The 56501-nt window shown below is 69.9% G+C and carries 48 protein-coding genes and 2 pseudogenes (1 of these 50 cut by a window edge); 25 read left to right on the top strand and 25 right to left on the bottom strand.

The genetic code is table 11. The annotated features are described in order from the left end of the window. Window positions 1–151 precede the first annotated feature (151 nt). Together hmgA and fahA are read left to right on the top strand one after the other, a co-directional pair. The gene (hmgA, locus tag CBM2586_RS25020) at window positions 152–1471 is read left to right on the top strand and encodes a homogentisate 1,2-dioxygenase (RefSeq protein WP_115690472.1); all 1320 of its coding nucleotides are present in this window, start codon (window positions 152–154) and stop codon (window positions 1469–1471) included. Window positions 1472–1604: 133 nt separating this feature from the next. Next, on the top strand, window positions 1605–2867 hold the full coding sequence (fahA, locus tag CBM2586_RS25015; RefSeq protein WP_115690470.1) for a fumarylacetoacetase: 1263 nt from the start codon (window positions 1605–1607) through the stop codon (window positions 2865–2867). A 24-nt stretch (window positions 2868–2891) separates the two neighbouring features. Here the strand turns inward: fahA and CBM2586_RS25010 are convergent, their stop codons facing one another. The 9 genes and pseudogenes from CBM2586_RS25010 to CBM2586_RS24970 all read right to left on the bottom strand — a co-directional run bounded on the left by CBM2586_RS25010 (window position 2892) and on the right by CBM2586_RS24970 (window position 12821). Further along, the gene (locus CBM2586_RS25010) at window positions 2892–3371 is read right to left on the bottom strand and encodes a hydroxymyristoyl-ACP dehydratase (RefSeq protein WP_115690468.1); all 480 of its coding nucleotides are present in this window, start codon (window positions 3369–3371) and stop codon (window positions 2892–2894) included. Further along, entirely contained in the window at window positions 3364–4176 is an 813-nt protein-coding gene (locus CBM2586_RS25005) for a beta-ketoacyl synthase chain length factor (protein WP_115690466.1), read from the bottom strand. The genes CBM2586_RS25010 and CBM2586_RS25005 overlap by 8 nt, the downstream gene beginning before the upstream one ends. A 9-nt stretch (window positions 4177–4185) precedes the next feature. Continuing rightward, window positions 4186–5388 (bottom strand): beta-ketoacyl-[acyl-carrier-protein] synthase family protein, encoded by a 1203-nt coding sequence (locus CBM2586_RS25000; RefSeq protein WP_115664069.1) that lies wholly within the window; start codon window positions 5386–5388, stop codon window positions 4186–4188. A 65-nt stretch (window positions 5389–5453) separates the two neighbouring features. Then, complete coding sequence (locus tag CBM2586_RS24995; RefSeq protein WP_115690464.1) at window positions 5454–6302, bottom strand: polysaccharide deacetylase family protein; 849 nt, start codon at window positions 6300–6302, stop codon at window positions 5454–5456. Beyond that, the gene (locus CBM2586_RS24990) at window positions 6299–8713 is read right to left on the bottom strand and encodes an MMPL family transporter (protein ID WP_115690462.1); all 2415 of its coding nucleotides are present in this window, start codon (window positions 8711–8713) and stop codon (window positions 6299–6301) included. The genes CBM2586_RS24995 and CBM2586_RS24990 overlap by 4 nt, the downstream gene beginning before the upstream one ends. After that, entirely contained in the window at window positions 8710–9336 is a 627-nt protein-coding gene (locus CBM2586_RS24985) for a LolA-related protein (protein WP_115690460.1), read from the bottom strand. Before CBM2586_RS24985 ends, CBM2586_RS24990 begins: the two co-directional genes overlap by 4 nt. A 17-nt stretch (window positions 9337–9353) precedes the next feature. Further along, a complete protein-coding gene (locus tag CBM2586_RS24980; RefSeq protein ID WP_115664073.1) occupies window positions 9354–10328 on the bottom strand; it encodes an acyl-CoA synthetase in 975 nt (324 codons plus the stop codon). Further along, window positions 10322–12045: pseudogene (locus CBM2586_RS24975) on the bottom strand (AMP-binding protein). The gene CBM2586_RS24980 and the pseudogene CBM2586_RS24975 overlap by 7 nt, the downstream one beginning before the upstream one ends. A gap of 44 nt (window positions 12046–12089) precedes the next feature. Further along, window positions 12090–12821: an acyl carrier protein gene (locus CBM2586_RS24970; protein WP_240988023.1), complete on the bottom strand. Its 732-nt coding sequence runs from the start codon at window positions 12819–12821 to the stop codon at window positions 12090–12092. Between the two features lie 264 nt (window positions 12822–13085). Between CBM2586_RS24970 and CBM2586_RS24965 the strand changes: the two genes are divergently transcribed. Further along, window positions 13086–13346: a phosphopantetheine-binding protein gene (locus tag CBM2586_RS24965; RefSeq protein WP_115690458.1), complete on the top strand. Its 261-nt coding sequence runs from the start codon at window positions 13086–13088 to the stop codon at window positions 13344–13346. A gap of 39 nt (window positions 13347–13385) precedes the next feature. Beyond that, window positions 13386–14204: a glycosyltransferase family 2 protein gene (locus CBM2586_RS24960; protein ID WP_115690456.1), complete on the top strand. Its 819-nt coding sequence runs from the start codon at window positions 13386–13388 to the stop codon at window positions 14202–14204. 44 nt (window positions 14205–14248) lie between these two features. Here the strand turns inward: CBM2586_RS24960 and CBM2586_RS24955 are convergent, their stop codons facing one another. The 4 genes from CBM2586_RS24955 to CBM2586_RS24940 all read right to left on the bottom strand — a co-directional run bounded on the left by CBM2586_RS24955 (window position 14249) and on the right by CBM2586_RS24940 (window position 18991). Further along, window positions 14249–14428, bottom strand: coding sequence for a glycine zipper 2TM domain-containing protein (locus tag CBM2586_RS24955; RefSeq protein ID WP_115691469.1), 180 nt, complete (start codon window positions 14426–14428; stop codon window positions 14249–14251). A gap of 166 nt (window positions 14429–14594) precedes the next feature. Then, window positions 14595–15473, bottom strand: coding sequence for an NAD(P)-dependent oxidoreductase (locus CBM2586_RS24950; RefSeq protein WP_115690454.1), 879 nt, complete (start codon window positions 15471–15473; stop codon window positions 14595–14597). A 273-nt stretch (window positions 15474–15746) separates the two neighbouring features. Next, window positions 15747–18059 carry a cation:proton antiporter gene (locus tag CBM2586_RS24945; protein ID WP_115690452.1) on the bottom strand — a complete coding sequence of 771 codons (2313 nt, stop codon included), beginning with the start codon at window positions 18057–18059 and terminating at the stop codon, window positions 15747–15749. Beyond that, entirely contained in the window at window positions 18056–18991 is a 936-nt protein-coding gene (locus CBM2586_RS24940) for a LysR family transcriptional regulator (RefSeq protein ID WP_115690450.1), read from the bottom strand. The genes CBM2586_RS24945 and CBM2586_RS24940 overlap by 4 nt, the downstream gene beginning before the upstream one ends. 134 nt (window positions 18992–19125) lie before the next feature. Between CBM2586_RS24940 and CBM2586_RS24935 the strand changes: the two genes are divergently transcribed. Both CBM2586_RS24935 and CBM2586_RS24930 read left to right on the top strand, forming a co-directional pair. Then, a complete protein-coding gene (locus CBM2586_RS24935) occupies window positions 19126–20103 on the top strand; it encodes a 3-hydroxyacyl-CoA dehydrogenase family protein (protein ID WP_115690448.1) in 978 nt (325 codons plus the stop codon). After that, entirely contained in the window at window positions 20100–20987 is an 888-nt protein-coding gene (locus tag CBM2586_RS24930; RefSeq protein ID WP_172587121.1) for a 3-keto-5-aminohexanoate cleavage protein, read from the top strand. The genes CBM2586_RS24935 and CBM2586_RS24930 overlap by 4 nt, the downstream gene beginning before the upstream one ends. Before the next feature lie 44 nt (window positions 20988–21031). On the opposite strand, the gene CBM2586_RS24925 is transcribed toward CBM2586_RS24930, so the two are convergent. After that, the gene (locus CBM2586_RS24925) at window positions 21032–21307 is read right to left on the bottom strand and encodes a hydroxyquinol 1,2-dioxygenase (protein WP_115690446.1); all 276 of its coding nucleotides are present in this window, start codon (window positions 21305–21307) and stop codon (window positions 21032–21034) included. A gap of 305 nt (window positions 21308–21612) precedes the next feature. On the opposite strand from CBM2586_RS24925, the gene CBM2586_RS24920 reads away from it, so the two are divergent. Further along, window positions 21613–21864, top strand: a complete 252-nt coding sequence (locus CBM2586_RS24920) for an H-NS family nucleoid-associated regulatory protein (protein WP_373424270.1) — start codon at window positions 21613–21615, stop codon at window positions 21862–21864. Between the two features lie 61 nt (window positions 21865–21925). On the opposite strand, the gene CBM2586_RS24915 is transcribed toward CBM2586_RS24920, so the two are convergent. Then, complete coding sequence (locus CBM2586_RS24915; RefSeq protein WP_172587120.1) at window positions 21926–22366, bottom strand: hypothetical protein; 441 nt, start codon at window positions 22364–22366, stop codon at window positions 21926–21928. A gap of 209 nt (window positions 22367–22575) precedes the next feature. Between CBM2586_RS24915 and CBM2586_RS24910 the strand changes: the two genes are divergently transcribed. The 4 genes from CBM2586_RS24910 to CBM2586_RS24895 all read left to right on the top strand — a co-directional run bounded on the left by CBM2586_RS24910 (window position 22576) and on the right by CBM2586_RS24895 (window position 27720). Continuing rightward, on the top strand, window positions 22576–23265 hold the full coding sequence (locus tag CBM2586_RS24910; RefSeq protein ID WP_012356271.1) for a heavy metal response regulator transcription factor: 690 nt from the start codon (window positions 22576–22578) through the stop codon (window positions 23263–23265). Continuing rightward, a complete protein-coding gene (locus CBM2586_RS24905) occupies window positions 23262–24731 on the top strand; it encodes a heavy metal sensor histidine kinase (protein ID WP_115690442.1) in 1470 nt (489 codons plus the stop codon). Before CBM2586_RS24910 ends, CBM2586_RS24905 begins: the two co-directional genes overlap by 4 nt. 114 nt (window positions 24732–24845) lie before the next feature. Beyond that, entirely contained in the window at window positions 24846–25256 is a 411-nt protein-coding gene (locus tag CBM2586_RS24900; RefSeq protein WP_115691465.1) for a VOC family protein, read from the top strand. Window positions 25257–25608: 352 nt separating this feature from the next. Then, window positions 25609–27720, top strand: a complete 2112-nt coding sequence (locus CBM2586_RS24895) for a heavy metal translocating P-type ATPase (RefSeq protein ID WP_373424269.1) — start codon at window positions 25609–25611, stop codon at window positions 27718–27720. A 64-nt stretch (window positions 27721–27784) separates the two neighbouring features. On the opposite strand, the gene CBM2586_RS24890 is transcribed toward CBM2586_RS24895, so the two are convergent. Genes CBM2586_RS24890 through CBM2586_RS24860 form a run of 7 tightly spaced genes read right to left on the bottom strand, consistent with a single transcriptional unit; the run spans window position 27785 to window position 35018 of the window. After that, window positions 27785–28684: a polysaccharide deacetylase family protein gene (locus CBM2586_RS24890; RefSeq protein WP_115664087.1), complete on the bottom strand. Its 900-nt coding sequence runs from the start codon at window positions 28682–28684 to the stop codon at window positions 27785–27787. Window positions 28685–28696: 12 nt separating this feature from the next. Next, window positions 28697–29749 (bottom strand): bifunctional UDP-4-keto-pentose/UDP-xylose synthase, encoded by a 1053-nt coding sequence (locus CBM2586_RS24885; protein ID WP_115690438.1) that lies wholly within the window; start codon window positions 29747–29749, stop codon window positions 28697–28699. Beyond that, window positions 29746–30699 (bottom strand): formyltransferase, encoded by a 954-nt coding sequence (locus tag CBM2586_RS24880; RefSeq protein WP_115690436.1) that lies wholly within the window; start codon window positions 30697–30699, stop codon window positions 29746–29748. The genes CBM2586_RS24885 and CBM2586_RS24880 overlap by 4 nt, the downstream gene beginning before the upstream one ends. Then, on the bottom strand, window positions 30699–31673 hold the full coding sequence (locus CBM2586_RS24875) for a glycosyltransferase (RefSeq protein ID WP_373426692.1): 975 nt from the start codon (window positions 31671–31673) through the stop codon (window positions 30699–30701). Before CBM2586_RS24875 ends, CBM2586_RS24880 begins: the two co-directional genes overlap by 1 nt. Next, window positions 31670–32842, bottom strand: coding sequence for a DegT/DnrJ/EryC1/StrS family aminotransferase (locus CBM2586_RS24870; RefSeq protein ID WP_115690434.1), 1173 nt, complete (start codon window positions 32840–32842; stop codon window positions 31670–31672). The genes CBM2586_RS24875 and CBM2586_RS24870 overlap by 4 nt, the downstream gene beginning before the upstream one ends. Before the next feature lie 52 nt (window positions 32843–32894). Continuing rightward, on the bottom strand, window positions 32895–33266 hold the full coding sequence (locus CBM2586_RS24865) for an EamA family transporter (protein WP_012356262.1): 372 nt from the start codon (window positions 33264–33266) through the stop codon (window positions 32895–32897). 18 nt (window positions 33267–33284) lie between these two features. After that, window positions 33285–35018 carry a glycosyltransferase family 39 protein gene (locus tag CBM2586_RS24860; RefSeq protein WP_115690432.1) on the bottom strand — a complete coding sequence of 578 codons (1734 nt, stop codon included), beginning with the start codon at window positions 35016–35018 and terminating at the stop codon, window positions 33285–33287. 454 nt (window positions 35019–35472) lie between these two features. Here CBM2586_RS24860 and CBM2586_RS24855 point away from each other — a divergent pair, with 454 nt between their 5' ends. After that, window positions 35473–36384, top strand: coding sequence for a hypothetical protein (locus tag CBM2586_RS24855; protein WP_115664092.1), 912 nt, complete (start codon window positions 35473–35475; stop codon window positions 36382–36384). 81 nt (window positions 36385–36465) lie between these two features. Here CBM2586_RS24855 and CBM2586_RS24850 read toward each other — a convergent pair whose 3' ends face one another. Next, window positions 36466–36789, bottom strand: coding sequence for an amino acid ABC transporter permease (locus CBM2586_RS24850; RefSeq protein WP_115664093.1), 324 nt, complete (start codon window positions 36787–36789; stop codon window positions 36466–36468). A 185-nt stretch (window positions 36790–36974) separates the two neighbouring features. Continuing rightward, entirely contained in the window at window positions 36975–37916 is a 942-nt protein-coding gene (locus CBM2586_RS24845) for an amino acid ABC transporter substrate-binding protein (protein WP_115690430.1), read from the bottom strand. A 374-nt stretch (window positions 37917–38290) separates the two neighbouring features. On the opposite strand from CBM2586_RS24845, the gene CBM2586_RS24840 reads away from it, so the two are divergent. The 5 genes from CBM2586_RS24840 to CBM2586_RS24820 all read left to right on the top strand — a co-directional run bounded on the left by CBM2586_RS24840 (window position 38291) and on the right by CBM2586_RS24820 (window position 47789). Further along, the gene (locus tag CBM2586_RS24840; protein ID WP_115690428.1) at window positions 38291–40504 is read left to right on the top strand and encodes a type I secretion system permease/ATPase; all 2214 of its coding nucleotides are present in this window, start codon (window positions 38291–38293) and stop codon (window positions 40502–40504) included. Further along, window positions 40488–41870 (top strand): HlyD family type I secretion periplasmic adaptor subunit, encoded by a 1383-nt coding sequence (locus CBM2586_RS24835; RefSeq protein ID WP_115690426.1) that lies wholly within the window; start codon window positions 40488–40490, stop codon window positions 41868–41870. The genes CBM2586_RS24840 and CBM2586_RS24835 overlap by 17 nt, the downstream gene beginning before the upstream one ends. 89 nt (window positions 41871–41959) lie before the next feature. Continuing rightward, window positions 41960–45880, top strand: coding sequence for a beta strand repeat-containing protein (locus CBM2586_RS24830; RefSeq protein ID WP_115690424.1), 3921 nt, complete (start codon window positions 41960–41962; stop codon window positions 45878–45880). A gap of 182 nt (window positions 45881–46062) precedes the next feature. Continuing rightward, the gene (locus tag CBM2586_RS24825) at window positions 46063–47403 is read left to right on the top strand and encodes a TolC family outer membrane protein (protein WP_115690422.1); all 1341 of its coding nucleotides are present in this window, start codon (window positions 46063–46065) and stop codon (window positions 47401–47403) included. Between the two features lie 98 nt (window positions 47404–47501). Beyond that, a complete protein-coding gene (locus CBM2586_RS24820) occupies window positions 47502–47789 on the top strand; it encodes a DUF2917 domain-containing protein (RefSeq protein WP_115664099.1) in 288 nt (95 codons plus the stop codon). On the opposite strand, the pseudogene CBM2586_RS24815 reads toward CBM2586_RS24820, so the two are convergent. Beyond that, a pseudogene (locus CBM2586_RS24815) lies at window positions 47758–48689 on the bottom strand (LysR substrate-binding domain-containing protein). The gene CBM2586_RS24820 and the pseudogene CBM2586_RS24815 overlap by 32 nt on opposite strands. Before the next feature lie 170 nt (window positions 48690–48859). On the opposite strand from CBM2586_RS24815, the gene CBM2586_RS24810 reads away from it, so the two are divergent. From CBM2586_RS24810 to CBM2586_RS24775, 8 genes are all read left to right on the top strand, one after another. After that, a complete protein-coding gene (locus tag CBM2586_RS24810; RefSeq protein ID WP_115690420.1) occupies window positions 48860–50158 on the top strand; it encodes an MFS transporter in 1299 nt (432 codons plus the stop codon). Continuing rightward, complete coding sequence (locus CBM2586_RS24805) at window positions 50155–50295, top strand: hypothetical protein (protein WP_172587119.1); 141 nt, start codon at window positions 50155–50157, stop codon at window positions 50293–50295. The genes CBM2586_RS24810 and CBM2586_RS24805 overlap by 4 nt, the downstream gene beginning before the upstream one ends. Before the next feature lie 157 nt (window positions 50296–50452). Continuing rightward, window positions 50453–51577: an acyltransferase family protein gene (locus CBM2586_RS24800; RefSeq protein WP_115690418.1), complete on the top strand. Its 1125-nt coding sequence runs from the start codon at window positions 50453–50455 to the stop codon at window positions 51575–51577. A 273-nt stretch (window positions 51578–51850) separates the two neighbouring features. Then, window positions 51851–53089 (top strand): GTP cyclohydrolase II, encoded by a 1239-nt coding sequence (locus tag CBM2586_RS24795; protein ID WP_115664103.1) that lies wholly within the window; start codon window positions 51851–51853, stop codon window positions 53087–53089. Continuing rightward, the gene (locus tag CBM2586_RS24790) at window positions 53086–54381 is read left to right on the top strand and encodes a URC4/urg3 family protein (RefSeq protein WP_115664104.1); all 1296 of its coding nucleotides are present in this window, start codon (window positions 53086–53088) and stop codon (window positions 54379–54381) included. The genes CBM2586_RS24795 and CBM2586_RS24790 overlap by 4 nt, the downstream gene beginning before the upstream one ends. Window positions 54382–54452: 71 nt before the next feature. Then, on the top strand, window positions 54453–55148 hold the full coding sequence (upp, locus tag CBM2586_RS24785; RefSeq protein ID WP_115664105.1) for a uracil phosphoribosyltransferase: 696 nt from the start codon (window positions 54453–54455) through the stop codon (window positions 55146–55148). After that, window positions 55148–55828 carry a TetR/AcrR family transcriptional regulator gene (locus CBM2586_RS24780; RefSeq protein ID WP_115690416.1) on the top strand — a complete coding sequence of 227 codons (681 nt, stop codon included), beginning with the start codon at window positions 55148–55150 and terminating at the stop codon, window positions 55826–55828. Before upp ends, CBM2586_RS24780 begins: the two co-directional genes overlap by 1 nt. Window positions 55829–55858: 30 nt before the next feature. Then, on the top strand, window positions 55859–56501 hold the 5' portion of the coding sequence (locus CBM2586_RS24775) for an amidohydrolase family protein (RefSeq protein ID WP_115690414.1). 644 nt of this gene lie beyond the right edge of the window; only the first 643 of its 1287 coding nucleotides appear in the window; its start codon is at window positions 55859–55861; the stop codon falls past the right edge of the window.

Here is a 56501-nt window from a genome sequence, read left to right as displayed (position 1 = left end):
CTAGAGCGCCGCGTGCTGCCCGCGCGCATCTGCGGTTTGACACGTCCGGTTGCGATGATTACGATATGGTAAATTCATTGCACAATACGTAATTCACGCGCCGTGCGCCCGCGCTGCGCTGATGCCCTACCCCGGAGACGCAGACAACACCATGGACCTCACGCATACCCAGCTTGCCGAGCACGGCTATATGTCCGGCTTCGCCAACGAATTCGCCACCGAGGCGCTGCCGGGCGCGCTGCCGGTGGGCCGGAACTCGCCTCAGCGCGCGCCCTATGGCCTGTATGCCGAGCAGTTGTCGGGCACGGCGTTCACGGCGCCGCGCGCGCACAACCGCCGCGCCTGGCTGTACCGGATCCGCCCGGCGGCGATGCACCAGCCGTTCACCCTGATCGAACAGTCGCGTTTCCTGAGCCGCTTCGACCAGGTGCCGCCGTCGCCTAACCAGATGCGCTGGAGTCCCCCGGCGATGCCGTCCGTGCCGACCGACTTTGTCGACGGCATCGTCACCATGGCCGGCAATGGCGGCCCGGACGCGATGACCGGCTGCGGCATCCACCTGTACCTGGCGAACCGCTCGATGCAGGACCGCTTCTTCTACAACGCCGACGGCGAGATGCTGATCGTGCCGCAGCAGGGCAGGCTGATGATGGTGACCGAACTCGGCCGCCTTGATGTCGAGCCGCACGAGATCGTGGTGATCCCGCGCGGCGTGCGCTTCCGCGTGGAACTGCCCGACGGCGAGGCACGCGGCTATATCTGCGAGAACTACGGCGCGCTGTTCAGGCTGCCTGACCTGGGCGTGATCGGCTCGAACGGGCTGGCCAACCCGCGCGACTTCCTCTCGCCGGTGGCCAGCTATGAAGACCGCGAGGGCAGCTTCGAGTTGGTGGCCAAGTTCCAGGGCAACCTGTGGCGCGCCGACATCGGCCACTCGCCGCTCGACGTGGTGGCCTGGCACGGCAACTATGCGCCGTACAAGTACGACCTGCGCCGCTTCAATACCATCGGCTCGATCAGCTACGACCATCCGGATCCGTCGATCTTCCTGGTGCTGCAGTCGCCGTCGGACACCCCGGGCGTCGACACCATCGACTTCGTCATCTTCGGGCCGCGCTGGCTGGCCATGCAGGATTCGTTCCGCCCGCCCTGGTTCCACCGCAATATCGCCAGCGAGTTCATGGGCCTGATCTCCGGCGTTTACGACGCCAAGGCCGAAGGCTTCGCCCCCGGCGGTGCCAGCCTGCACAACTGCATGAGCGGCCACGGCCCGGATGCGGAGACGTTCGAGAAGGCCAGCGTCGCCGACACCTCGACGCCGCACCACATCGAAAACACCATGGCGTTCATGTTCGAAACGCCGGGCGTGATCCGCCCGACGCCGTACGCCGCGCAGTCGGCGTCGCTGCAGCAGGAGTACTACAGCTGCTGGCAGGGCCTGAAGAAGCATTTCAACCCGAACGTCCGCTGAATCGCCGGCGTCTGCCATCCCGCCGCTTTTTCCTGCGCTTGCTTGCAGGAGAGGGCGGGGAAGGCAGGCGCACACCACGCCAGACTACCGCAGGCACGCCAGCCGTGCCCGCCAGAAATTTTCGGAGCACCCGATGACCGCCCCCCAAACCAGCTGGATCGACAGCGCCAACGACGGCAACACCCATTTTTCGCTGCAAAACCTGCCCTACGGCGTGTTTTCCACCCAAGGCCAGGCACCTCGTGTCGGCACTGCCATCGGCGACCAGATCCTGGACCTCGCCGCACTCGACCAGGCAGGCCTGCTGCCTGAAGCGGCCCGGGGCACCTTTGCCGCGGCCAGCCTGAACCGCTTTATCGCGCTGGGCCAGCCGGTCTGGAGCGAAACGCGCCGGCGCCTGACCGCGCTGCTGTCTGGCGCGGACGCCGCGCTGCGCGATAACGCGGCCTTGCGCGACCAGGCGCTGGTGCCGATGTCGGGCGCGACCCTGCACCTGCCGGTGGAGATTCCGGGCTACACGGATTTCTATTCGTCGAAGGAGCACGCCACCAACGTCGGCCGCATGTTCCGCGATCCGGACAATGCGCTGCTGCCGAACTGGCTGGAAATCCCGATCGGCTACAACGGCCGCGCCAGCTCGGTGGTGGTGAGCGGCACGCCGCTGCACCGACCCAACGGCCAGATCAAGCTGCCGAACGAGGCACGCCCCGTCTTCAGCGCCTGCCGCAAGCTGGATTTCGAGCTGGAGATGGGCTTTATCGTCGGCAAGCCCTCGGCCCTGGGCGAGCCCGTCAGCACCGCCGATGCGCCCGCGCATATGTTCGGCATGGTGCTGCTCAACGACTGGAGCGCGCGCGATATCCAGCAATGGGAATACGTGCCGCTGGGGCCGTTCAACAGCAAGGGCTTCGGGACCTCGATCTCGCCGTGGGTGGTCACCATGGAAGCGCTCGAGCCGTTCCGCCGCGACAATCCCGCGCAATCGCCCGAGCCGCTGCCCTACCTGCAGCAGCAGGGCAAGAACGCCTACGACATCGCGCTGGAAGTCGCGCTGCAGCCCGCCGGCGCGGCGGCCCCCAGCACCCTCTGCCGCACCAACTTCAAGGCGATGTACTGGACCATGGCGCAGCAGCTGGCCCACCACACCGTGTCGGGCTGCAATGTGCGCGTGGGCGACCTGATGGGCTCGGGCACGATCAGCGGCACCACGCCGGACTCTTACGGCAGCCTGCTCGAGCTGACCCGCAACGGCGCCGAGCCGCTGACCCTGGCCGATGGCAGCCAGCGCAGCTTCCTGCAGGACGGCGACGACGTGATCATGACCGGCTACTGCCAGGGCGACGGCTATCGCGTCGGCTTCGGCTCGGTGTCGGGCAAGGTCCTGCCGGCGCGTTGAAGCGGGGGCGCTGGCCGGCAGGCTTCAGCCGGCGTCAGCGCCTGGCGCGGCGGCATCCAGGATGACCGCCGCGCGGCCCGACAGCAGCGTATGTCCCGCGGCACTGACGACAAAGGCGTAGAGCACGCTGGCGCCTTCGCCGCTGATGCGCTCCGCCGTGACCTCCAGCGGCGCCGGGATGTCGTCGAGCCGCTCCACTTGCAGCACCAGCTTGCGCACGCTGGCAAGATAGCCCGTGCGCGGGCGCTGCCGCGCGCCGCCGCCCGGTTCGGCCTCGGCCAGCAGCGCGCCATGCACCGCCATGGCCTGCGCGGCATATTCGATCCCGCACAGCGCCGCCAGCCGGCCCTGCGCGCGCAGTGGATTGTCCGCAAGCGTATGGCTGGTTGCCGTGCAGCGGACCGATGCCGGGTCCCACGCCACCACGCCGTCGAGCAGGCACATGCTGCCCTGGTGCGGAATGCGCGCCGCGATCCAGGCGCGGTCCCTGATCCCCTCAGGCATGGGCCTGGCTGACCGGGCTGGTGACTTCGGCTTCGATCCGCAGCGGGTCCAGATAATCCAGTACCAACGTGCCGGTCTCGCCGCGAGCGATGGCGGCCAGCAGCGGCAGCACGCGTGCGGCGGGGGCCGAGTTGCGCAGCGCTTCGAGCGCCGTGTCCGGCATCACGGTGGCCGGCGCCTGCGTCAGCGCCACCGCGATGCGCGCCAGCGAACGCGCGCTCGGTTGCGGCGTGAGCAGCAGGGCCACGCCGAACGGGTCGGGAATCGGCCGGCAGCTGTGCAGCGGCTCCGGATAGCCGGTGTCATAGGCGATCAGCAGGCACGGCTCCGCCTCGGCGCTTGCCTGCAGCACGCCTTCCAGCAGCCCCGCGCCAAAGCTGCCGTCCATCGCGCACAGCACGTTGGAGGCGCGCATCGCGCCGGCGGCGATGGACCAGTAGCCGGCGGTCGCGTTGTGCACGGAGTTATGGAAGCGCGTCGGCGACATCAGCGGCTCAGGCTGCGCCAGCGCCTCGCAAATGGCATGGAAGTTGTGGCCGTCGCTGCTGGACGAGGTGAAGATCGTCGGCAGTTGCGCGGCATCGCAGCCGCTGGCCGCCACCGCCTGCTGGCCCACGCCCAGTGCCAGCCGCACGGTGGGCCCGGTGCGGCGGCGCTCGGCCGGCGGCAGCCCGGCGGGAAGCGGCAGTTCGGTGGCCGCGTGCGCGTAGGGCGTGCGCCCGGAGAGCACGGCACTGGCCTGCTGCCAGCCGCTCAGGCCGGGGCCGAGCAGGCCGATGCTTTCGATATAGACGGGCTGCGGCATGGCGCTGGCTCAGTGGGAAACCGCGTCCGCACGGGCGAACAGCAGGCTGCAGTTGGATCCGCCGAAACCGAACGCATTGCTCATGGCGTAGCGCAGATCGGCGTCCTGATTGGCGAGCTGGTAGTTCACGTCGAGCGCGGGGTCTACCTGCGTGGTGTTGAGGCCTGCCGGCACCAGCCCGTGGCGCAGCGCCAGCGCGCAGATCACCGCCTCGAGCGCGCCGGCCGCGCCGAGCGCATGGCCGGTGGCGCCCTTGGTCGAGCTGCACGGCGTGCCGGGCAGCACCGCGGCCATGGCCAGCGCTTCGGCGGCGTCGTTGCTGCGCGTGGCGGTGCCGTGCAGGTTGACGTAGCCGACCTGCTCCGGCGCGATGCCCGCGCCGGCGAGCGCCTGTGCCATCGCCATGCGCGCGCCGAGTCCCTGCGGGTGTGGTGTCGACATATGGTGGGCGTCGCTCGATTCGCCGATGCCTGCCAGCAGGATGGCATCGTCAGCCAGCATGCCGGTCACGCGCTCAAGCAGGCCGAACACCGCGCCTTCGCCGATCGAGATGCCGTTGCGGGCCACGTCGTATGGCCGGCACGGCTGGCGCGACAGCAATTCCAGCGCATTGAAGCCGTACAGCGTGGTGTGGCACAGCGAGTCGACGCCGCCCACTACCGCCGCATCGATCAGCCCGGCCTCCAGCATGCGCCGCGCCGAGCTGAACACCTTGGCCCCGGACGAGCACGCCGACGACACTGCCGCCGCCGGCCCTGACAGGCCCAGCTGCTGCCGCAGGAACGCCGGCAGCGAGTAGGGGTTATGCGTGCCGCCGTAGTGGAAGTCCTGCGGCAGCGCGCCGCTGGCCGGATCGCGCCGGCGGTAGCCCAGTTCCGTCTGCAGCACGCCCGCGGTGCTGGTGCCGAGAAAGACACCGATGCGGTGGGCGCCGTAGCGCGCCGAGGCCGCGCGCACCCGTGCGGCAAAGCCATCCTGCTCCAGGGCCATCTGCGCCAGCCGGTGGTTGCGGCAGTCGAACTCGGCCAGCGCTTCTGGCAGCGTGACGGCGTCGAGGCCTTTCACTTCGCCGACGTAGGTATCAAGGGCGACGTCGCTGAAACGGCAGGGCGCCAGGCCGCCGCGCTGCGCGCGCAGGGCCGCCAGGGTGGCGTCGAGGCCGGTGCCGAGGCAGCTGGTGGCCGTGAAATGCGAGAACAGGAGCGGGGACACAGCTTCGGTGAGGCGAATGGAAGGATTCTCTGAAGGCAGCGCCAATTGTAACAAGCCGCGGCGGCTCAGCCCGGCGGCACCACGGCGCGCAGGCTCACGCAGCGCAGTCCGGCCCGCTCGATCGCGGCCAGCAGGCCCGGCAGCACGGTGGTGCAGTGGGGACGGCCGGCAGGGTCCAGGCCGGGGTTGCCGTCGTGCAGCAGCAGGATGTCGCGCCCGGCCAGCCCGCCGGCCAGGCGCCGCGCCACGTGCGCGGCGTTGTTGCCGCTGAGGGTATCGAAGCCGCGCCGGGTCCAGGCCGCCAGTTGCAGCCCGAGCCGGCACAGCACCGGCTCCAGGAAGGGATTGCGCAGCCCCGCCGGGGCGCGGAAGAAGCGCGGCGCCTGGCCGGTGAGTTGCGTCAGCACCTGCTGCGCGGCAGCGATGTCGCGCTGGATGCGCGCCGGCCCGAACATCGAAAAGTGCAGCCGGTGGTACATGCTGTGGTTCTCCACGGCATGGCCGCGACGCACGATCTCGCGCACCAGTCCGGGATGCGCCGCGGCGCGCTCGCCGATGCAGAAAAACGTCGCGCAGGCGCCGTGCTGGTCGAGCAGGTCGAGCACCTGCGGCGTCAGGTCCGGGTTGGGGCCGTCGTCAAAGGTCAGCGCCACGCAGCCCTCGGCCGATGGCGGCAGGCGCAGCAGGTTGGGGCCGAGCCAGGTGCTGCGCGGCCACAGGCCGGCCGCGCACATCGCCGCATGGGTCGCGCCGATGCCGGCCACGGCCCAGCCCAGGCCCTGCGGGTAAGCGAGCAGAGCACCGATGGCGCCCACGTGCACGGCGGCGGCGCCATAAAGCAGCGGGGTGGGCCGCCACGGGCGGCTGGGGGAACCCTCGGGCAAGGCGGCGCCCGGTGCGGATAGCGGCTTCATGTTGCACTCCCGGCCTTGCCCGTCGCCGCGGACGGGGCCGCGGGCGCGAGCATGGCCGAAAACCACAGCGCCAGCACGGCGCCGGGGCCCACCGTCAGGCCGAATGCCTGCAGCAGCGGCAGGCTCGACAGCGACAGCAGGCCGAACGCGGCGACCGTGGTCAGGTTGGCCAGCAGCAGCGACACCAGCGTGTGCGGGGAAGCGACAGCCGCCTGGCCGTCTGCCGCCGGGCCATTAAAGAATAGCGCGTAGTTGGAGCCGACCGCGGCCAGCAGCAGCAGGCCGACCAGGTGCAGCAGCGTCAGCGGCTGGCCCAGCGCCGCCAGTCCGCCCAGCACCACCAACGCGGCGGCGGCCAGCGGCAGTACCGTGGCCAGCACCCGCCGCGGCGAGCGCAGCGCCAGCGCCAGCAGCGCGATGATCGCCAGCAGTCCGGCCAGCGACAGCAGCAGGGCCTCGCGCAGGTAGCTGGCATAGAGCCGGTCCGATTCGCCCTTCAGATCGACGAACAGGGTATCGGGCACCCCCGCCCGCTGGATCGCGGCACGCACCGCGGCGCTGTCGACGCCGTCGGCCGCGCTGGCATGGTTGGGCGCATGCACCGGCGCGCGCAGCGGCAGCGTGGCGCTCCAGCGGCCTTCGCGCTGCACCAGCAAGGCGTCGACCGCCAGTGCCATCGAGGTGCCGCGCAGGCTCTCGCGCTGTAGCAGGGGCCCGGTGCGGGCCGCTTCGGCCTGCGCCAGGAAGGGGGCGAACACCGCTGCGCGCACCGGCTGGCCGGCGATGGCAGCATCCAGCCGCTGCGCCAGCACCTCGGGGGGCGGCAGGCTGGCCTGGCGCTGGCGCTGGGTGGCGGCGCTCGGCAGGTAGCGCGCCGGGCTCTCGTAGCCGCCGATGAAGTTCTGCGCCACCAGCGGCTCCAGCTCGTGCGCGACGCGCTCCGCGCCCTGCAGCACGGATTCCTGGTCCGGCCCCGACACCACCACGAGATAGCGCACGTCCGGTGCGCCCAGGTTCTCGCGCAGCGAGCTGTCGAGCGCCTGGTCGCTGGCCGATACCGGGCTCAGCGCCTGCAGTTCCCGGCCCCACAGCGTGCCGCGATGCTGGACCAGCACCACGCAGGCGCCCGCGACCAGAAGCAGCACCAGCCAGCGCAGCCGGGGCGCGCGCTGCGCCAGCCATTGCAGCTTGCGGCCGAGCGGGGCGACGTCGCGCAGCTGCAGCGTGGCCGGCACCAGCTGCGGCAGCACGAAGCGCGTGACCAGCGCGGCGGTGGCGAGCCCCGCGATCGAATACAGGCCCAGCTGCGCCAGCCCCGGGAAGCCCGACAGCAGCAGCGAGGCAAAGCCGCACACCGAAGTCAGCACGCCCAGGCGCACCGTCGGCCAGAAGCCCCCCAGCCAGGCGCGCTGGTCGCGCTGGCCATTGCGCGTGTACTGCGCGGACTGCACGAACAGGTAGATGGAATAGTCGACCGCCTCGCCGATCAGCGTGGTGCCAAAGCCCAGCGTCAGGCCATGCACGGCACCGCCGAAGCCCAGGCTGACCGCGGCGATGCCCGCCAGCGCGCCGCTGAGCACGGGCACCAGCCCAAGCACCAGCAGCGGCACCGAGCGGTACACCGCCAGCAGCAGCGTGACGATGATGGCCAGCCCGATGGCCGAGAGCCGCTCGACGTCGTGCCGGATGGTGTCGCGCGCCTTGACCGAGAACACGCCTGGTCCCGTCATCACCAGCTGGTAGGGGCCGACCGCGGCGGCGCTGGCAAAGGCTTGCTGCACGGCAGCCATCGCCTCTGCCTGCGCATCGGTATCCGAGCCCGCGCCGGCGGTCTGCGCCAGCAGCAGCGCGCGCTTGCCGTCGCGCGAGGCCCACGCGCCCGCATGCATCGGCACGCGCTGGCCGGCATCGAGTTGCGCCAGCATCGCCGCGACCTCGCCGGTGGGATCGCGCGGCAGCAATGACTTGGTGAAGAGCCCGGCGGAAGAAGCCAGCAGCGCGAGCGAATCATGCACCGCCTGGGCCAGCCCGTGCTCGCTGAAGCGCTCCGGCGACACCTCGGGGCTGAGCAGGTAGCGGTGCGCGAAGACGTATTCGCGGTCCGCCGCCTGGTTGACCGGCTCGCCGTTCTGCACCGAGGCGAAGCGCCGGTCGCTGCGCAGTTGCGCCGCCATCGCGCGCGAGACTCTGGCGCGGCCATCGGCATCGCCGCCCTCGATGCCGACCAGGATCAGCCGCGATACCAGCCCGTCGCGCAGCTGGTTCACCAGCAACTGCTGCTCGGCGCTGGGCAGCCGCGGCAGGAAGGCCGACAGGTCGGCGGTGAAGCTGGTGCGGCTGACGACCGCGGCGCAGGCCAGCAATGCCAGCACCCACAACGCCAGCGCCAGGCGGCGCGGTGCCGCGCTCATCGGCCCGCGGCCGGCCGGATCTTCATCACCGAGCGGTCACCGTCGGCCTGCCGGATCTCGATCTGCTCCAGCGCATCCTGCCTGCCGTCGATGCGCACCTGGCTGACGGCCGCGGCCATGCGCGAGTCCGCCGGCGTCAGCGTCAGCGTCCAGCGGCTGGCGCGGCCCTCCACGCCCAATTTGTAGTAGCGCTCCAGCGCATCGCGGTTGCCGGCCAGCGTGGCGCGGATGCTCTCGATAAAGGCGGCGATCTCGGGGTAGTTCTGCAGCGGCATGGTGTAGCGCTTGCCGTCGCGCTCGATCGTCAGCATGTCGCCGTCGAGCACCAGGTTTTCCGCCTTGGGCGTGTGCGTGCGCTTTTCCAGGTGGTCGGGCGCGGTGAAGCGCAGTTCGCCCGAGGACTGCACCGGCTTGTCGAGCAGGGCCAGGTGCTTGGTCTCGGTAAACAGCACGCGCCCGGACTTGCGCTGCGCCAGCGTCGACATCAGCTGGTCGACGCCGAACGCGGCGTTGGCGGCCGTCGTCGCTGGCGCGGCCATGGCCGGCAGCGGCGCCAGCGCCAGCATGGCGCTCGCCAGCAGAATCGAGAACGGGTAGCGGAAAGGGCGCGCGGACAAAATCATCAAGGGCGGCTCACAGGTTAGGGCTCGTTGCCCGGCGGCGGCTGCTCGGACAGCGGCGGGCCGGCGTGCCAGAAGTCATAGAAGTTGAACCAGTTGTACGGGGCCTTGCGGCTGAAGCGCTCCAGCAGCCCGACGTAGTCCGCCAGCGCCGCCTGCACCGCCGTTTCGCGCTGGCCGCGCGCGGTCCCGGTGAAGTCCGCCAGCGGCACGAAGTGGACATCGTAGCGGTTGCCGCCGCGGTACAGGCCGGTGATGAAGAACACTGGCCGCCGCAGCATGGCCGCCATGCGCAGCGGGCCGGTGGGAAAGCCGGTCGGCGCGCCGAGGAATTCGCACTGCTGCACCGGGTCGGTGGCGCGCTGCGACAGCGTGCGGTCGGCCAGCATGCCGATCATATAGCCCCGGTCCAGGTAGTCGCGCACGCGCAGCATGGTGTCGAAGCGGCCCAGCGCGATCACGTCCTGGCGCATCGCCGGATTGATCGACTGCAGCACGTCGTTGAGCTTGTGCGCGTTCTCTTCGTACATGGTGATCGCGACCTCCATGTCCGGATGGCGCCGGCCGAGCGCGCGCACCACCTCGAAGCTGCCCAGGTGCGCGCCCAGCAGGATGGCGCCGCGGCCGGGCGCCATCGCAGCCTCCAGCAGGTGCTCGCCATGCAGGCGGATGTCGAACAGGTCGAAGCGGCCGTTGAGCAGGTAGATGCGGTCGTGGATGGTCGAGGCGAAGGTGAACACATGGCGGTAGCCGTCGCTCCAGCTGGCCGGGCGTCCGAGCACGCGGTCCAGGTACGCGCGCGAGGCATGGCGGGCCGCCGGCGCGAACAGCATGAAGTAGGCGGCGATGGCGCGCAGCACCACGCGCCCGGCGGGACGGCCCAGCGCCAGCGAGATCCACGTCATGACGCGCAGCAGCGTGATGCTGCCGCGCTCTTCGCGGCTGGACCATTCCGTATCCAGCGGCGCCTGGCGCCGCCATAGCCAGCTCAGCATGGCAAGGCTCCCGCTGGCGGCGCGCTGGCGCGCACCTGCAGCGTGCCGCTGGCGACATCGCGCCCGGCGCTGCGCAGCGTAAAGCGGATGGTCTGGTCGCCACCGCTTGCCGCCTCGGACTGGTGCAGCACCTCCACGCGCTCGCCCGGGCGCACCGGGCTCAGGAACTTCAGCATGCTGGCCTGCGCGACGGCAAGCGGGCGGCCCAGCGCGGCCCCGAGCGCCAGCACCGCATGGTCCAGCAGCACCACGCCCGGCACGATCGGATGGCCCGGGAAGTGGCCGGCCATGGCCGGGTGCCCGGCGTCGATGACAAAGCCTGGCAGGGGCGCGGGATGGCGCTCGTGCGTGCCGCACAGGCTTGCCACCAGTGCGGCGAGCGCCTCGCGTGGCAGCTTGCCCGCGGCATTGCGCGGCAGATGCTCGGCAAAGTACAGCGGGCGCGGCATGAAGGCCGGGTCGATCCGCTCGCGCAGCGCCTGCTGCAAGCGCGCCGGCGCCAGGTCCGGTGCCACCACCACGGCCACCAGCCGCACCACGTGCCCGTCGCCTTCATGCGCGTCGTCGGGCATGAAGAACGCGCCGTCGCGCACGCCGTCAATGGCGGTGAGCTGGTGATTCAGGTAGCCCAGCGAAGTCCGCTTGCCGGCAATGTTGAGCAGGTCGGCCTTGCGCCCATGGAGCAAAAAGCGCTGCTCGTCGAGCTGCGCGATGGCGTCGCCCAGCGGCACCGGCTGCTCGATATGGCCGCCCTCGGCCCAGGTCTCGGTATCGTCGCCGGCGGCATTGGGCCGGGCTTGCAGCCGTACCCCTGGCACCAGCGTCCACGCGTCTTCGCGGGCGGTGCGGCGGTGGCCAGCTGGCCGGTCTCGGTGCTGCCGTAGATTTCGCACAGCGGCGCGGCGAACAGCGCCTCGGTCTCGGCGGCCAGCTGGCGTCCCAGCGGCGCGGTGGCGCACAGCACCAGGTCCGCCGCGGGCATGGCCAGCCCGGATTGCGCCAGCATGCGCAGGTGCACCGGCGAGCTGACCAGCGCGCGCGGCGCCGGCACCGCGGCCAGCGCGGCACTGACGTCGGCAGGATAGAACGCCGGCGCGGCCACCAGCGCCGCGCGGCCCTGCAGCACCAGCATCACGGTGGCTTCGAGGCCGAACATATGCTGGGGGGGCACCGTGCCGGCCAGCGTCCAGGCGCGCCCGTCGAGCAGGCCGAGCCGTTGCGCCGCGGCGCGCGCGCTGCCGGCCATGGCGCCCCAGGTCTTGCGGTGCGGCACCGGCGTGCCGGTCGATCCGGACGTGAACACGTAGGCCATGACCTGCGCCGCCGGAATTCGCGGGATCTCGACGGGGCCGTCGGCGGCAGTGGGGGCAGTGGCGGCAAGGCCCTCGTGGTAGTGCAGCGCCGGCATGTCGAAGGCCGCGTCGGGCTGGTCATGCAGGCAGAAGGTGTCGGGTGCGAAGGCCAGCAGCTGGCGCACCGTCTCGGGCGTGTGCGACGGCGGCAGCAGCGTGGGCTTGCCCGCCAGCAGCGCCGCGCACAGGCCCACGGTAAAGCGGTAGCGGTCGGTGCAGGCGTTGAAGACATGGCCGCCCGCGGGCAGCGCGGCCGCCAGGCAGGCCGCATCGGCCAGCAACTGCCGCACGGTGACGGGTCGTCCGTGCGCCCAGGCGATGATGTCGCCGGGCGTAGCGTGGGCAACGATGGGGAGCGAGGTCATGGACGGAGCCTGTGCCGGTTGCGCGGGGGCCGGATGGCGGCGCGTCAGCGCGGCAACCCGCGCCGGCCCGCACGGGCCGTCATCAGCGCACGGTAGCCGTGCACCGCGTCGAGCAGGCCGCGGTGGCGCATGCGCGGAAAGGCGATGCGGCGGTACACGGCCTCGGCCGCGAACATCAGGGCGATCAGCAGCGGCGTGGCCAGGTTGGCGAAGCTGGACCAGGCCGCCACCGGCGCCAGCACGAACAGCAGCGTCGACACCCCCACCATCGCCGCGAAGAACAGCGTCCAGGCCTGGGTCACGCGCACCGTATAGCGCGCATGCGCGGCGGACAGCCGGCCGTGGATGGCGGTGGCGATCTGCGTGCAGAGCGGGGTGCGGCCGCGACGCAGGCTGAGCGCGAACATCGCACCCAGCGCGGCATTGGCGCCCGCATGCTGCAGGTAGTAGGTCCAGCCGAAATGACCGGCCAGCGGCGCGCGCCAGAACCATAGCGCGGCGCACGCGGCCAGCAGCGCCAGCCATGCCGGCAGCGGCCCCGCCAGCCGGCGGCAGGCCACCAGGCCGATCAGCAGGAACGGCGCCGCGCCGAGCCCCAGCGCGGCCACCTCGGCGCCGGGCCGATGCGCCGCGAAATGCAGGGCCGATTCGTAGGCCACGAAGGCCGCCACCGCGCCGATCCAGGCATGGCGCCGCCACCACGGGGCGGCGCAGTCCCGCGCCGGCATGGCGGCGGCGGGCGGGGAAAGGCGGTGAACGGGCTGGCGCGAAGGCATCGGTGGGTTCTTGATGTGTTGCGTAAGGCGCTTGGCATGCGGTGCGCCGGAAAGGCCGAGCGGCATGCGAAGCGAACGCTTTATACCCCAAAAGACCCTCCGGACGCGATCATGATTCCCCAATAGGTCGTTGATGTTGTTACTAAACTTCTCTCGACTGGCCCGGCAATGCGCCGTTTGATAGCATTCGGGTGCCCGACGCCCGCGCCGGTATCGTCGTGCCCGCGCACCGGCGGCGCAGCGGCGTTCCAGCCATTTAGCAACATGACCGAACTCGAAACCGAACTTGCCCGCCTGATCCTCGACGAACTCGACATCGCCGACCTGCGGCTGGAGGACATTACCGCCGCCACGCCGCTCTATGGAGAAGGCTTCGGGCTGGATTCGATCGATATTCTCGAGATCGCCCTGCTGGTATCGCGCAAGTACGGCGTCGAGTTGCGCTCGGACAATCCCGACAACAAGACCATCTTCACCTCACTGGGCAGCCTGGCCGCCTACCTGGCGCAACAGCGCACGCGCTAGCCCGGCCACCGTTGCCCCCAGCCCGGACAGGACCACGACATGCCGCAGCAAGCCACGCCCGCGCCGGCGCTGGTGGAAGGCGGCGCCGAGCCTTCGGCGACCCACCTGGTGCTGATTCCCAGCTATAACCCCGGCGTGCGCCTGCAGGAGGTGCTGCGCGGCGCGCGCGCGGCCTGGACCCCGGTGTGGGTGGTGGTCGACGGCAGCACCGACGGCAGCGCGCAGTGGCTGCAGGCGCAGGCCGCCGCCGACCCCGGGCTGCAGGTGCTGGTGCTGCCGCGCAACCAGGGCAAGGGCGCCGCGGTGCTGCACGGCATCGAACGGGCCGCGGCCGCCGGCTATACGCATGTGCTGGTGATGGATTCCGACGGCCAGCATCCGGCCCACCTGATTCCCGAGTTCATGGCGGTGTCGCGGCGCGACCCCGGCGCGATGGTGCTCGGGCGCCCGGGCTTCGACGCCAGCGCCCCGCGCGAGCGGGTCTACTGGCGCCGCATGTCGAATTTCTGGGTCGATGTGGAAACGCTGTGGGCTGGCATCGGCGATTCCCTGTTCGGCTTTCGCGTCTACCCGATCGCGCCGCTGCGCGCGGTGATGCAGCACAGCCGCTGGATGCGGCGCTTCGATTTCGATCCCGAGGTTGCGGTGCGGCTGTGCTGGCGCGGCGTGCGCCCGCTCAACCTCGATGCGCCGGTGCGCTACTTTGGCCGGCGCGAGGGCGGCGTTTCCCACTTCCGCTACCTGCGCGACAACCTGTTGCTGACCGGCATGCACCTGCGGCTGCTGGCAGGTCTGGTGGTCCGGCTGCCGATGCTGCTGTGGCGGCGCTTGCGCGGGCGCGCAAGCCACCCGGCGTAGGCCACGGCGAGAACAAGCCAGGCCGCGCGCAGCGGCCCGGCCGGTCAGTCGCCGAGCTCGTGGCCGATCACACCACCCACCACGGCCCCGCCGATGGTGCCGGCGGCACTGCCGTCGGTCAGTTCATGCCCGGCAACCCCGCCGGCTACCGCGCCCGCCGCGGTACAACCGGCCAGCGCCACGCTTGCGCCTACCAGAAGCGCGCCTGCGAGTTTCCACGTGATGGTCTCCTGCCTCGTGGCCGGGCCCGCCGCACGAGGTCTCAGGATGACTTCGCAGCGGCCGCGCCCTGATGCGTCCACTTTAGGCGTGTGACGCGGCTCGGCCCTTCCGTGAAGCGCCGATTGCCCTGTAGGAATCGGACGACGCGAGGGTGGCGCGCCCGTCGCCTCAGCCCTTGCCGCTGTGTTGGCGCAGCCGCTTGATCAGCGACGAGGTGTCGGCGCGGCCACAGCCCATCTGCTGCAGGTCGGCGTAGAACTGGTCCACCAGCGCCGTGACCGGCAGGCTCGCGCCGTTGCGGCGGGCTTCGTCCAGGCACAGGCCAAGGTCCTTGCGCATCCAGTCCACCGCGAAACCGAAGTCGAACTGGTTGTCGATCATGGTCGGGCCGCGGTTCTCGAGCTGCCAGGAACCGGCCGCGCCCTTGCTGATGACATCCAGCACCAGGCGCATGTCCAGGCCCGCGCGCTCGCCGAAGGCGATGGCCTCGGACAGGCCCTGGATCAGGCCCGCGATGCTGATCTGGTTGACCATCTTGGCCAGCTGACCGGCGCCGGATTCGCCGATGCGGGTGACGGCGCGCGCGTAGGCGGCGATGACCGGCTCGGCGCGCGCAAAGGCGTCGGCGTCGCCGCCGCACATGATGGTCAGGATGCCTTTTTCCGCGCCCACTTCGCCGCCGGAGACCGGGCCATCGACAAAGTGCAGCCCGCGCTCGCCGGCCGCGGCATGGAGCTCGCGCGCGACGTTGGCGCTGGCGGTGGTGTGGTCGACGAAGATGCAGCCGCTGGGCGCGCCGAAGAAGGCGCCGTCGCGCCCGGTCAGCACCGCGCGCAGGTCGTCGTCGTTGCCGACGCAGGAGCAGACCACCTGCGCATCGCGCACCGCCTGCGCGGGCGTGGCGGCGGATCTGCCGCCGAAGCGCTCGACCCAGGCCTGCGCCCTGGCGGCGGTGCGGTTATAGACCGTGACCTCGTGGCCTTTGGCGACGAGGTGGCCGGCCATATGGAAACCCATGACGCCCAGTCCGAGGAATGCGACACGCATGCTGCTGCTCCGTTGCTTGTTTGGTGTGTGTAATCGGTGAGGCGCGGTAGCGCGCTTCTCGCGAGTATACGGGCCGGGTGGGGACCCGGACAGATACAGAAGCGCCGGCGCTGTGGCATGACAGCGCGCGGGGCGGCGAAGGCCCTCGCAAGTCACAAGCGGGTCAGAACCCGCCTACGCCAGCATCCGTCCTTGTCCTATCCCGTGCGCCGCGCACGCTGCCTACATTGAACACAGGTTGCACCCCGAAGGAGCCGACTCATGTCATTCGCGCTATATATCATCGGCCTGCTGGTCCTGGTGGGCGGCATTGCCTGGGGCCTGTCGACGGCAGGGCTGGCGCCGGTCTATATCGGCATTGCCTGCCTGATCGTGCTCGGCATCGGCATCATGGCGGCGGTCTCGCGTACCCGCACCAAAGACCCTTCCTGACTCCCCGCCCGGTACCACGCCCTGCGGCTGCGGGCCCGGCGCCACGCCGGGCTCGTCCGCATGGGCGGTCACGCCGCGCAGCGGCGGGCGCACCAGGCTGGCATTCCACGCCTGCTGGATCACCTGGGCGATCTGGTTGAACGCCTGCTTGGAAATCACCGCCTCTTCGCGCATCGCTTCCAGCGACAGCCGGCCCTTGCGCAACGCGAACAGCATCAGCAGGCGCCGCTCCAGCGCCACGGTGTAGGCGCCGAACTTGCCGCGCAGGTCCGCCAGGCCCTCGGCGGCGGCGCGCGAGCGGTCTTCCAGCACGCCGTCGAGCACGGTCGCCATGCGCGCGCCGAACACCGGCGTCAGCATCGAGCGGTTGTAGCGGCGCAGCCGGTCCAGCACGGTCTGGCGGCAGATCAGCAATTCGAAGCGGTCGGCAAGCGCGCGCGCCAGCGGGCGCTCGAGGCCCAGCCGGCGATGCAGGAACAACGCCAGCTTGAAACCCAGGTGGTAGTCCAGGATATGCCGCGCGGCGCGGTTGTAGCCGATGCGGCCGTGCTCGCGCGCCGCGTCGATCATCTGCGCAGTGTTGCGCATCATCGCGTCGAGGTTGGCCACCGAGATCACGCCGTCGCCGTATTCGGGGATCAGCTCGCGCTCGCGCGTGGCCAGCGTGACCAGGCCGATGCTGAGGCGGTCGCGCTCGGACAGGGCGGTGTCGAAGTCGAATTCCGCCGAGCCCAGCTCGATGCCGTGGCGGTACTTCTGCGCCGCCTCGCGCGCGATCGCCGGGGGCAGGTCGAACGAGTCGGCCACGCGCGCCATCATGGCTTCCACTTCTTCGGTGGACAGGCGGATCGCCTGCAGCTGCAGCGCGCGTTCCTGCGGCGAAAGCTGGTCCAGCCCGAGCCGGTGGATCAGCGCGCGCAGCGTGGTGCCGTTGAGCAGCAGGCTGACCAGCACGAAGCCGGTGGCCAGGATGGCGACAAAATGCCGCAAGTCATAGGGCAGGGCGCTGTTCTCGGCGATGCCCAGCGCCAGCACCAGCGTCACCGCGCCGCGCAGGCCGCCCCATGCGATCGCCAGCTTGAAGGCGCCGTCGATAGGCGCGCTCAGCCGCAGCCACGACAGCACCGGCAGCAGCCCGAACAGCGTCACCAGGCGCGCCGCCAGCGCCGCGAGCACCAGCGCCAGCAGCAGCCAGCCATGATGCCCGGTCACGCCCGCCAGCATCGACGGCACCCGCACCGCGGCGAGCAGGAACACCACGGCGCCGGCGATGCCGGCGAACTGCTCCCACATCATGCGCAGGTGGCGCCAGTTGGGCGGCGCCAGCCGTGTCGGACCCAGCGCGCTGACGGTCAGGCCGGCGCACACCACCGCGACCACGCCGGACACGCCCAGCAGTTGCTCGGCCAGCAGGTAGAGCGGGTAGGGCAGCGCCAGCGTCAGCGCGCTTTCCGCCATGGCCAGGCCGGCCAGCCGCGGCAGCAGGTCGGACACCAGCCGCCCGGCCAGCGCGCCGCACAGCACCCCGCCGACAAAGGCCCAGGCCAGCTCGCGCAGGCCCGCCGCCAGCGTTGCCTGCGCGCCGTGCCCGGTCAGCATCGCCACCAGCACGCCGACGATGGCGATGGCGGCGGCATCGTTGAGCAGGCTTTCGCCCTCCACCAGCCGGATCAGCCGCGACGGCGCGCCGACGTCGCGGAAGATCGCGATCACCGCGGCGGGGTCGGTGGTGGCCACCACCGCGCCCAGCAGCAGGCACACCGTCAGCGGCATGCCGCTGGCCGCCGCGGTGGCGACGCCGATGACACCGGTGGCCACCACCACGGCGACCACCGCCAGCAGCAGGATCGGCGCCGCGTCGGGCAGCATGCCGCGCACGTCGGCGGTCAGCGCGGCGTGGAACAGCAGCGGCGGCAGGAAGATCCACAGGTAGGCCTCGGGCGGCAAGGCCGGGTCGATCAGCGGATGCAGGAAATGCCAGGCGAAGTCCGGGAGGGCGGCGTCGATCGCCACATAGCCGGCGCCGATGGCGATGCCGATCGCCGACAGCAGCGTCGATTCCGGCAGCACCAGCCGTGCCGCGGCCACCTGCACCATGGCGACGATGGCCAGCAGCGCGCCGGCCAGGATCAGGATATCGACGATGATGCTCATGCGCCGGCCTCCGGGGCCCCATTTGACATCGGCGGGCTTGCCAGGCGCGCGCGCACCGCCGCCGCCAGTTCCGCCGCCGCCGGGGACAGGCTGCGGTTGCGCGCGGTGACCAGCCCGATCGAGCGCTCGGTCACCGGCCCGGTCAGCAGCCGCTCGACAATGCCGGGCTGGCGCACCGTGCCGGCGGCGATCTCGGGCAGCGCGGCCACGCCGAAGCCGCATTCGACCATGGCCGCGATGGTGGCCAGGCGTTCGGCCTCGAACACCGGCTGGAAGCGGATGCGGTTCTGCAGGAAGGCCCATTCCGCGTACTGGCGCACGCTGCTGGGATGGGTCATCGACACATGCGGCGCGGCGGCGGTATCGGCCCAGCGCAGCGGGCCCGGGCGGCGCGCCAGCGGGTGCGCCGACGGGATCAGCAGCACGAAGCGGTCCGACAGCAGCGGCTCGTACTGCAGGTCGGCCTGCTGCGGGTTGGCGGCGGTCAGCGCAAAATCCACCTCGCCGGCGCGCACCAGGTCGAAGGCCGGCCCGGACAGCGTGTCGAACACCTTCAGCGCCACCTCGGGGCGGGCCTGGTGGTAGGCCATCAGCACCCGCGGCAGCACCCGCGCCGCCAGCGACGGCAGCGCGGCCACTGCCACCTGGCCGCGCTCGGCGCTGGCGATGCCGGTGACGGCGTCGATGGCGCCGCGGAACGCGGCCTGCAGCAGCGCGGCCTGCTGCATGAACACCTCGCCCGCCGCGGTCAGGCGCACGGTGCGGGTGGTGCGGTCGAACAGGCGCACGCCCAGCGATTCCTCGATGCGCAGGATCTGCGTCGACAGCGCGGATTGCGACAGGTGCAGCTGGCTGGCGGCCTGGCGGAAGTTCAGCGTGCGGCCCAGCACCAGCGTGGTTTCGATGTCTCGCATCGACAGGTTGATGTTCATGGGGGCAGCGGCCCGGCGGCATGCGCGACAGGACCATCGAGTCGATTGATCTGGTTTGACGATCATTTTATCCAGAGAATCGACTTCTTCAATCAAAGCGGGTTCTCTACACTGGCGGGAAGCCAGGAGACACCATGCCAAACACCACTCCCGCCTCGACCCCGGCCAACCTGAGCCGGCCGGGCAGCGCCCACGCCGTGGTGGTGGGCGGCGGCACCATGGGCGCCGATGTCGCCGTGGTGCTGACCCGCGCGCTGTGCCGCACCACCATCGTCGAGCCCGATGCCGGCCGCTCCGCCGCGCTGCCCGGCCGCGTGCGCGCCAACCTCGCCGCGATCGGCCGCGAAGCGGGCGCCGAACGCCTCGCGGTGGCCGCGACGCTCGACGCCGTGGACTGGGCATCGGTCGACCTGGTGATCGAATGCATTCCCGAGGACCTGGCGCTGAAGCAGGCGCTGTTCGCGGAGCTGGTGGCGCATGCGCGCCCGCACACGCTGCTCGCCAGCAACAGCTCCAGCTTTCCGATCAGCGCGATCGGCGCCGGCCTGGACACGCGGGCGCGCATGCTCGGCCTGCACTTCTTCATGCCGGCGCACCTGGTGCCGCTGGTCGAGGTGGTCCTGGGCGAGGCCAGCGACGCGGGCCATGCCGACGCGCTGGCCGCGTTCATGCGCCGCTGCGGCATGGTGCCGGTGAAGGTGCGCAAGGACCTGCCCGGCTTCCTCGCCAACCGGCTGCAGCATGCACTGTCGCGCGAGGCCTTCAGCCTGATCGACCGCGGCATTGCCTCGCCCGAGGACGTCGATGCGGCGGTGCGCTTCGGCTTTGGCTTTCGTTTTCTGGCGGCGGGACCGGTGCTGCAGCGCGACCACGCCGGCATCGACGTGCATGCGGCGGCCGGTGCCACCATGTACCCGACCTTCTGCAACGACGACCATCCCGCGCGCTGCCTGTCCGAGCGCGCTGCCGACGGCCGCCACGGCATGAAGCGCGGCGAGGGCTTCTACGCCTGGACGCCCGAAACCATCGCCGCCGAGCGCGCGCGCTATGACTACCTGCTGCGCGCCGGCCTGGCGCTGATCGCGCCCGAACTGCCCGAGATCCAGCCATGACCGACACCCCATCCCAGGCCGCCATGCAGCCGGTCCCGCACCGCGCAGCCCTGGCCGACTCGCCGCTGATCGTCACGGTGGCGCCTAACGGCGCCTACAAGCGCGCCAGCGACCATCCCGCGGTGCCGCTGACCGCGGCGGCGCTGGCGGCGGAAGCGCGTGCCTGCCTCGACGCCGGCGCCGCCATGATGCATATGCATGTGCGCGATGCCGAGGGGCGCCATTCGCTCGATGTGCAGACCTACCGCGACGCGCTGGCGGCGGTCAGGCAGGCGGTCGGTGACGCGCTGCTGGTGCAGGTGACCAGCGAGGCCGCCGGCCTGTACCAGGCTGCCGCGCAGATGGCGATGGTGCGCGCGCTGCGGCCCGAGGCGGTTTCGGTCGGGCTGCGTGAAGTCGCGGTGCCGGAGATTGCCGACAGCGAGCTGGCGGCATTCTTCGCCTGGCTGGCGCGCGAACGCGTGATGACGCAGGTGATCCTGTATGACGCCGCCGACGTGCGCCGCTGGCAGCGCATGCGCGAGCGCGGCATGGTGCCGCCGGGCGCGTGGTCGGTGCTGTATGTGCTGGGACGGTATGCGGCGGGGCAGGTGTCGTCGCCGCACGACCTGCTGCCGTTCCTGCAGGCCGCGGCCGAAGGCGGCGAGGCGCTGCCGTGGGCCATCTGCGCGTTCGGGCGCGAGGAGAATGCCTGCGTGACCGCGGCCGCCGCGTTCGGCGGCCATGTGCGGGTGGGCTTCGAGAACAACCTGCTGTTGCGCGACGGCAGCCTTGCGCCCGGCAACCATGCGCTGGTGGCGCAGGCGGTGCAGGGCGGGCTGACGCTGGGCCGGCCGATCGCGGATGCGGCCGATGCGCGCCGGATCTACGGCGAGGTGCGCTGAGCAGGCCGCGCCGCGCGGCGCGCTAAAGAGGCCGTCAGAGGCCGTCAGGCGCCGTCGCTGAAGCTGTCGCGCGGGCCGTTGGGGTTGTGGGCACCGTCGCCGAAGGGGTTGCGCGCACCGGTCGCGGTGTGTGCGCCGTCGCCAAAGCTGCTGCGGGTACCGGTGGCGGCGTTGGCACCGTCGGTGAACGGGCTGCGCGTGCTGGTAACGCTGTGCGCGCCGTCGCTGAACGGATCGACGCTGCGTGGCGCGGCCTGCGCGGCGCCGGCAATGCCGGCAATAAGGGCGGTGGCGACAAAGACTTGCCTGAGTGCATGCATGGATCGCTTCTCCGTGAGGTTGCCGGCCCGGAATGGGCGGCGGTGTGGCTAGTCTAGGGGGCGGCCGCCCACACGAGCATGACCGCCACATGACAATGCCGTCATCCCACGGGCAGTAGCCGGCACCGCATGCACGCCGGAGAAGCTGCCGCCGGGCAAAGGCTGTAGAATCATGGCTGTCCGACCGGCCTGTGGTTCCATCGCCGGTTTTTCATTGCCCGCGGAAATGCAGCGGGCCTCTCACAAGAGTCATGTCCGAGTCTGATTCAGCCAAACTCGCTGCGGTGGCGTGGATCCGCGAGCAAATGGACCGTCATGCCCTGACCTTCGACGACCTCGTCGAGGCCGGGTGCTTTGACAAGGTTGCGACGGCATCGTCGGGCGCCGAAGAACCCGCGCCGTCGCCGGCCACCGGCGCGGCGCCGAAACCCGCGGGCGCGCGCCCGCTGTACCGCAATGCCATGGGCCAGAGCTGGGACGGGCAGGGCGAGTATCCTGACTGGCTGCAGCGGGCCGTCAACGCCGGGCAGTCGATCGAGTTCTTCCGCGTCGATTAAGTCGCTGCGAGGTTCCCGCCAAGTCCCTTAAACCCCCTTGAATCCCTGCCGCGCGCCGCGCTCAGCAGTGCGGCGGCAGCAGCCGCAGCACCGGCAGCATCGGCACGATGCCGGTGAATGCCGCCGGCGTGGCCATGGGCGCCACGTGAGCGCGGTGCACGAAGACCTCGGCAGGCAGCTCGCGCAGCACGTTGGCGGCCGCGCCACGCTGCGGGGCGGTGCCCGCGTCAGGGTCCGGCGTGGCCTCCGGCGCGCCCAGCTGCAACGGCTCGCCGGCGCCGGCCGGCTCGGCCATCACGCGCACCGCGCCCCCGCAACCCGGGTCGCCGGCGCCATCCAGCGACGCTTCCGCGGCCAGCTTGGCCGCGACATGGCGGTCCGGCAGGGACAGGCCGGCCGCCTGCACCGCGCCGCACATGCGGGTGTCACCCGCCGCGATGGCCGCAGCGGGCAGCGCAAGCAGGGCAAGAGATAGCAACAAGGAGCTAGGCAGGCGTTTCATCGCAGGGAAACCGGCAGAATGGGAGACGATGCGCGCGGGCCAGTCGTGCGCACGGGAGGTGAGCGCGCATTCTACCGGGGATTGGCAAGGCCATGCCGTGGCAATGCGTTGGCATGGCGATGACATTTCTGCAATCTTTACCCATTTGCCGCCATCCTCGGCTAGCGTTACGCCATGGCGGCACGGGGCCGCCCGAAAGTGATCGAATCATGCGTATCCTGATTGTCGAGGACGAACCCAAGGCCGGCGACTACCTGCACAAGGGCCTGACCGAATCCGGCTTCGTGGTGGACCTGGCGCGCGACGGCGCGGACGGCCTGGCCCACGCGCGCGAGCATCCTTATGACCTGATCGTGCTGGACGTGATGCTGCCCGGCCTGGACGGCTGGGAGGTGCTGCGCGAACTGCGCCGCGAGCGCGACACGCCGGTGCTGTTCCTGACCGCGCGCGACGAGCTGTCGGACCGCCTCAAGGGCCTCGAGCTCGGCGCCGACGACTACATGGTCAAGCCCTTTGCCTTTGCCGAGCTGGTGCTGCGCATCCGCACCATCCTGCGCCGCGGCCCGCTGCGCGAGAGCGAATTCATCGAAGTGGCCGACCTGCAGATCGATGCCATCCGCCGCCGCGTGGTGCGCGCCGGGCAGAAGATCGACCTGACCTCGAAGGAGTTCGCGCTGCTGTACCTGCTGGCGCGCCGGCGCGGCGAGGTGCTGTCGCGCTCGCTGATCGCCTCGCAGGTGTGGGATGTCAATTTCGACAGCAACACCAATGTGGTCGACGTGTCGATCCGGCGCCTGCGCGCCAAGGTCGACGACCCGTTCCCGCGCAAGCTGATCCATACGCGCCGCGGCATGGGCTACGTGCTGGACGACGGCGATGACCGGGTGCAAGACGCATGATGCGGCTGCCGTCTTCGCTCACCACGCGGCTGGCGCTGGCCTACGGGCTGGCCACCGCGGCGATCCTGGCCAGCGTGGCGGCGTACCTGTCGAGCGCACTCTCGGCCCAGCTGGAAGGACGCGATGAAAGCGAGCTGGTGGGCGAGGTGCTGCTGGTGCGCCACCTGCTGCGCGAGGTGCGCAGCGAAGCCGAGATCCGCGCCGATACCCACCGCTTTGCCGATATCGCGATGGGCCACGAGGGCCTGATCCTGGTGGTGCGCACGCGCCAGGGCGAGCCGCTGGTGACGCTGAACCCGCGCAACGAGACCGTACCGCCGCTGCGCGTGCTGCCGGCCACCACGCAGCCCGAGAAGGGCATGCTGCAGACCTGGCGGCCAAAGAACGGCGTGCCCTCGCGCGGCATTGCCGCGCTGGGCCAGCTGGGCGACTCGGACAAGGCCGTGGAGATCGTGGTGCTGCGCGATGCCGGCTATCGCGTGGCGCTGATCCGCGAGTATCGCCACCAGCTGCTGTGGGCCACGCTGTGCGGCGCCGCGGTGGCGGCCGGGCTGGGCTTTGCGCTGGCGCGGCGCGCGCTGCGGCCGCTGCGGCGCATGGCCGCCGACGCCGCCGCGGTGACCACCAGCCGCCTTGCCACGCGGCTCGACGTGGGCAGTGCGCCGGCAGAGCTGCGCGAGCTGGCGGCCGCGCTCAACGACATGCTGGCGCGCCTGCAGGACAGCTTTTCGCGGCTGTCCGAGTTCTCGGCCGACCTCGCGCATGACTTTCGCACGCCCATCAGCAACCTGATCGGCCAGACCCAGGTCACGCTGGCGCAAAGCCGCAAGATCGCCGAGTATGAGGCGCTGCTCGAGTCCAACCTGGAGGAATACGAGCGCCTGGCGCGCATGATCGAGAACATGCTGTTCCTGGCGCGCGCCGACCATGCGCAGGTGGCGCTGGACGTGCGCACGCTGGACGCGCGCGAAGAGCTCGACAAGATGGCCGAGTACTTCGAAGCCGTGGCGGCCGACCGCGAAGTCGTGCTGACGGTTTCCGGCTCGGCCCCGGTAGAGGCCGACCAGACGCTGCTGCGGCGCGCCGTGACCAACCTGCTCGACAACGCGCTGCGCCATGCCCCGGCGGGCAGCACGGTGCGGGTCGACGTCGCGCGCGCGCCGGCCGCCGCGGGCACCGGTGCGGCTGCGGGCCCGGGCACGGGCACCAGCATCCGCGTCAGCAACCCGGGTCCGGCGATCCCGCCGGAGACGCTGCCGCATATCTTCGGCCGCTTCTACCGCGCCGATCCGTCGCGGCGCAACTCGGCGGCGTCGACCGGGCTGGGGCTGGCCATCGTCGACACCATCATGCGGCTGCACGGCGGCGGCGTGACGGTGCGCAGCGTCGACGGACTGACCGTGTTCACGCTGCAGTTCCCGGCCGAGCCGCTGCCGCTGCCTGCCGCCCCCGCCGCCGTATCCTGAGTCCGCTCTTGCACTGGCCGGGCGCGCGCGGATAATGGCGCGCGTGCCGGCCGCGTCGCCGCGGCGCGACCGGCAGTTCCCTGTCATGCAACGATGGACAACCAGGAGAGCAACATGCAGGTGCAACCCTATCTGGACTTCGGCGGCCGCTTCGACGAGGCGGTGGCCTTTTACGGCAAGGTGCTGGGGGCGCAGGTCACGTTTGCGATGCGCTACAAGGAAGCGCCGCAGGACCCGGGCATGGCGGTGCCCGACGACTGGAAGGACAAGGTGATGCACGCCAATCTCCAGATCGGCGAGAACCAGGTAATGGCCTCCGACGGCCGTCCCGGCGAGCGTCCGGCATTCAGCGGCTTCAGCCTGTCGGTGGGCGGGGTCAGCCGCGACCAGGGCCAGCGCATCTTCGATGGCCTGAGCGAAGGCGGCCAGGTGGTGGTGCCGTACCAGAAGACCTTCTGGGCCGAAGGCTTCGGCATGCTGGTGGACCGCTTCGGCATGTCGTGGATGGTCAACTGCGAGCACTAGCGGCCCGCCGCGGCATGGGCGGCATCACCCCGGCCATGCCGCTTGACTCTGTAGCCACTACAGGGTCTTCAATGTCATCAGGTCAAACCAGCGCGAACAACAAGACATGGCTCGCACGTCACCTGAAGACGCTCTTCCACACGATCACGCCGTCCAGCACGATGGGCCGCATGGGGCCTGCCAGGCGCATCACCACGGTCACCACGGCCACGCCCATGCCCATGCCCACGCCGCTGAAGCGGCGCCGGCCGCTTGTTGCGGCGGCGGGTGCGCTTCCACCGTCGCGCTGACAGCGCCGGCACCGGTCGAGGTACCGGCCGGCGCCAGCACGGCTGCCTGGCGCATCGACGCCATGGATTGCCCCACCGAGGAAACGCTGATCCGCAACAAGCTGGGGGGCATGGCCGGCATCGCCGCGCTCGAATTCAACCTGATCCAGCGCGTGCTGACGGTGCACCACACCCTGCCGTCGGCGGAGCCGGTGGCCCGCGCCATCGAAAGCCTGGGCATGCGGCCGGTCCCGCTCAGCGCCGAAGCCGCACAGCAGGTGATGCCCGAAACCGCCGCGCGCAAGCCGTGGTGGCCACTGGCGCTGGCCGGTGTCGCCGCGCTGGGGGCCGAGGCCACGGAATGGCTGGGCCTGGGGTTGCCGTGGCTGCCGGCGGTGCTGGCGCTCGCCGCGGTGGCGCTGGGCGGGCTTACCACCTACCGCAAGGGCTGGATCGCCCTGCGCAACGGCAACCTGAACATCAACGCGCTGATGAGCATTGCCGTGACCGGCGCGCTGCTGCTGCGCCAGTGGCCGGAAGCGGCGATGGTCATGGTGCTGTTCGCGCTGGCCGAGCGCATCGAGGCGGCGTCGCTGGACCGCGCCCGCAATGCCATCCGCGGCCTGATGGCGATGGCGCCGGAGCGGGCCACGGTGCGGCGTGCCGATGGCAGCTGGGACACCGTGCCGGCCGCCGGGGTGGCCGTCGGCACGCTGGTGCGGCTGCGCCCGGGCGAGCGCGTGGCGCTCGACGGCAAGGTCGTGCGCGGACAGTCGGCGCTGGACCAGGCGCCCATCACCGGCGAAAGCGTGCCGGTCGACAAGGCCGAAGGCGATGCGCTCTACGCGGGCTCGATCAACCAGTCCGGTGAACTGGAATACATCGTGAGCGCGCCCGCCAGCGACTCGACACTGGCGCGCATCATCCACGCGGTGGAGGCCGCGCAGGGCAGCCGCGCCCCCACGCAGCGCTTTGTCGACCAGTTCGCGCGCATCTACACGCCCACGGTGTTCGCGATCGCGCTGGCAGTGGCGGTGGTGCCGCCACTGCTGGCGGGCGGCGGCTGGGTGGACTGGATCTACAAGGCGCTGGTGCTGCTGGTGATCGCGTGCCCGTGCGCGCTGGTGATCTCCACTCCCGTCACCATCGTCAGCGGGCTGGCCGCGGCCGCGCGGCGCGGCATCCTGGTCAAGGGCGGGGTCTACCTGGAGCAGGGCCGCGAGCTGGCCTGGGTGGCGCTGGACAAGACCGGCACCATCACCCACGGCAAGCCCGCGCAGACCGACCACGCGCTGCTTGCCGACGATGTGCCGCACGCGCGCGCCATTGCCGCCAGCCTGGCGGCGCGCTCCGACCATCCGGTCTCGCGTGCGGTGGCCGCGGCGGCGCAGGCCGACGGCATCGCCACGCTGCCGGTGGAGGCGTTCGAGGCGCTGGCGGGGCGCGGCACGCGCGGCACGGTGCAGGGCGTCGAATACCGGCTCGGCAACCACCGCCTGGTGCATGAGCTGGGCGCGTGCTCGCCGGCGCTGGAAGCACGGCTGGAAGCACTGGAGCGCGAGGGCAAGACCGTGGTGCTGCTGGCGCGGGTCGACGGCCGGGGCGCGGCCACCGCGCTGGCGTTGTTCGCGGTCGCCGACACCGTGCGCGACACCAGCCGCCAGGCGATTGCCGAGCTGCATGCGCTGGGCGTCAAGACGCTGATGCTGTCCGGCGACAACCCGCACACGGCAGAGGCGATCGCGGCGCAGGTCGGCATCGACGAGGCCCGCGGCAATCAGCTGCCGCAGGACAAGGCCGATGCCATCGCCGAGCTGGCCGACGCGGCCCATGCCCGCGGCGGCCGCATCGGCATGGTCGGCGACGGCATCAACGACGCCCCGGCGCTGGCGCGTGCCGACGTCGGCTTCGCCATGGGCGCCGCGGGCACCGACACCGCGATCGAAACCGCCGACGTGGCGCTGATGGACGACGACCTGCGCAAGATCCCGGCCTTCGTCCGGCTGTCGCGCCGCACCGCCAGCATCCTCAGGCAGAACATCGCGCTGGCGCTGGGCATCAAGGCGGTGTTCCTGGTGCTGACGGTGCTGGGGATGGGGACGATGTGGATGGCAGTGTTCGCCGACATGGGGGCGAGTCTGCTGGTGGTGTTCAATGGGCTGCGGGTGGGGGCTCGGCGCGTTGATTATTGCTGAGGGTTTGCTCCCCTCTCCCGCTTGCGGGAGATGGGAGCAAACACCCGGTTGGTGGCACGGCTCTTCAGCCTGGTGCGGGCTGCACGATCAACTCCCCGCTTCGCCCCGGAATCTCCCCCCACGTCACCGGCAGGCGCGGCAGCGTTGCGCAATCCAGCCCGCGATACCACGTGCCCATCGACACCAGCTCGTGCCCCTGCGCACGCCAGCCCGCCAGCAGCCGTTCGAACACGGGCGCGAGCTTGCCGCCTTCGAGCTCGGCATGCAGCGTGAACACATGGTCGCGCGTGCCTTCGGTCAGCTTCAGCAGGGCCGTGTGCACGTTGTCCTCGGTCAGGCCGTCGGTGCCGATCAGCTCGTCCAGCGTCGGCAGCGTGGTCGGCATCTGCACGTGGCGACAGGGCACGCCGCCGATCGTGGGGATATAGGGCGCGGTACCGCGGCCGTCGGACGCGTAGGCCATGTCCCAGATGTCGATCTGGCGGAACGCGGCCTCGTTCATCTGCCAGCCGGCGGCGCCGTGCGTGACCGGAGGCGCGCCGAAGATCTCGCGGAAGCGCGCGAAGGCGCGCTGCATCTGGTCGCGGGTCCAGGCGGCATCGCGCTCGCGCACATTGTCCTGCCAGTAGACGTGGTCCCAGGTGTGGATGCCGCATTCATGCCCGGCGGCGCGCGCCGCGCGCATCTCGGCCGCGCCCTTGCGGCCGATATCCGGGCCGGGCAGCAGCACGCCGTACATCAGCGTGCGCAAGCCGTAGTTCGACACCACCGAGGTGCGCGACACCTTGCGCAGAAAGCCGGGGCGGAACACGCGCCGCAGCGCCCAGCCGGTATGGTCTGGGCCCAGGCTGAACAGGAAGGTAGCCTGTGCCTGCGCGGCCGCCAGCAGCGACAGCAGCCGCGGCACGCCCTGGCGCGTGCCGCGCAGCGTGTCGACGTCGACCTTCAGGGCGATCCGTGCCATGTGCGTGCGCGCTCAGTGGCTGGAATCGACCAGCGTGCGGGCCTCGACCACCTTGCCCCGGTACGCCTCGAAGATGCGCCGCAGCGCCGCTTCCATGCCGATCTCCGGGCGCCAGCCCAGGTCCTCGATGGTGTTGTCGATCTTCGGCACGCGGTGCTGCACGTCCTGGTAACCCTTGCCGTAGAAGTCGCCCGACGAGGTCTCGACGATGCGGGTGTGGCGCGCTTCCTGCGCGTATTCCGGGTAGTCGGCGGCCATCTTCAGCATCATCTCGGCGAGCTCGCGCACCGAATGGATATTGCCCGGGTTGCCGATGTTGTAGATCTTGCCGCTGGCCACGCCGCCGTGATTCTCGATGATGCGCATCAGCGCGCTGATGCCGTCGGCGATGTCGGCGAAGGCGCGTTGCTGCGCGCCGCCGTCGACCAGCCTGATCGGCTCGCCGCGCACGATATGGCCGAGGAACTGCGTCACCACGCGCGACGAGCCTTCCTTCGATTCGAAGATCGAGTCCAGCCCCGCGCCGATCCAGTTGAAGGGGCGGAACAGCGTGTAGTTCAGGCCTTGCTCCATGCCATAGGCGTGGATCACGCGGTCCATCAGCTGCTTGGAGCAGGCGTAGATCCAGCGCGGCTTGTTGATCGGGCCGTAGACCAGCGGCGAGGCGTCGGGGTCGAATTCATCGTCGCCGCACATGCCGTAGACCTCGGAGGTCGACGGGAACACCAGGTGCTTGCCGTACTTGACCGCGGCGCGCACGATCGGCAGGTTGGCCTCGAAGTCCAGCTCGAACACGCGCAGCGGCTGGCGCACGTAGGTGGCCGGGGTGGCGATGGCGACCAGCGGCAGCACCACGTCGCACTTGCGGATGTTGTACTCGATCCACTCCTTGTTGATGGTGATGTCGCCTTCGAAGAAGTGCATGCGCGGGTGCTCGACGAGGTCGCCCAGGCGATCGGTGTTCATGTCCATGCCGTAGACCTCCCACGGCGTGGTTTCCAGGATGCGGCGCGTCAGGTGGTGGCCGATGAAGCCGTTGACGCCGAGAATCAGGACCTTTTTCATCGGTTTCCCTCGTTGGACTGTTCGGTATGGAGATGTCGGGCAAGTGCCTGCGGCGTGACGGCGGCGCCGTCCGCTGCCAATAGCTGCGTGATGATGACCAGGCCGCCGTCGCCGCACACGCCGACGACCTGTCCGTCGCGCACCTGCAGGCCGGTTGCCGCGCCGCCTGGTGCGGCGCCAGGCATCGGCTGCGCGGGACCCGCCAGCGGCCGGCGTGCCTGCGCCACGATGAAGCGCTGCCCGCCAAGTTCCGTGAAGGCGCCGGGATAGGGTGGCGCGACCGCGCGGATCAGGTTGTAGACCTCGGCGGCGGGGCGGTTCCAGTCGATGCGGCCGTCCTCGGGCTTGCGCCCCGAGTAGTAGCTGCCCTCGACCAGCCGGTTGGGGCGGCGCGGCACCTGTCCCGCCATCATCGCGGGCAGGGCGCGCCACAGCGTCTGCTCGGCCGCCACCGTGACCTTGTCGAACACGGCGCCGGCGGTATCGTCGGGCAGGATCGGCACGGCGGTCTGGTCGACGATATCGCCTGCGTCCGGCCTGGCTTCCATCACGTGCAGCGTAGCGCCGGTTTCGGTCTCGCCGTGCAGCACGGCCCAGTTGACCGGCACGCGGCCGCGGTATTTCGGCAACAGCGAGCCGTGCATGTTGAACGCTCCTGCCGGCGCCAGCGCCAGCACGCCGGCGGGGATCATGGCGCGGTAATAGAACGAGAAGATCACGTCCGGGCGCGCGTCGCGCACCGCCTGTGCGAGGGCGGGATCGCCGGGATCGTCGCCATAGAGGAACGGGATTCCCAGCTCGGTGGCGGTATCCGCCACGCGGCGGAACCAGATGTTCTCGTCAGGCCGGTCGCGGTGCGTGATCACCAGCGCCACGTCCACCCCGCGCGCATGCAGCACGCGCAGGCAGCGGTCGCCGACATTGTGGTAGGCAAAGACGACGGCGCGCATCATGGCTCCACGCCGGTGCGGGCCGGTGCAGTGCGTGCCGGGTCGGCCTCGAGCACGGCCTTGATGCGGTAGCGCGGTCGGTCGCGCACTTCCTGGTAGATGCGGCCGACGTATTCGCCCAGCAGGCCCACGCCGAACAGCAGGATGCCGATCAGGAAGAAGTTCATGGCGAACAGGGTGAACACACCCTGCACTTCCGACCCCATCACGAAGCGGCGCACCAGCAGCACCAGGAACAGTACGCCGGAGAACAGCGACAGGATCGTGCCGATGGCCGAGAACCACTGCAGCGGCACGATCGAGAAGCCGGTGACGAGGTCAAAATTCAGGCGGATCAGCTGGTACAGCGAGTACTTCGATTCGCCCGCGTGGCGCTGCTCGTGCCCGACTTCGATCTCGACCGGGTTCGAGGCAAAGGTGTACGCCAGCGCCGGAATAAAGGTATTGACCTCGCGGCACGCGTTGATGGTGTCGATCACGGCGCGGTCATAGGCGCGCAGCATGCAGCCCTGGTCCGTCATGCGGATCTTGGTGATGCGCTCGCGCAGCCGGTTCATCGCGCGCGAGGCATAGCGGCGGAACGCGGTGTCGTTGCGCTGGCGGCGGATGGTGCCGACGTAGTCGTGGCCGGCGCGCATGGTCTCGACCAGGCGCGGAATCTCCTCGGGGGGATTCTGCAGGTCGGCGTCCAGCGTGATCACGATCTTGCCGCGGGTGTGCTCGAAGCCCGCCAGGATCGCCATGTGCTGGCCGAAATTGCCATTGAACAGCACCACCCGGGTCACGTCCGGGCGCTTGTGGAACTGCGCCGCCAGCATCTGCGCCGAGCGGTCGACGCTGCCGTCGTTGATGAAGATGATCTCGTAGCTTTCGCCGAGGCCATCCAGCGCCGGATAGAGGCGATCGAACAGGGCTTGCAGCCCGTCTTCTTCGTTGTAGACCGGAATGACGACCGAGACCTGGACCGGGCTCATTGGGAAAGACGTTTGCATGTTTCGCTGAGGATTGCGCAGACCCGCTCCACGTCCGAGGCTTGCATCGCCGGGAACAACGGCAGCGTGACGATGCCGCGCCCGATGCGCTCGGCGTGCGGCAGCATGCCTTCGCGCCAGCCGAGTGAGCGGTAGTAAGTGAAAAGATGGACCGGCGGGTAGTGCACGCCGGTGCCGATGCCGCGCTCGCGCATGGCTTCCATGAGCTTGTGCCGCGCCTGTGCCGGGCCGCCCTGCATGCGGTCGGTCGGCAGCACCACCTGGAACATGTGCCAGTTGGTGGTGGCGGATTGCGGGTCCAGCGGCGGCGGCAGCTCGATGCCGAGGGCCTGCAGGCCGCTGTCGGCGGCGCAGCGGAAGTAGGCGTCGGCCAGTTCGGCGCGGCGCGCGGTGATGGCGTCGAGCCGCTCCAGCTGGGCCAGGCCAACGGCGGCGTTGACATCGGTCAGGTTGAACTTGCCGCCCGGCTCTTCGACATCCATGCCGTCCATGCCGGTGCGGATCACGCCCTGCAGGCGCAGGCGCTCGGCGCGCACGGCTTCTTCGGGCGTGTTCATCACCAGGCAGCCGCCTTCGATGGTGGTGATGTTCTTGTTGGCCTGGAAGCTGAAGCTGACCAGGTCGCCGAAGGCGCCGATGCGCTGGCCGCGCCAGCGCGAGTCGATCGCCTGGGCCGCGTCTTCGATCACGCGCAGCCCGTGCCTGGCGGCGATCGCGTACAGGCGCTCCATGTCGACCGGCAGGCCGGACAGGTAGACCGGCATGATGGCGCGCGTGCGCGGCGAGATGGCGGCCTCGACCGCGTCGAGATCCAGGTTGCGCGTGCGCGGGTCGATGTCGACGAACACCGGCCTGGCTCCCACGGCCACCACCACGTTGGCGGTGGCGACCCACGTGACCGGCGTGGTGATGACCTCGTCGCCGGGGCCGATATCGGCGATGCGCAGCGCGATCTCCATGGTCGCCGAGCCGTTGGCGAAGGTGCGCACCTGGCGCCCGCCGAACAGGTCGGACAGCGCGGCCTCGAAGGCCTGCATCTTCGGTCCGGAGGTAATCCAGCCCGAGGCCAGTACCTTGCCGACCTCGGCAATGGCGGCGGCGTCGATCTCGGGCCGCACAAACGGCAGGAAGGCGGAAGCGGAGGCGGTCATGGCAAGTGAAGGAGGCAGCGGCGGTCAGGCCAGGCGAAGGCGCGGACAGCCTTCAGGAGCGGGCGATCAGGAATACGCCCGCCAGTATCAGCAGGATGCCGGCCACGCGCAAGGGGCCGATGATCTCGCCGAACAGCCACCAGGCCGCGAGCGCATTGACCACGTAGCCCAGCGACAGCATCGGATAGGCGATCGACACATCGACGCGCGACAGGCCCACGATCCAGACCCCCACGCTGACCACGTACAGCGTCAGCCCGGCCAGCACCGGCCATTGCGTCAGCACGCGCAGCGCCGTCACCAGCAGCGTGCCACGGTCGAGCGTGATGGCGCCGACGGCGTTGACGCCGGCCTTGAGCAGCAGCTGCGCCGCCGCATTGAGCAGCACGCCGGTCAGGATGAAAGCAAAGGTGGAAAGCGTCATGGCAAGGCGGTTGGCGGATTACGGTGCTGGCGTCCGTGCTGGCTGTCCGGGCAGAGCGAAATTGGCGACGGCCACGCGCCGGCGGTCACCGGCGATCTTGTGCATCGGCACGCCGCGCGCGGCCAGCGCGGCGTAGGTCTGCGGCGCCATGATCGCCACCGCGCGCTGGCCGTCCTGCCAGCGCGCGAGGAACTGGTCGAGGCTCGGGATCCACTTCTGCGGTTCCTGCCTGATGCCGAACTCGAGTTCGTCCGGATGCTCGACGAGGATCGTGGTGCGGCGCAGGTAAAACGGCAGCGTGTGGTCCAGCAGCCGCACGCTGTACAGCGGCATGTCGGGCGCCAGCACGGCGTTGATCGCAGGCACCAGGTCCGCGCCCGAGCTCGGCCTGCCCATTGCTTCGTGGGCACGCAGTCCGATCGTGGCGCACAGGAACATGGCCAGCGCATAGGCCACCACGCTGGGGAACACGCCGCGCGTGCGCAGCAGCCGGCGTGCCAGCAGCGCGCCACCCAGCATCACGGCAAAGGCGATGGCGAGCCATGCGGCGAATTCACGATACACCGCGTTGGGCGTGCCCGGTTTTTCCATCATGCCGACGAACGGCATCGCGATCAGCCCGATCACGCCGAGCGCGACCATGGCATTGACCTGCCGGCGCCACGTGCGTTCCGTGGTGGTGTCCAAAGCTACGCCGGCAAGCAAAGCCAGCGCCGGGAAGACCGGCACGATATAGCCGGGCAGCTTGGAGCCGGACAGGCTGAAGAAAACGAAGATCGCCACCGCCCACAGCCCGGCCAGCAGCGCCGGCTGGAACGGGCGCGGCGCATTGCCGCGCGCCACTCCGGCGCGCTCCCGCACCGCCTGCCACATCTGCAGCACCAGGCCCAGCCACGGCAGGAAGCCGGCCAGCAGCAGCGGCACGAAGAACCAGAGCGCGCCCTCGCGGTGATGCACGCTGGAGGTGTAGCGCTGCCAGTGCTCGTGGATAAAGAAGAAGCGCAGGAACTCCGGGTTGCGTTCGGACATCAGCCAGAACCACGGCACCGTGACCGCCAGCAGCACCGCGATGCCAGCCGGCAGATGCAGGCGGCCCCACAGCTTCCAGTCACGCGTCGCCAGCGTATAGACCACCAGCACCAGGCCCGGCAAGGCCAGGCCGACCAGTCCCTTGACCAGCACCGCTACACCCATGGCCGCCCAGCACGCCAGCATCCAGTTGCGCCGCGCGGCCGGCGTGGCCGCGGGATGCTGCGCCAGCAGCATGCAGGCGAGCACGCACGCCATGGCTGCGGACAGTGTCATGTCCAGCGAATTGAAGTGCCCGGCGACATTCCACATCGGCGTCGACACCAGCACCAGGCCGGTCAGCATCGCCACGCGGCAACCGTACCAGCGCGCCGCGGCCAGCATCGACACGCCGATGCCGAGCATGCCGGACAACGCCACGCACAGGCGTGCCTGCCAGTCGCCGACGCCAAACAGGGTGTAGGCCAGCGCCGTCACCCACATGTGGAAGGGCGGCTTCTCGAAATACTTGAGTTCGTGGTAGCGGATCGTGACCCAGTCGCCGGTGGCGACCATCTCGCGGGCAATCTCGGCGTAGCGGCCTTCATCGGAGCGCAGCAGGTGGCGCATGTCCAGGGTACCGAACCAGACCAGCAGGATCAGCAGGCCAACCAGCATGACGGTACTTGCGGCGGCTCCGATGGACGGCGCGGCGGCAAACCGCGAGGTCGATGAACTACGCATGGATCTCCTGGAAAAGCGCGACGGACGGGGGCTCGGGCGACGCGCGGCGGCGGGGAAGCCATCACAACGCAGAACCGGCGCCGGCGGTGGACAGCGGACCGGAAGGTCCGCGCCGGCGCGCTGCGGGCGCCGTGACCGCCAGGCGCCTGGGACGCCACAAGCGCAGGCATACGCGAGGCGCGCAATGGTAGCACGGCGATCAAGTCACTCCGAACGGATGCCGGGAGTGGCGACAGCGCCGGTGAGCGTCAAATGTATTGTACAAGGCATATAAGACCTGGTGAACGCAAGGTTGGCACCGGCATCCTTGTCGGCATGCCGGTTAGACCCGTGCCGGCGTGAAATGACCACTTACATGCGCAACAAAAACGCGATAATTCCGATAGCCATTTGCGCAGGTGCCAGCCAGGCGGGCGCTGAATGCGGGGCGGGACAATCCAGAACGGGGCGCGATGTGAAGACAGAGGTTCAGCAAATCCGGCAGGCCGGCCTGGTGGCGTGCGCGGCGACGTTCGTGGCGCTATTTGTGGGGCTATCCCCCCAACCCGCCGGCGCGCAGGGCATGGCGGTGCTGCCCGGCACCGGCGGTATCGCCCAGGCCGCGGCCAGCCAGGTGCAGGCCGCCGCCGCCGCGGTGCTGTGCAATGCGCCGTGGTTCCGCTCCGGGTCGCATGTGCAGATGGAAGGCGACGGCGTGATGCCGATGTCGATCCGCATGACCCTGCGCGAGGTTCAGCGTAGCCCGACCGGATGCCGCGCTCAGCTCGAGGTCAATTCCAAGTCGGCGCTGTCCGCGCTGATGGGGCCGCCGGTGATTACCAACCAGGTCCACGAGGTGGTGATCGAGCGCAGTGCGCCCGAGGCGCAGACCAGCATCGAAAGCCAGCATGCGGTCATCAACGCGCGCGCCCGCTATGCCCGCATGTATGGCGAGGCGGCGTTCCGCGGCAAGGGGGTGTTCAACTACGCCGGCCTGGACCTGCGCGAAGGCACCACGCTGGAGGGAGAAGTGTTTCGCTCGAGCGTTTCGCTGAAGGTCTATCCGCTGGGCTCCGATGAAGCGGTCAGCACCATGGACGCTCAGCGTGCGACCATCCATATCGGCTCGCGCCACGTGGGCAGGCTGCAGATGATCGACACCCTGATGGGGCGCAAGGAATGCCAGCCGATTTCCTATGACAAGCGCACCTCGCTGGGGCCGCTGATGATCGGTGGCGAACTGGTGCAGGTCGAGCCCACCGTGATGCACGTCACCGACTGGTACTGCCCGGCCGAGGCCTTCGTGCTGCGCACCGAGGTGCGCCAGGACGACAAGGTGCAGCGCGTCGATGTCACCGCGCTGGAGCGCGATACGCAGGCGCCGTAGCCGGCGCCATGCCAGCTCGCCCGCATGGAGACAAGAAAACCCGCCGTGGCGGGTTTTCTTGTCTCCGGTAGCAGCCGTGGTTCAGCTGGCGGCCGGAGCGGGGGTGGCTTTCTTCTTGCTGCTCTTGTCGTTCTTTTTCTTGGTGCCTTGCTTGGCCGGCTTCTTGTCGGCCGCCGGCGCGGAGGGGTCGGCCAGGTCGGTGCGGGTGCTCTTGTTCGCGCCCTGGCTGTACGGATCGAACTTGTCGCCGGCCTTGGCCCCCTGGCTGTACGGGTCGAACTTCTCGCCCGCCTTGGCACCCTGGGAATACGGATCGAACTGCTGCTTGCCGCCGGTCTGTGCCTGCACGGCCAGCGATGCGGCGCCAAGGCAGAGTGCGATCGCGGTCGCGACGAACTTGTTCATGGTTTCTCCTGAGATATGCCGCCGTCGGGCGGTCGTGTCTATGGCCTGCCCGGTACAGGGATGGCTCGGGCCAGTGTCGCCAACATCGTTCACGACTGTCAACTTGGGGCTTGCCCGGCGCGGCAACCTCATGGAAACCCTGAATTGCGGCGCCGGCCCGATTGCGCATGGCGCCGCGGCACGCCTTATTCGGTGACCGCGTCGGACGGATGCTTCCAGGCCGCGCGCACCTCGCCCGAAGGCGCCAGCGCCAGGTTGATGCCGCGGCTGCCGATGGGCTGCTGGAACCAGCGCTGCTGCAGCGCCGTGACCTCGGGGCCGGCAAAGGTTGCGGCCAGGGTCTGGTCCACCAGGCGCTTCCATTCCGGATCGGCCTTGGGCAGCATCAGCGCGTTCTGCTCGACGGACAGCGCCGGACCCACGATGACGTATTGCGAAGGATCCTTGGCGCGCGCGCGCAGGCCGGCCAGCAGTACGTCGTCCATCACGAAGGCCTGGGCCCGGCCCGATTCCAGCAGCAGGAACGATTCGCCGTGGTCCTTGGCATAGACGTCGTGATAGCCATACTGGCCCTTGAAGCGGCGCACGTGGCGGTCGCCGGTCGAGCCCGCGCTGGTGACCACGGTCTTGCCGCGCAGGTCGCCGAACGAGCGGATGCCCGAATCGGCGCGGACCAGCATGCGCACCGTCGACACATAGTGCGAGACGCTGAACGCAACCTGCTTCTGGCGCTCGAGCGAGTTGGTGTTGGGCGCGCAATCGAGGTCGACCAGCCCGTTCGCCACCGCCGGGATGCGGTTCTGCGGCGTCAGCGGCATCCAGCGCACCTTCAGGTCCTTCAGGCCCAGCTTCTGGCGCGCCGCCTCGGCGGCGCGCAGGCACAGGTCGACGGCATACCCGGCGGGCTGGCCCTTGTCGTCGGCAAACGAGAACGGCAGCGCGGATTCGCGGTAGCCCAGCACGATGGTGCCGGCGTCGCGGATCTTGTCGAGCACCGGGCTCTGGGCGCGGGCGGCAGCCGGGGCCAGCATGGCGGCGGCGCCGGTGGCCAGGGCGAGGGCGATGACCGCGAGCGGGCGGCGGACACGGGCAATGCGGATCGAAACGGGCAAGGCAAGGACAGACATGCGAAGAGAAACCGGGAAGCGGCCGGCAATGCGGCAAAGACGCTAGGGTATACCCCAGCAAGGACAAGGCGAAGGACATTGTCGTCATAAGCAAATTCCCGCCGCAACGGCTGGCCAGCGCGTGGGTTTCCGCCCCGGTTGCAATCGTGAAACGCCAAACGGATGAGGCATACCGGCACCGTCGAGGCGTCGGTTGCGCCATTTGACCGATGGGCTCGCCACCCTTGCTGGCCTACGCTTGCAAAAAACGTCACAGCGATGGCACGGGGGTCACTATGGCAGCAAGCAAGCGCGGGCGCGGCAGGAGGGTGGCGGCACGCGCCATCGTGCTGCAACGGCCTGGTCCGCAGGCCCGCTAGCGGACGGGCCGCACCATGCACGCAGCCGCCACGCCCGTGCGCGCAGCCACGCATGCCGGCACGGCCATGCACGGCCGGTCCGGCCATGCGCGTCCCGACGATGCGCTGCTGGACTGCCTGCTCTGGCTGGCACGGCACTTCCGGCATCCGGCTTCCGCCGAGTCGGTGGTAGCGGGCCTGCCGCTGGAATCCCATCGCCTGAGCCCGGCGCTGTTCGCGCGCGCGGCGGCGCGCGCCGGCCTGTCCGCGCGGCTGGTGCGGCGCAAGCCCGACGAGATCCCTGACCGGGTGTTGCCCGCGATCCTGCTGCTCGACCAGGATCAGGCGTGCTTGCTGCTGCGACGTGGCGATGACGGCATGCTGGTGGTGGTCATGCCCGAATACGGCGACGGCGAACAGGCGGTGCGGGGCGAGGAACTGCTGGCGCGCCACACCGGGCTCGCCATCTTTGCCCGCCCCGCGTACCGAGCCGAGGCCGTGCCGCCAGCTTCCCATGCCGCGCCCGATGATGGCCCGCATGCCTCGCCGCAAGCCTGGTTCTGGGGCGTGATGCAGCAGTCGTGGCCGGTTTATGGCGAGGTATTGGTGGCTTCGCTGCTGTTGAGCGTGTTCGCGCTGGTCATGCCGCTGTTCACCATGAACGTCTATGACCGCGTGGTGCCGAATCATGCGCTGGAAACGCTGTGGGCGCTGGCCGTCGGTGTCGGCCTGGTGCTGCTGTTCGAATTCGCGATGCGCATGCTGCGCGGCTACTTTGTCGACGTGGCGGGCCGGCGCATCGACGTGACGGTATCCGCCAGCGTGTTCGAAAAAGTCCTGGGCATCGAGATGAAGTCACGGCCCGCCTCGATCGGCAGCCTCAGCAGCCAGCTGCAGGAGTTCGAGTCGGTGCGCGATTTCCTGACGTCGGCCACGATCACCACGCTGATCGACCTGCCCTTCGCCGCGGTCTTCATCGCCGCGATGTTCTGGGTGGGCGGCCCGCTTGCATGGGTGCCGCTGCTGGCGGTGCCGGTGGTGCTGGGCCTGAGCCTGGCGCTGCAGCGACCGCTGTCGCGCGCGGTGCGGGCCAGCAGCGCCTGCGCGGCGCAGCGCCAGGCGGCGCTGGTGGAGACGCTGGTGGGCCTCGAGGCGATCAAGACCGCCGGCGCGGAAGGCGCCGCCCAGCGCCAGTGGGAGCAGGTAGTCGGACAGATGGCCAGGCTCGGGCTGCGCTCGCGCTGGCTGTCGGCTTGCGTCATCAACGCCGCGCTATTCGCCCAGCAGGCCGCCACTCTGGCGGTGGTGGTCATCGGCGTCTACCAGATTGCCGACGACCGTCTCACCATGGGCGGCCTGATTGCCTGCACCCTGCTGGCCGGACGTGCGCTGGCGCCGCTGTCGCAGATGGCCGGCCTGACCACGCGCTACCACCAGGCGCGCACGGCGCTGGCCGGCCTCGACCGGGTCATGGCGCTGCCGGTCGAGCGCCCGCCTGGCAAGCATTTCCTGCACCGCCCGCCGCTGCGCGGCGAGATTGAATTCCGCGGCGTCAGTTTCCGCTATCCCGGCCGCGACGGTGCGGCGCTCGACGGTGTGTCATTCCGCATTGCCAGTGGCGAGCGGGTCGGGCTGATCGGCCGCATCGGCTCGGGCAAGACCACCATCGAAAAGCTGATCCTGGGACTGTATGCGCCGGATGCCGGCTCGGTGCTGGTCGACGGTGCCGAGCTGCGCCAGCTCGATCCCTCGGCGCTGCGGCGCGACATCGGCTATGTGCCGCAAGACGTGATGCTGTTCAGCGGCACCGTGCGCGACAACATCGTGATGGGCGCGCCCTATGCCGCCGACGCCGCGGTGTTGCGCGCGGCGCGCCTCGGTGGCGTCAGCGACTTCATCGACCGCCTGCCGGAGGGCTATGAGCTGCGCCTGGGCGAGCGCGGCGAGGGGCTGTCGGGCGGGCAGCGGCAAGCCATCGCCATCGCTCGGGCCGAGCTGTTGCAGCCGCCCGTCCTGCTGCTCGACGAGCCCAGCAGTGCCATGGACAACCGCACCGAAGAGCAGTTCAAGGCGCGCCTTGCGGCGGCGCTGGGCGAGCGCACGCTGCTGCTGGTGACCCACCGTGGTTCGCTGCTGAGCCTGGTCGACCGGCTGATCGTGATGGACCAGGGACGCGTGGTGGCGGATGGGCCGAAGGCCGAAGTGCTGGACGCGCTCGCGGGGAGGAAGCTCCATGTCGCCTCGGCCTGAGCCACGCACGCTGGCGCGCCGCCTGGCCGACGCGCTGCGGCCGCACGCGGACGACACCGCCTTCATGGATGCGCGCGACGCGGCGGCGCTGTCGGCGCCACGCTGGTTCACGCACTGGATACTGTGGTGCGCGGTGGTTTTTGTCGCCATGGCGCTGGCCTGGGCGGCACTGGCGCAGGTGAATGAGGTGACCGTGGGCGAGGGCAAGGTGATCCCCTCCAGCCAGGTGCAGGTGGTGCAGAACCTCGAGGGCGGCATCGTGGCGCAGATCATGGTGCGGCCCGGGCAGGTCGTCAGCAAGGACCAGCCGCTGATGCGCATCGACGATACGCGCTTCACCGCCTCGTACCAGGAGGGCCGCACCAAGGACGACGCGCTGGTGGCACGCATCGCGCGCCTGAGCGCCGAGGCCGCCGGCACGGACTTCTTCGCCAGCGCGCACGGCGATGACGAATCCCGCCGTTTCATGGCCGAGGAACGCTCGCTGTACGCCTCGCGCAAGCAAGCGCTGGAAGCGAACCTCGCGGTGCTGCGCCAGCAGTCTGAGCAGCGCCGGCAGGAACTGGCCGAAAAGCGCTCGCGCGAGCAGCAACTGCGTCAAAGCCACCGCCTGGTGGCGCAGGAACTGGCGATGATGCGGCCGATGGTGGCGCAGGGCGTGGTCTCCGATGTCGATGTGCTGCGGCTGGAGCGGCAGACCAATGACCTGAAGGGCGAGCTCGATGCCTCGCGGCTGGCGATGCCGCGCCTGGAAGCGGCCTATCGCGAGAGCCAGCAGAAGCTCGATGAGGCGAGCGCGCATTTTCGCGCCGAGGCCATGCGCGAGCTCAACCAGGCCAAGGCGGAGCAGGCGGCGCTGAGCGCGACCAACACCGCCTTGCAGGACCGGGTCGATCGCACCATGGTGCGGGCGCCGCTGGCCGGGATCGTCAAGCAGCTCAAGGTCAATACCGTAGGAGGCGTGGTCCAGCCCGGCATGGACCTGGTGGAGATCGTGCCGCTGGAGGACACCCTGCTGGTCGAGGCGCGCGTGCGTCCCGCCGACATCGCCTTCCTGCGGCCAGGGCAGCCCGCCGTGGTCAAGCTGTCGGCCTACGACTTCTCCATCTATGGCGGCTTTGCCGGCACCGTCGAACATATCAGCGCCGATACGCTCACGCCGGAGCGCCCCGGGGAGCGGCCGGAAAGCTACTACCTGGTGCGCGTGCGCACCCGCGACAACCGGCCCGCCGGAAGCGCCGTGCAGGTTCCCATCCTGCCCGGCATGGTCGCCACGGTGGATGTCTTGACGGGCCGGAAGACGGTGCTCCATTACCTGCTCAAGCCCATCATCAAGACCCGCGACATGGCGTTCCGTGAACGGTAGGACCCGCGGTTGGGGCGCGAGTCTTTCGCAACGATAACAAGCAAGGCATGGCCGCGAGGCCTGCATTCAGGACGGAGAGAGAAACCATCATGGCAACCCTGACTGGCACCAACGGCAGCGACACCCTCACCGGCACCGCAAGCAGCGACACCATCCTCAGCGGCAACGGCAGCGACTATGTCAGCGCCGGCGATGGCAGCGACTATGTCGATGCCGGCAATGGCGACGATATCGTCGAGGGGGGCGCCGGCGACGACACGCTGCTCGGCGCCAATGGCAAAGACCGCCTGTTCGGCGGGCGCGGCAACGACATCTTGTCCGGCGGCAACGGCACCGACGCGGTCTATGGCGGCAGCGGCGACGACGTGATCGGCAGCGCCGACGGCGCGTCGACGCTCTACTCCGGCGACAACGGCGGCGATACGCTCTACGGCGACGGCTACGACAGCTATGCCGACTACCTGCTCGGGCCCGGCCATGGGTCGGCCCAGCCAGGCAACGACCGCATCCAGGGTGGCAATGGCGACGACCTGATCTACGGCGACAACGGCGACGGCGCGTTCGTCGGTGGCGATGACATCATTGCCGGCGGCAACGGCAGGGACACCATCTTCGGCGAAGGCGGCAACGACACGATCGCCGGCGGGGGCGGCGGCGACATGCTCGGCGGCGGCGCCGGCCGCGACACCTTTGTCTACCACGCCGTGTCCGATTCCACCGCGGCGGGGATGGATGTCATCACCGACTTCCAGCGCGGCACCGACCGGCTGGACCTGCGCCCCGTGCTGGGCGACACCGGTTTCCAGTGGGGCGGCCTGACGCCGACGGCCCATGGCGCCTGGCACCAGCAGTCCGGCGGCAACACCTATGTCTACGTGGATGTCGACGGCAATCCCGCCACGGCGGAAATGGTGATCCGGCTTGACGGCCTGCATGACCTGGCCAAGTCCGATTTCGCCGGCTACGACAACCACGCCCCTATCGCCGCGGCCGATGCCAACGCCATCGGCGAAGACAACCAACCCAATCCGATTAGCGGCAACGTACTGTCCAATGACAGCGATGTCGATGCCGGCAATGTGCTGGCGGTGGCCAGTCCCGGCACCTATGTCGGCCAGTACGGCACACTGCAGATCCACGCCGACGGCAGCTACAGCTATACCCTGGACAACGGCAATCCGCAGATCCAGTCGCTGCGCCTCGGCGAGCATGTCGATGACTCGTTCGGCTATAGCGTGACAGACGGCCAGGCATCGGCCGCATCGACGCTGAGCATCCGGATCAACGGGGCCAACGATGTGGCGACGATTTCCGCGTCGACGAGCGAAGACACGTTGGTGACCGAGGCGGGCGGTGTGGCGAACGCGACGGCGGGCGACACGTCGGCCGGCGGCACGCTGACCGTCAGTGATGTCGACGCCGGCGAAGCGCACTTTGCCGCGGTGGCGCCGGAGAATCTGGTCGGCCAGTACGGCACCTTCACCTTCGACAGCACGACCGGAGCCTGGACCTACACGCTGGATAACGGCAAGGCCGACGCACTGACCGCCGGGCAACAGGTCACCGACGCCTTGATGGTGTCATCGAGCGACCTGACCGCGCAGCAGACCATCACGGTCAATATCACGGGCAGCAACGATGCGGCGACCATTACCGCGTCGACGAGCGAGGACACGGCGGTGACCGAAGCCGGCGGTGTGGCGAACGCTGTTGCAGGAGACAACACTGCCGGCGGCACGCTGACGGTCAGCGATGTCGACGCCGGCCAGGCTCGCTTTGCCGCGGTGGCGACGGAAAGCCTGGTCGGCCAGTACGGCACGTTCACCTTCGACAGCGCGACCGGAGCATGGACCTACACGTTGGATAACAGCAAGGCGGACACGCTGACGGCGGGTCAGCTGGTCAGCGATTCCTTGACGGTGACGTCGGCCGACCAGACTGCGCAGCAGACCATCACCGTCAACATCACCGGCAGCAACGACGCGGCGACCATCACCGCCTCGACCAGCGAAGACACGGCGGTGACCGAAGCCGGCGGCGTGGCCAACGGCACGGCCGGCGACGCCGCGGCCAGCGGTACGCTGACGGTCAGTGATGTCGATGCCGGCCAGGCTCGCTTTGCCGCGGTGGCGCCGGAAAGCCTGGTCGGCCAATACGGCACGTTCACCTTCGACAGCGACACCGGCGCGTGGACCTACACGCTCGATAACAACAAGGCTGACGCGCTGACGGCCGGGCAGCTGGTCAGCGATTCGCTGACCGTGCATTCGGCGGATCTCAGCACAAGCCAGGAAATCAAGGTCAATATCGCGGGCACCAACGACGCCGTCGTCAACAGTGTTCCGGTGGCCCAGTCCGTCAACGAAGACACGCCGCTGGTATTCGGCACTGCCTCCGGCAATGCGCTCAGCGTCTCCGACGTGGACGGCACCAGCCACACGGTGACCCTGACGGCAAGCGCCGGCACCATCACGCTGAACGGCACGACGGGACTGCAGTTCCTTGCGGGTGACGGCAGCGCGGACGGCACCATGACCTTCACCGGCAGCGACGCGGACATCAATGCCGCGCTCGATGGCCTGCAATTTACCGGCGACAGGGATTATGCCGGCGGGGCCTTGCTGCAGATGCAGACCAGCGACGGCGCAGCCACCGACACCGATTCGGTGGCGATCACCCTCAGTCCGGTCAATGACGCTCCGATCGCCACCGCGGATGTGGTCCATGTCTCGAACAACACCAGCGGCATCCTGATACCGGTCAGTGCCTTGCTCGGCAATGACGTCGACGTCGACGGCCTGGCGCTTTCCATCACCGGTCTGGGCGGGGCTAGCGGAGCCGTCAGCAACCTGAGATTCGCGCCGGGAAGCAATAACAGCTACATCATGTTCGACTCCGGCAACGCGGCCACGGGCAGCTTCAGCTATACCGTTGCCGATGGCGCAGGCGGCACCAGCACGGCTACCGTGACAGTCAATGTCTCGTCTACCAATGGCGCGGCCACGGTGTCGCTGGCGGGGCAGAGCTACCAGGCCTCCTATCTCGATGGCGGCAGCAACAGCGACACGCTGACGGGCGCTGCCACCGGCGATGTGTTGATCGGCGGGGCCGCGAGCGACACGCTGCGCGGCGGCGCCGGCGATGACGTCCTGCGCGGGGCCGGCGGCGACGATACGCTCGACGGCGGCGCCGGCATCGACATGCTGGATCTTTCGGATGCCAACGGCGGGTTGAGCTTTACGCTGACGCAGGGCAGCAACACACTGGTCAACCTGTCCGGCGTGGGCCTCGGCAGCGATACCTACAGCAACATGGAAGGGGTGATCGGTTCGCGCTTCAATGACTCCCTCACCGGCAGCGGTGCCAACGACATCCTGCGCGGCGGCGCCGGCAATGACAACATCGATGGCGGCGCCGGCATCGACCTGCTGGATTTCTCCGACGCGGCCGGCGCGATCGACTTCACGCTGGTGCAGGGCAGCGGTGTGACTGCGGTCAACCTCGGCGCCGTCAATCTGGGCACCGACAGCTACACCAGGATGGAAGGCGTGGTCGGTTCGGCGTTCAACGACACGATAGCGGGTTCCGCCGGCAACGACGTGCTGCGTGGCGGCGACGGCAATGACCTGCTGGCAGGCGCTGCCGGCAATGACCTGCTCAGCGGCGGCGCCGGCTCGGACACACTGGCCGGCGGTGATGGCAGCGACACCTTCCGCTTCATGCGCGCCGATTCCGCCTCGGTCGACACGATCACTGACTTCAACCTGGCGCCCGCGGCCAGCGGCGGCGATGTGCTGGACCTGTCCGACCTGCTGTCGGGCGCCAGCGTCACCGGCGACAACGTCGCGCAGTTCGTGCGGCTGGCGGAAGTCGATGGCAATACCGTGGTCAGCCTGGACCGCGACGGTACCGGCACCGCCACCGGGTTCCAGGATGTCGCCGTGCTGCAGGGCATGGTGGGGCTTGACCTGAATACCCTGTTGAGCAACGGCAATATCCACATGGTCTGACGGGGTCCCGGAGAACCGGCGGAGCCGCGCAAAAGACAGGGCAGGGGAGGAGGCCGCGGCCAGGCGGCAATGCAGGACGGCGGCATCGCTGCCGGCAGGGCATATAACCATAAGAAGCAGGCTGGGCAACCGCGTCCGCCGCGCGCAGCGCGCGGACGCGGTGAACCCGGGCAGGGGGAAGCATGAAGATGACATGGTGCTGGCTGGCACCCGCACTGCTATGGGCAGCGATGCTGTTTCCGCAGGCTGCGGCAGCACAGGCGTTGCCGCAGGCGGTGGAGCATGCCGTGCGCAGCAATCCCGAAGTGCTGGCGGCGGGCAGCCGCCGCCTGGCGGCCGACGAGGGGCTGAAGCAGGCGCGCGCCGGTTACCTGCCGCGCGTCGATGTCAGCGGCGCCGGTGGCCAGGTGCGCCTGGACAGCCAGAGTTCGCGCGCGATGGGTGTGTCGGATTCCTCATATGCGCGCCATGCCGCCGACGTCACCATCACGCAGATGCTGTTCGACGGCTTCGCAGTCAGCAGCGACGTCGAGCGCCAGGGCGCAAGGATCGACGGCGCGGCCTATCGGGTCGGCGCCACTGCCGAGGACATCGCGCTGCGCACCGTGGGGGTGTATGTGGAGGTGCTGCGCCGCCAGGAAACGGTGGCGATCGGCGTGGCCAACCTCCAGGCACACCAGCATATTCATGACCAGATCCGGCTCGGCGTCGACAACGGCGTACTGCGCCGCGCCGACCTGTTCCAGGCCGAGAGCCGGCTGGCGCTGGCGCAGGCCAGTTTGCGCGCCGAGGAAGGTGCGCTGCAGGATGCCGTGGCGGCGTTCGTGCGGGTGGTCGGGGCGGCGCCGCAGCGCTTGTCCCGTCCCGGCTCGCTCACCGGGGTGCTACCCGCGAGCGAGCAGGAAGCGCAGCAGGTGGCCAGTGCCAGCCATCCCGCACTGGGCGCGGGCCAGGCCGACATTGCCGAAGCCGAGGCCGCGCGCTCGCTGGCACGCTCGGCCCTGTGGCCGAAACTGGACCTGGAACTCGGCGCCGGGCGCGACCGCGATCGCGTGCTGGGCACGACCGACGAGCGCAGGGTGATGCTGCGCGTGCGCTACAACCTGTTCCGCGGCAACGCCGACAAGGCGCGCATCAACGAGGCCGGCTTCCAGATCCAGGAAGCCGAGCAGAACCTGGAGCGGCTGCGCCGGCAGGTGCAGGAGAGCGTTTCGCTGGCCTACAACGCCTATCGCACCGCTCAGGAGCGGCTGGGAAGCCTGCAGCAGTATGTGCAGGCGAGCGATGCCACGCGTGTCAGCTACGGCCGCCAGTTCCGCATCGGCCAGCGCAGTCTGCTGGACCTGCTCAATGCCGAGAATGAATACTTCAGCGCGCGCACCGCTTACGTGACCGGCCAGTACACCGAACTGGCCAGCCAGTACCGCATCCTGGCCGGCATGGGGCTGCTGCTGGCCGCGCTGGACGTGGCCCCGCCCAGCGAGGCGCTGGTCCAGCTGGGGATGCGTGCGGGACAGCGCTAGCCAGGCTGGCATGCCGCCCGTGTATGCCGGGGCGGCGCATTGCTCATGGCAGGGCCCGATGGCGAACCGCACAATGGAAAGGCCAACCGGAGCCTTTCATGTCATGCACTTTTTCCCTCGAAGCGGAATGCCTCGGCCTGCGGCTGCGCGCCGGCACGGAACTGGTCTGCCGCGGCGGCAACCTGTGGCTCACCTTCGAGGCGCCGGGACGGCCGTCGCCTGATGTGGTGCTGGCGCCGGGCCAGCGCCATCGGCTGCAAGCCGACGCCGAGGTCTTTGTCGCCGCGCTGCATGGCGCCGGCCCGGCGCTGTGCCGGATCGAAGCGCCACCGCGCCGGGTCGGGCCGCTGCGGCTCAGCTGGCTGCGGGGCGCGCGGGCGTCATGACGGTGTGCGCCGCTTCCTGGCAGATCCACTGCGCCACGCGCTTGACGTCGGCGCGCGGCAGCGCGGCGGCCTGGATCAGCCAGTACGCATTCGGGCTTGGCGGCGCTTGCCGCGCGGTCGGCACCAGCGCCAGCTGGCCACCGTCGACCAGCGGCCGCACCAGTTCGAGCCGTCCCAGCGCAACCCCTTGCCCGCCAGTGCCGCCTGGATGACCTGGTCATACTGATTGAAGCGAAGCATGCCGCGCTGGCTGGCCTGACGGAGGTCGCGCGGGCCCAGCCAGCCGCGCCATTGCAGCCACGGGCGCGGATCGTCGAATTCCAGCAGCGGCAGCTGCAGCAGCGCATCGCTGTGCGGCGCGAGCGCCGCCAGCAGCGACGGATGCGCGATCGGGGCGATGTGCTCGCCGAACAGGCGCACGGCATCGGGTGGCGCCGCGGCGTCGCGGCAATAGCGCACCGCGAGGTCGATCCCCTCCTCACGCAGGTCACTGATACGGTTGCTGGCTGACAGGCGCACATCCAGGTGCGGATGGGCTTTCTGCAGGCTGCCCAGCCGCGGCAGCAGCCACAGGCCGGTCACGCCGATGCTGGCGGTGACGGTGACCGGCTGCCGGCCCTCGCTGCGGCGCACCTCGGCCACCACATCCTGCAGCTGCTGCAGCGCGCTGTCGGCGCTGCGGAACAGGCGCTCGCCCTCGGCGGTGAAGGCGACGCCGCGATGCTTGCGCACGAACAGCTGCACCTTCAGCTGCGCCTCCAGCGCATGGATCTGGCGGCTTACCGCCGACTGGGTCAGGCACAGGTCGTCGGCTGCCAGCGTAATGCTCATGCGCCGGCCGACGGCGACGAAGCCCTTGAGCAAGTCGAGCGAAAACAGGCGAACCAGCGGGGTGGACATGCAGTGGGCTCCAGGCAGGCGCGGGAACCTCATTACAGCACGATCCTGGACGCTTCTGCCATGCGCATCACGCATGGCAGAGCGACCGAAAGATCGGTTGAAGAAAGGCCTGCCGCAGCTTGCAATAGAGCCATTGCGCCTGCGCGCACCATGACCGACCAGAGACTGTCATGACCATCCATCTGCCGCGCCCGTCCGCTTCCACCCCCTCGGCCGGGCCTTGCACGCCCTGGTGGCGGCAACTCCGAGTGCTGGTGCTGGCCGGTGGCTTGCTGATGGGAATGGCGCTGGGCGTGCGCCATGTGCAAGGGCTGTTCATGTTGCCCATCATTGCCGAGCGCGGCTGGAGCCGCGAGACCTTCGCCTTTGCCATGGCGGTGCAGAACCTGGCGTGGGGGCTGGCGCAGCCCTTCACCGGCATGCTGGCCGACCGCTACGGCTCGTGGAAGGTGATGGCGGGCGGGCTGGCGCTGTATGCCGCGGGGCTCTATGGGATGACGCAGGCGCATACGTCGACGGCGCTGGCGTGGTCGGCGGGACTGTGCATCGGCATTGCCTTGTCCGGCACCACCTTCGGCGTGGTCTACGGCGCGCTCAGCCGGATGACCGGCGCCGCGCAGCGCAGCCGCGCGCTGGGACTGGCCGGCGCCGTCGGCGGCATCGCCCAGTTTGCACTGGTGCCGGGCGTCCAGGCGCTGCTTGCCGGGACCGGGTGGGCGGGCGCACTGCTGCTGCTTGCCGTGGTGCTGGCCGCGCTGGTGCCACTGGCGCTGCCATTCCAGGATCGCGGCGCGGCGGCAGCGCCGGACCACCACGCGCCGGACCACCATGTGCCGGACGGGGCCGGGCGCCAGCCGCTGCACGCCGCCGTGCGCGAGGCCTTCGGCCATGCGGGCTTCTGGCTGCTCAACCTGGGCTTTCTTGCGTGCGGCTTCCAGCTTGCCTTTATCGCCAGCCATTTGCCGGCCTATTTGCTGGATCGCGGCATGCGTCCTGCCGACGGCATGGCGGCACTCGCCATCATCGCGCTGGCCAATGTGGCCGGCATCTATGCGTGCGGGCTGCTGGGCGGGCGTTACAGCAAGAAGTACCTGCTCGCCGGCATCTATCTCGCGCGCACCGCGACGATGGCGCTGTTCCTGCTGCTGCCGCTCAGCCCGGCGACGTTGTACGGCTTCAGTGCGGCGATGGGGTTGCTGTGGCTGGGCACGGTGCCGCTCACCAACGGCATTCTGGCCCAGGTGTTCGGCGTGCGGTATCTCGCCACGCTGTTCGGCTTCGTGTTCCTGGGTCATCAGCTCGGCTCTTTCCTGGGTGTGTGGCTGGGCGGGCTGGTGTTCGAGCTGGCGCGCTCGTACGACGCGGTCTGGTATGGCGCCATGGGGCTGGGCATCGTGGCCGCGGCGCTGCATTCGCCGATCGACGATCGCCAGATCGTCCGCAGCGGCCTGGCGCCGGCACGGCCATGACACGGCCCGGCGCCACCGCGCTCGCCGCCTGGCTGTCGGTACTCGGTTGCGCCGCCTTGTGCGCGGTGGCGCTGGCGGGATGGCTGGATCCTGCCCATGCCCAGGCGTGGATGGCGCTGCTGGCGTTGTGCCGGTAGCCCGGCACCGGCGCCTTGCCACCGCAGCGGCGTCGAACTGGCAACAAGCCGGCCGACTGTGTAACCAATCTGCAAAATGTATGCATTGCGCCACATTGCATTCCCGTGCAGCGGGTAGAATCGCGCCTTCCCTGCCTTTTGCATCATCCCTATAACAATGAACTCCCGTCCGTCGCGCCTGCCGTGCATCGACGCCCTGAAAGCCGTCAGCTCGCAACTGATCGTCTTGCACCACCTCGCCTTCTATGGACCGATGTCCGACGCCGCGTACGTGCTGGCGCCGGGGCTGGTGGACTGGCTCTATGACTACGCCCGCATCGCGGTGCAGGTGTTCCTGGTGATCAGCGGCTTCCTGGCCGCGCGCAGCCTGGCACCGAGCGGACGGCTGGAGATCCGCCAGCATCCGCTGTCGATGCTGTGGCGGCGTTACCAGAAACTGGTGGTGCCGTTTGCCGCGGCGATCCTGCTCAGCATTGCCGGCGCCGCCGTGGCGCGGCACTGGATGACGCATGACTCGATCCCGGCGTCGCCCACGCCGGGCCAGCTGCTCGCGCACCTGGCGCTGCTCCATGACATCGTCGACGTCGATGCCTTGTCGGCGGGGGCCTGGTACGTGGCCATCGACCTGCAATTGTTCGCGCTGCTGCTGGGCACGCTGTGGGCCGTGCGCGCGGTGTCGCGCGGCAGGGCGCCGAGGGCCGTGGCGCTCAGCATCGGCCTGGTGGCGCTGGCGGCGGTGGCTTCGCTGTTCTGGTTCAACCGCGATGCGGCGTGGGATATCTGGGCGGTGTACTTCTTCGGTGCCTATGGCATGGGCACTTTAGCCTACTGGGCGTCAGCGCCCGGCCGGCCGCTGCTGCCGCTGGCGCTGATCGGCGCGGTGGCGCTGGCAGCGCTGGCGCTGGACTTCCGGCTGCGCATTGCCGTGGCGCTGGCCACCGCACTGCTGCTGGCGCTGGCACGGCGCGGCGAGTGGCTGGAACGCTGGCCGCGGTCGCGCGTGGTGGGCTACTTCGGGCGCATTTCCTATTCCGTGTTCCTGGTCCATTTCCCGGTGTGCCTGGTGGTCAATGCACTGGTGTCGCACCTGGCCCCCGCGCAGCCGGTGCTGAATGCGCTTGGCATGGCGGCGGCCTGGGCCCTGAGCAATGTGGCGGGCGCGTTGTTCTACCGCTTCGTTGAAAGCGCGCAGCCGTTCGCTGCGCTACGGGCATTGCCGGGCGGCCGCGGTGGCGCGGCACGCAACTCGGGGCCGGGCTCGGCAAGCCGCCCGACCATGTAACCCTTGCAAGCATCGGCGCGCGGCACTACGCGGCTGCTGCGCGCGTGGCATGGTCGCCCGCGGCATCCGGCATCCGCGTGGTGCAGGCAAGCCGCCGGCGTGGTGCCGTCGGCACGCCCCGCGTGCATGGCCCGCCGCGGACTCGCGTTGGGCGCCCCACACAGCGGCGCCACACTGGCGTAAACGGGCATTGGGCGATGGCACAAAGGTTGCCTAGTATGGAATTGTAAACCTGACCGCTTGGTCAGGATTCCATCGGGAACCGAGGATGTCATGTCCGACCATATCGTCCTGACTTCGCACGCGCGCCGCGACAAGCCGGCCGAGCCGATCCACTGGGGCGCCCCCACGGCGGCAGGGCGCGGACCGGTGATCGCCAGCCTGGGCAATCCGGCGCAGCGCAATGTGATCGGCACCCACGCCGGCGCCTATGCCATCTATCGGGCGCTCGCGGTCGCCTCCGGCACGCTGCAGCGCGACCACCGTCCCGACCTGACCGACACCGCCCCCGCCGAAGCGATCGGCCCGCATCCGCAGTGGGGCGACCCGGACAAGATCGTCTCGCTCGACCCCTGGGGGCACCTGGTGTCCAGCGTCTTCGCCGACCGCATCGCCGCCGGCGTCGATATCCGCCCGACCATCGCCGTGACCCGTGCGCACATCAACATGCCGGAGCTGGTCTCGGCTATCGCCGCGGGCCGGCTCAAGCCCGACGGCAACCTGCTGCATGCCAACGGCGACGTGCGCGTGACCAAGGCGGCGGTCGATCCGGTGTGGTATCTGCCCGGCATGGCGGCCCGCTTCGGCATCAAGGAAAGCGTGCTGCGCCGCAGCCTGTTCGAGCAGACCGGCGGCATGTTCCCGGAGCTGGTGACGCGGCCGGACCTTAAGGTTTTCTTGCCGCCGATCGGCGGCATGACGCTGTATTTCTTCGGTGATGTCAGCCAGCTGGGCCAGCCCGAGACCCGCGTGGCCTGCCGCGTGCATGATGAATGCAACGGATCGGATGTGTTCGGGTCAGACATCTGTACCTGCCGGCCATACCTGGCACACGGCATCGAGGTGTGCATCGAGATGGCGCAGCAGGGCGGTGTCGGGCTGGTGGTCTACAACCGCAAGGAGGGCCGCGCGCTGGGCGAGGTGACCAAGTTCCTGGTCTACAACGCCCGCAAGCGCCAGGTGGGCGGCGACCGCGCCGAAACTTATTTTGCCCGTACCGAATGCGTGGCGGGCGTGCAGGACATGCGTTTCCAGGAGCTGATGCCGGATGTGTTCCATTGGCTGGGCATCCGCCGCATCGACCGCTGGGCGTCGATGAGCAACATGAAGCACGGCGCGCTGGTGGCGCAGGGCATCGAGGTGGTCGAGCAGGTGGCGATCCCCGAGGCGCTGATCCCCGCCGACGCGCGTGTCGAGATCGACGCCAAGGTGGCCGCCGGCTACTTCACGCACTACACGCCGCCGGATGCGAACGAACTGGCCCTGGCAAAGGGCAGGGGGTTGAACGAATGACGAGGTATCCCGAGGACAGTGCCGGCAACGAAGGCCATGGCAACGGCTGGCTGAGCCCGGTGCCCGAAGGGCATCCCGCGGCGGCGCTGCTGTGCGCCGAGGCGGTGCGCACCCATTGCGCGGCAGTTACCGAACACGTGGCCAGCGGCGCGTCCGAGCGCTTCACCTGGCACCCGGACCGCGTGCATGCGATTGCCGATTACGTCGCCAGCACCATCCGGCAGCGCTATCCGGACCTGCAGGTGCCGTACCACAGCCGCTGGCGCCACTTCGAAAGCGGCGGGGGCGACCAGCGCACGGACCGCTGGCAGGTGCTGTGCGAGCGCGCCGCCCTGAGCGGGCCCGAACACCGCGAGGAGCGCGCCCGCATCGGCATCGACCTGGTGATTCCCAGCGTGCTGCTGGATGCGGGCGCCGGCCCGGAATGGCGCTACCGCGATCCGGCCAGCGACGCGGTGCTGACGCGCTCGGAAGGGCTGGGCGCGGCCAGCTTCGACCTGTTCGCGCGCGGCGGCTTTTCGGCGGCGCCGGGCGATCCACTGCGCGCGGATGCCGAGCGGCTGCAGCGCATCGACGCCGACAGCATTGCCCACGCCTTCCAGGTCGCGCAGCACAACCCGCTGGTGGGGCTGGAAGGCCGCGCCGGGCTGCTGCGCCGGCTGGGCGAGGTGATGGACGCGACCCCGGCGCTGTTCGGCCGGCCGGCGCGGCTCGGCAACCTCTATGACTACCTGAAGGCGCACGCCGTCGGCGGCCAGCTCGATGCCGGCTTCCTGCTGCGCACCTTGCTGGTGGGGCTCGGCCCGGTGTGGCCGGGGCGCATCGTGGTCGAGGGCGTGTCGCTGGGCGACTGCTGGCGCCACCCGGCGGCGCCGGGCGGGCTGGTGCCGTTCCACAAGCTGACCCAGTGGCTGACCTATTCGCTGCTGGAGCCGCTCGAGGACGCCGGCCTGACCGTGACCGGCCTGGATGCGCTGACCGGCCTGCCCGAGTACCGTAACGGCGGCCTGCTGTACGACTTCGAGCTGATGGTGCCGCGCGACCCGGGCTTCGCCGCCGAGCCGCACGCGGTGGATGAGCCCGTCATCGTCGAATGGCGCGCGCTGACCGTCAGCGGCCTGGACCTGGTGGCCGACTGCGTGCGCCAGGCGCTGGGCCTGGAGGAAGCGCAGTTCCCGCTGGCGCGCGTGCTCGAAGGCGGCACCTGGGCGGCGGGACGGCGCATCGCCGCCAAGCGCCGGCCCGGCGGCGCGCCGCCGTTTGCCATCACCAGCGACGGCACGGTCTTCTGAACGCGCGGCCGGCGGCGCGGGCGGCGTCGCTGGCAGGCTGGCTTGTGCAACGTGGCATCAGGAGCGTCATCATGAACGACATGTCCGCTGTTCCCGCAGTCGAGCCCGGCGAGCCGGATCCCGCCGACCTTGCCTGCCTGTCCGGGGTGATGGTGGTCGACCATCCGCTGGTGCAGCACAAGGTCACGCTGGTGCGCAGCGAGGAGACCACCACCGACAACTTCCGCCGCCTGGTGCGCGAGATCAGCCAGCTGCTGACCTACGAGGCCACGCGCGACCTGGCGATGGAGACCATCGCGATCCGCACGCCGATCGCGGCCACGCAGTCGCGCGTGCTGTCCGGCAAGAAGCTGTGCCTGGTGTCGATCCTGCGCGCGGGCAACGGCTTTATCGATGGCATGCTCGACCTGCTGCCGGCGGCGCGCGTCGGGCATATCGGCCTGTACCGCGACCCCGAGACGCTGGAGCCGATCGAGTATTACTTCAAGATGCCTGAGGACATCCAGGAACGCATGGTGATCGTGGTCGACCCGATGCTGGCCACCGGCAATTCGGCCATCGCCGCGCTGAACCGGCTCAGGGAGGCCGGTGTCACCACCATGAAGTATGTATGCCTGATCGCCTCGCGCCCGGGCCTGCGCGCCCTGCGCGCCGCGCATCCGGACGTCGGCATCGTCACCGCGGCCATCGACGAGACCCTCAACGAGCACGGCTATATCGTGCCCGGCCTGGGCGACGCCGGCGACCGCCTGTACGGCACGCGCTGATGGACCCGCGCGCCGGCCTCGCGCCGACACTGCGCGCGCCGACCGCGCGCGTGGCGGCTGGCGGCCGCATCCGGCAGGAGAACCAGGCCATGATCCTGCGCGCGGCCGAACATGTGTTTGCGCGCGCCGGGTTTGCCGGCGCCACCATGGCGGAGATCGCCATGCGCGCGGGCGTGCCCAAGTCGAACCTGCATTACTACTTCCGCACCAAGCAGGCGCTGTACCGGGCGGTGCTCGCGCACACGCTGCAGCTGTGGCTGTCGGAAGCCGACGTGATCCGCGCCGAACTGCCGCCGCAGGTGGCGCTGGAGCAGTACATCCGCGCCAAGATGCGGCTCTCGGCCAGCCATCCGGATGCGTCGCGGGTGTTCGCCAACGAACTGCTGCACGGCGCGCCCGAGATCGGCGAGGTGCTGCGCCATGCCTTGCGCGAACTGGTGTCGCGCAAGGCCGCGGTGGTGCAGCAGTGGATCGACCGCGGCCAGATGGCGCCGGTCGATCCGCAGCACCTGTTCTTCACCATCTGGGCCGCCACGCAGACCTACGCGGACTTTGAAGCGCAGGTGTGCGCGGTGCTGGGTATCAGCCGGCTGCAGCCGCAGGACTATGCGCATGCCACCGAGCACGTGGTGGTGATGCTGCTGCGCGGCTGCGGCCTGGCGCCGGTGCCGCTGGCCTGAGATCCCATACCGGATACCACCACATCGCCCATGCTCGACCTGATCCTGCGGCATTGCAACCTGCCCGACGGGCGCACCGGCATCGACATCGGCATTGCCGACGGGCGCATCGCCGCAGTCGAGCCAGCCCTGGCCACGCGCGCCGGCGAAGAGATCGACGCGGCCGGCCAGCTGGTGACGCCGCCGTTCGTCGACGCGCACTTCCATATGGATTCGACGCTGTCGTACGGGCTGCCGCGCGTGAACCAGTCGGGCACGCTGCTGGAGGGCATTGCGCTGTGGGGCGAGCTCAAGCCGTTGCTGACGCAGGATGCCATCGTCGAGCGCGCGCTTGCCTATTGCGACTGGGCCGTGGCGCGCGGGCTGCTGGCGATCCGCTCGCATGTCGATGTGTGCGATCCGCGCCTGCTGGCGGTGGAGGCGCTGCTGCACGTGCGCGAACGCGTGCGGCCATACCTGGACCTGCAGCTGGTGGCTTTCCCGCAGGACGGCGTGCTGCGCGCGCCCGGCGCGCTCGCCAATCTGAAGCGCGCGCTCGAGCTGGGGGTCGACGTGGTCGGCGGCATTCCGCAGTTCGAGCGCACCATGGCGCAGGGGGCCGAATCGGTGCGGCTGCTGTGCGAGCTGGCGGCGCAGCGCGGCCTGCGCGTCGACATGCATTGCGACGAAAGCG

The organism is Cupriavidus taiwanensis (assembly GCF_900250115.1).
Taxonomy (GTDB): domain Bacteria; phylum Pseudomonadota; class Gammaproteobacteria; order Burkholderiales; family Burkholderiaceae; genus Cupriavidus; species Cupriavidus taiwanensis_B.
Note: the sequence above shows the minus strand (reverse complement) of the source record. Positions and strands in the feature narration are given on the sequence as shown.

Excerpts from the sequence above, each read along its gene's own strand:
- CBM2586_RS24960 (WP_115690456.1), top strand. The coding sequence starts at position 13,386 with ATGCCGCAGCAAGCCACGCCCGCGCCGGCGCTGGTGGAAGGCGGCGCC.
- CBM2586_RS24925 (WP_115690446.1), bottom strand. The coding sequence starts at position 21,307 with ATGCATGCACTCAGGCAAGTCTTTGTCGCCACCGCCCTTATTGCCGGC.
- CBM2586_RS24820 (WP_115664099.1), top strand. The coding sequence starts at position 47,502 with ATGTCATGCACTTTTTCCCTCGAAGCGGAATGCCTCGGCCTGCGGCTG.
- CBM2586_RS24850 (WP_115664093.1), bottom strand. The coding sequence starts at position 36,789 with ATGAACAAGTTCGTCGCGACCGCGATCGCACTCTGCCTTGGCGCCGCA.
- CBM2586_RS24920 (WP_373424270.1), top strand. The coding sequence starts at position 21,613 with ATGGACCGTCATGCCCTGACCTTCGACGACCTCGTCGAGGCCGGGTGC.
- CBM2586_RS24875 (WP_373426692.1), bottom strand. The coding sequence starts at position 31,673 with ATGAGCCCGGTCCAGGTCTCGGTCGTCATTCCGGTCTACAACGAAGAA.
- hmgA (WP_115690472.1), top strand. The coding sequence starts at position 152 with ATGGACCTCACGCATACCCAGCTTGCCGAGCACGGCTATATGTCCGGC.
- CBM2586_RS24825 (WP_115690422.1), top strand. The coding sequence starts at position 46,063 with ATGAAGATGACATGGTGCTGGCTGGCACCCGCACTGCTATGGGCAGCG.
- CBM2586_RS24845 (WP_115690430.1), bottom strand. The coding sequence starts at position 37,916 with ATGTCTGTCCTTGCCTTGCCCGTTTCGATCCGCATTGCCCGTGTCCGC.
- CBM2586_RS24985 (WP_115690460.1), bottom strand. The coding sequence starts at position 9,336 with ATGATTTTGTCCGCGCGCCCTTTCCGCTACCCGTTCTCGATTCTGCTG.
- CBM2586_RS24895 (WP_373424269.1), top strand. The coding sequence starts at position 25,609 with ATGGATTGCCCCACCGAGGAAACGCTGATCCGCAACAAGCTGGGGGGC.
- CBM2586_RS25010 (WP_115690468.1), bottom strand. The coding sequence starts at position 3,371 with ATGCCTGAGGGGATCAGGGACCGCGCCTGGATCGCGGCGCGCATTCCG.
- CBM2586_RS24970 (WP_240988023.1), bottom strand. The coding sequence starts at position 12,821 with ATGCCTTCGCGCCAGCCCGTTCACCGCCTTTCCCCGCCCGCCGCCGCC.
- CBM2586_RS24915 (WP_172587120.1), bottom strand. The coding sequence starts at position 22,366 with ATGAAACGCCTGCCTAGCTCCTTGTTGCTATCTCTTGCCCTGCTTGCG.
- CBM2586_RS24930 (WP_172587121.1), top strand. The coding sequence starts at position 20,100 with ATGACCGACACCCCATCCCAGGCCGCCATGCAGCCGGTCCCGCACCGC.
- CBM2586_RS24890 (WP_115664087.1), bottom strand. The coding sequence starts at position 28,684 with ATGGCACGGATCGCCCTGAAGGTCGACGTCGACACGCTGCGCGGCACG.
- CBM2586_RS24905 (WP_115690442.1), top strand. The coding sequence starts at position 23,262 with ATGATGCGGCTGCCGTCTTCGCTCACCACGCGGCTGGCGCTGGCCTAC.
- CBM2586_RS24885 (WP_115690438.1), bottom strand. The coding sequence starts at position 29,749 with ATGAAAAAGGTCCTGATTCTCGGCGTCAACGGCTTCATCGGCCACCAC.
- CBM2586_RS24940 (WP_115690450.1), bottom strand. The coding sequence starts at position 18,991 with ATGAACATCAACCTGTCGATGCGAGACATCGAAACCACGCTGGTGCTG.
- CBM2586_RS24945 (WP_115690452.1), bottom strand. The coding sequence starts at position 18,059 with ATGAGCATCATCGTCGATATCCTGATCCTGGCCGGCGCGCTGCTGGCC.
- CBM2586_RS24995 (WP_115690464.1), bottom strand. The coding sequence starts at position 6,302 with ATGAAGCCGCTATCCGCACCGGGCGCCGCCTTGCCCGAGGGTTCCCCC.
- CBM2586_RS25005 (WP_115690466.1), bottom strand. The coding sequence starts at position 4,176 with ATGCCGCAGCCCGTCTATATCGAAAGCATCGGCCTGCTCGGCCCCGGC.
- CBM2586_RS24880 (WP_115690436.1), bottom strand. The coding sequence starts at position 30,699 with ATGCGCGCCGTCGTCTTTGCCTACCACAATGTCGGCGACCGCTGCCTG.
- CBM2586_RS24950 (WP_115690454.1), bottom strand. The coding sequence starts at position 15,473 with ATGCGTGTCGCATTCCTCGGACTGGGCGTCATGGGTTTCCATATGGCC.
- CBM2586_RS24935 (WP_115690448.1), top strand. The coding sequence starts at position 19,126 with ATGCCAAACACCACTCCCGCCTCGACCCCGGCCAACCTGAGCCGGCCG.
- CBM2586_RS24810 (WP_115690420.1), top strand. The coding sequence starts at position 48,860 with ATGACCATCCATCTGCCGCGCCCGTCCGCTTCCACCCCCTCGGCCGGG.
- CBM2586_RS24990 (WP_115690462.1), bottom strand. The coding sequence starts at position 8,713 with ATGAGCGCGGCACCGCGCCGCCTGGCGCTGGCGTTGTGGGTGCTGGCA.
- CBM2586_RS24780 (WP_115690416.1), top strand. The coding sequence starts at position 55,148 with ATGGACCCGCGCGCCGGCCTCGCGCCGACACTGCGCGCGCCGACCGCG.
- CBM2586_RS24910 (WP_012356271.1), top strand. The coding sequence starts at position 22,576 with ATGCGTATCCTGATTGTCGAGGACGAACCCAAGGCCGGCGACTACCTG.
- CBM2586_RS24860 (WP_115690432.1), bottom strand. The coding sequence starts at position 35,018 with ATGCGTAGTTCATCGACCTCGCGGTTTGCCGCCGCGCCGTCCATCGGA.
- upp (WP_115664105.1), top strand. The coding sequence starts at position 54,453 with ATGAACGACATGTCCGCTGTTCCCGCAGTCGAGCCCGGCGAGCCGGAT.
- CBM2586_RS24900 (WP_115691465.1), top strand. The coding sequence starts at position 24,846 with ATGCAGGTGCAACCCTATCTGGACTTCGGCGGCCGCTTCGACGAGGCG.
- fahA (WP_115690470.1), top strand. The coding sequence starts at position 1,605 with ATGACCGCCCCCCAAACCAGCTGGATCGACAGCGCCAACGACGGCAAC.
- CBM2586_RS24865 (WP_012356262.1), bottom strand. The coding sequence starts at position 33,266 with ATGACGCTTTCCACCTTTGCTTTCATCCTGACCGGCGTGCTGCTCAAT.
- CBM2586_RS24870 (WP_115690434.1), bottom strand. The coding sequence starts at position 32,842 with ATGACCGCCTCCGCTTCCGCCTTCCTGCCGTTTGTGCGGCCCGAGATC.
- CBM2586_RS24795 (WP_115664103.1), top strand. The coding sequence starts at position 51,851 with ATGTCCGACCATATCGTCCTGACTTCGCACGCGCGCCGCGACAAGCCG.
- CBM2586_RS24835 (WP_115690426.1), top strand. The coding sequence starts at position 40,488 with ATGTCGCCTCGGCCTGAGCCACGCACGCTGGCGCGCCGCCTGGCCGAC.
- CBM2586_RS24805 (WP_172587119.1), top strand. The coding sequence starts at position 50,155 with ATGACACGGCCCGGCGCCACCGCGCTCGCCGCCTGGCTGTCGGTACTC.
- CBM2586_RS24840 (WP_115690428.1), top strand. The coding sequence starts at position 38,291 with ATGCACGCAGCCGCCACGCCCGTGCGCGCAGCCACGCATGCCGGCACG.
- CBM2586_RS24800 (WP_115690418.1), top strand. The coding sequence starts at position 50,453 with ATGAACTCCCGTCCGTCGCGCCTGCCGTGCATCGACGCCCTGAAAGCC.
- CBM2586_RS24790 (WP_115664104.1), top strand. The coding sequence starts at position 53,086 with ATGACGAGGTATCCCGAGGACAGTGCCGGCAACGAAGGCCATGGCAAC.
- CBM2586_RS24980 (WP_115664073.1), bottom strand. The coding sequence starts at position 10,328 with ATGCTGAGCTGGCTATGGCGGCGCCAGGCGCCGCTGGATACGGAATGG.
- CBM2586_RS24830 (WP_115690424.1), top strand. The coding sequence starts at position 41,960 with ATGGCAACCCTGACTGGCACCAACGGCAGCGACACCCTCACCGGCACC.
- CBM2586_RS24965 (WP_115690458.1), top strand. The coding sequence starts at position 13,086 with ATGACCGAACTCGAAACCGAACTTGCCCGCCTGATCCTCGACGAACTC.